The sequence below is a fragment of the Undibacterium sp. Ji50W genome, assembly GCF_049340445.1.
Lineage (GTDB): Bacteria > Pseudomonadota > Gammaproteobacteria > Burkholderiales > Burkholderiaceae_D > Undibacterium.
This window is the reverse complement of sequence record NZ_JBMPOX010000004.1, coordinates 288,358-335,060: the sequence shown is the minus strand read 5'-3', so window position 1 is coordinate 335,060 and position 46,703 is coordinate 288,358. Positions and strand designations below refer to the sequence as shown.

45 protein-coding genes, 3 tRNA genes and 1 riboswitch (1 of these 49 running past the window's edge) are annotated in these 46,703 nt (G+C 52.4%); of the genes, 26 read left to right on the top strand and 22 right to left on the bottom strand.

The genetic code is table 11. From position 1 onward, the window contains the following. The 4 genes from ACO0K9_RS10015 to ACO0K9_RS10000 form a co-directional block, all read right to left on the bottom strand. Nucleotides 1-124, bottom strand: a 124-nt coding sequence (locus ACO0K9_RS10015; protein WP_017454492.1) for a GTP-binding protein, incomplete at its 3' end; no start/stop codon positions are given. 79 nt (nucleotides 125-203) lie between these two features. Continuing rightward, nucleotides 204-278, bottom strand: a tRNA-Thr gene (locus tag ACO0K9_RS10010). Between the two features lie 35 nt (nucleotides 279-313). Next, nucleotides 314-387: transfer RNA gene (locus ACO0K9_RS10005), tRNA-Gly, on the bottom strand. Nucleotides 388-435: 48 nt separating this feature from the next. Further along, a tRNA-Tyr gene (locus ACO0K9_RS10000) sits at nucleotides 436-521 on the bottom strand. A gap of 279 nt (nucleotides 522-800) precedes the next feature. Here ACO0K9_RS10000 and ACO0K9_RS09995 point away from each other — a divergent pair. Beyond that, the gene (locus tag ACO0K9_RS09995) at nucleotides 801-1,397 is read left to right on the top strand and encodes a TetR/AcrR family transcriptional regulator (RefSeq protein WP_422984359.1); all 597 of its coding nucleotides are present in this window, start codon (nucleotides 801-803) and stop codon (nucleotides 1,395-1,397) included. 40 nt (nucleotides 1,398-1,437) lie between these two features. Here the strand turns inward: ACO0K9_RS09995 and ACO0K9_RS09990 are convergent, their stop codons facing one another. Continuing rightward, nucleotides 1,438-2,184 carry an MgtC/SapB family protein gene (locus tag ACO0K9_RS09990; RefSeq protein WP_422984357.1) on the bottom strand — a complete coding sequence of 249 codons (747 nt, stop codon included), beginning with the start codon at nucleotides 2,182-2,184 and terminating at the stop codon, nucleotides 1,438-1,440. A 182-nt stretch (nucleotides 2,185-2,366) separates the two neighbouring features. Further along, nucleotides 2,367-2,520, top strand: a riboswitch (yybP-ykoY riboswitch). Nucleotides 2,521-2,571: 51 nt separating this feature from the next. Between ACO0K9_RS09990 and ACO0K9_RS09985 the strand changes: the two genes are divergently transcribed. The 3 genes from ACO0K9_RS09985 (at nucleotide 2,572) to ACO0K9_RS09975 (ending at nucleotide 4,410) form a co-directional block, all read left to right on the top strand. Beyond that, complete coding sequence (locus ACO0K9_RS09985; protein WP_422984355.1) at nucleotides 2,572-3,144, top strand: TMEM165/GDT1 family protein; 573 nt, start codon at nucleotides 2,572-2,574, stop codon at nucleotides 3,142-3,144. A gap of 78 nt (nucleotides 3,145-3,222) precedes the next feature. Then, entirely contained in the window at nucleotides 3,223-3,585 is a 363-nt protein-coding gene (locus ACO0K9_RS09980) for an ArsC/Spx/MgsR family protein (RefSeq protein ID WP_422984353.1), read from the top strand. 6 nt (nucleotides 3,586-3,591) lie between these two features. Further along, nucleotides 3,592-4,410, top strand: coding sequence for a hypothetical protein (locus ACO0K9_RS09975; RefSeq protein ID WP_422984351.1), 819 nt, complete (start codon nucleotides 3,592-3,594; stop codon nucleotides 4,408-4,410). Nucleotides 4,411-4,464: 54 nt separating this feature from the next. On the opposite strand, the gene ACO0K9_RS09970 is transcribed toward ACO0K9_RS09975, so the two are convergent. The 5 genes from ACO0K9_RS09970 to ACO0K9_RS09950 all read right to left on the bottom strand — a co-directional run bounded on the left by ACO0K9_RS09970 (nucleotide 4,465) and on the right by ACO0K9_RS09950 (nucleotide 10,434). Beyond that, the gene (locus ACO0K9_RS09970) at nucleotides 4,465-5,112 is read right to left on the bottom strand and encodes a LysE family transporter (RefSeq protein ID WP_422984349.1); all 648 of its coding nucleotides are present in this window, start codon (nucleotides 5,110-5,112) and stop codon (nucleotides 4,465-4,467) included. Between the two features lie 91 nt (nucleotides 5,113-5,203). After that, nucleotides 5,204-6,760, bottom strand: a complete 1,557-nt coding sequence (locus ACO0K9_RS09965) for an HDOD domain-containing protein (RefSeq protein WP_422984347.1) — start codon at nucleotides 6,758-6,760, stop codon at nucleotides 5,204-5,206. A gap of 92 nt (nucleotides 6,761-6,852) precedes the next feature. Further along, nucleotides 6,853-8,481, bottom strand: coding sequence for a tetratricopeptide repeat protein (locus ACO0K9_RS09960; RefSeq protein ID WP_422984345.1), 1,629 nt, complete (start codon nucleotides 8,479-8,481; stop codon nucleotides 6,853-6,855). 496 nt (nucleotides 8,482-8,977) lie between these two features. Further along, nucleotides 8,978-9,175: a DUF2905 domain-containing protein gene (locus ACO0K9_RS09955; protein WP_186946268.1), complete on the bottom strand. Its 198-nt coding sequence runs from the start codon at nucleotides 9,173-9,175 to the stop codon at nucleotides 8,978-8,980. A gap of 86 nt (nucleotides 9,176-9,261) precedes the next feature. Beyond that, nucleotides 9,262-10,434 carry a class I SAM-dependent methyltransferase gene (locus tag ACO0K9_RS09950; RefSeq protein ID WP_422984343.1) on the bottom strand — a complete coding sequence of 391 codons (1,173 nt, stop codon included), beginning with the start codon at nucleotides 10,432-10,434 and terminating at the stop codon, nucleotides 9,262-9,264. Between the two features lie 56 nt (nucleotides 10,435-10,490). On the opposite strand from ACO0K9_RS09950, the gene ACO0K9_RS09945 reads away from it, so the two are divergent. From ACO0K9_RS09945 to ACO0K9_RS09920, 6 genes are all read left to right on the top strand, one after another. Further along, nucleotides 10,491-11,285: an SDR family oxidoreductase gene (locus ACO0K9_RS09945; RefSeq protein WP_422984341.1), complete on the top strand. Its 795-nt coding sequence runs from the start codon at nucleotides 10,491-10,493 to the stop codon at nucleotides 11,283-11,285. A gap of 14 nt (nucleotides 11,286-11,299) precedes the next feature. Beyond that, on the top strand, nucleotides 11,300-11,698 hold the full coding sequence (locus ACO0K9_RS09940) for a dihydroneopterin aldolase (RefSeq protein WP_422977435.1): 399 nt from the start codon (nucleotides 11,300-11,302) through the stop codon (nucleotides 11,696-11,698). A gap of 43 nt (nucleotides 11,699-11,741) precedes the next feature. After that, nucleotides 11,742-12,683 (top strand): tRNA 2-thiocytidine(32) synthetase TtcA, encoded by a 942-nt coding sequence (ttcA, locus tag ACO0K9_RS09935; protein WP_422984339.1) that lies wholly within the window; start codon nucleotides 11,742-11,744, stop codon nucleotides 12,681-12,683. A gap of 1,250 nt (nucleotides 12,684-13,933) precedes the next feature. After that, nucleotides 13,934-14,596, top strand: coding sequence for a hypothetical protein (locus tag ACO0K9_RS09930; RefSeq protein ID WP_422984337.1), 663 nt, complete (start codon nucleotides 13,934-13,936; stop codon nucleotides 14,594-14,596). A 248-nt stretch (nucleotides 14,597-14,844) separates the two neighbouring features. Continuing rightward, a complete protein-coding gene (locus ACO0K9_RS09925; protein ID WP_422984335.1) occupies nucleotides 14,845-15,426 on the top strand; it encodes a hypothetical protein in 582 nt (193 codons plus the stop codon). Further along, complete coding sequence (locus tag ACO0K9_RS09920) at nucleotides 15,423-15,701, top strand: hypothetical protein (RefSeq protein ID WP_422984333.1); 279 nt, start codon at nucleotides 15,423-15,425, stop codon at nucleotides 15,699-15,701. The genes ACO0K9_RS09925 and ACO0K9_RS09920 overlap by 4 nt, the downstream gene beginning before the upstream one ends. Before the next feature lie 432 nt (nucleotides 15,702-16,133). Here ACO0K9_RS09920 and ACO0K9_RS09915 read toward each other — a convergent pair whose 3' ends face one another. The 3 genes from ACO0K9_RS09915 to ACO0K9_RS09905 all read right to left on the bottom strand — a co-directional run bounded on the left by ACO0K9_RS09915 (nucleotide 16,134) and on the right by ACO0K9_RS09905 (nucleotide 18,322). Further along, nucleotides 16,134-16,550, bottom strand: a complete 417-nt coding sequence (locus ACO0K9_RS09915; RefSeq protein WP_422984331.1) for a DoxX family protein — start codon at nucleotides 16,548-16,550, stop codon at nucleotides 16,134-16,136. A 222-nt stretch (nucleotides 16,551-16,772) separates the two neighbouring features. Beyond that, nucleotides 16,773-17,678: a pirin family protein gene (locus ACO0K9_RS09910; protein ID WP_422984329.1), complete on the bottom strand. Its 906-nt coding sequence runs from the start codon at nucleotides 17,676-17,678 to the stop codon at nucleotides 16,773-16,775. 41 nt (nucleotides 17,679-17,719) lie between these two features. Beyond that, nucleotides 17,720-18,322 carry an FMN-dependent NADH-azoreductase gene (locus ACO0K9_RS09905; RefSeq protein WP_422984327.1) on the bottom strand — a complete coding sequence of 201 codons (603 nt, stop codon included), beginning with the start codon at nucleotides 18,320-18,322 and terminating at the stop codon, nucleotides 17,720-17,722. A 133-nt stretch (nucleotides 18,323-18,455) separates the two neighbouring features. On the opposite strand from ACO0K9_RS09905, the gene ACO0K9_RS09900 reads away from it, so the two are divergent. After that, a complete protein-coding gene (locus ACO0K9_RS09900; RefSeq protein WP_422984325.1) occupies nucleotides 18,456-19,418 on the top strand; it encodes a LysR substrate-binding domain-containing protein in 963 nt (320 codons plus the stop codon). Nucleotides 19,419-19,461: 43 nt separating this feature from the next. On the opposite strand, the gene ACO0K9_RS09895 is transcribed toward ACO0K9_RS09900, so the two are convergent. Then, on the bottom strand, nucleotides 19,462-20,109 hold the full coding sequence (locus ACO0K9_RS09895; protein WP_422984323.1) for a DUF4272 domain-containing protein: 648 nt from the start codon (nucleotides 20,107-20,109) through the stop codon (nucleotides 19,462-19,464). A gap of 242 nt (nucleotides 20,110-20,351) precedes the next feature. Between ACO0K9_RS09895 and ACO0K9_RS09890 the strand changes: the two genes are divergently transcribed. The 3 genes from ACO0K9_RS09890 (at nucleotide 20,352) to ACO0K9_RS09880 (ending at nucleotide 22,496) form a co-directional block, all read left to right on the top strand. Next, nucleotides 20,352-20,969: a GNAT family N-acetyltransferase gene (locus ACO0K9_RS09890; RefSeq protein ID WP_422984321.1), complete on the top strand. Its 618-nt coding sequence runs from the start codon at nucleotides 20,352-20,354 to the stop codon at nucleotides 20,967-20,969. A gap of 211 nt (nucleotides 20,970-21,180) precedes the next feature. Beyond that, nucleotides 21,181-21,762: a sigma-70 family RNA polymerase sigma factor gene (locus tag ACO0K9_RS09885; protein WP_422984319.1), complete on the top strand. Its 582-nt coding sequence runs from the start codon at nucleotides 21,181-21,183 to the stop codon at nucleotides 21,760-21,762. After that, complete coding sequence (locus ACO0K9_RS09880; protein WP_422984317.1) at nucleotides 21,762-22,496, top strand: anti-sigma factor; 735 nt, start codon at nucleotides 21,762-21,764, stop codon at nucleotides 22,494-22,496. The genes ACO0K9_RS09885 and ACO0K9_RS09880 overlap by 1 nt, the downstream gene beginning before the upstream one ends. Nucleotides 22,497-22,718: 222 nt before the next feature. On the opposite strand, the gene fahA is transcribed toward ACO0K9_RS09880, so the two are convergent. Both fahA and hmgA read right to left on the bottom strand, forming a co-directional pair. After that, nucleotides 22,719-24,050 (bottom strand): fumarylacetoacetase, encoded by a 1,332-nt coding sequence (gene fahA, locus ACO0K9_RS09875; protein ID WP_422984315.1) that lies wholly within the window; start codon nucleotides 24,048-24,050, stop codon nucleotides 22,719-22,721. Then, nucleotides 24,051-25,370: a homogentisate 1,2-dioxygenase gene (gene hmgA / locus ACO0K9_RS09870; protein ID WP_422984313.1), complete on the bottom strand. Its 1,320-nt coding sequence runs from the start codon at nucleotides 25,368-25,370 to the stop codon at nucleotides 24,051-24,053. Nucleotides 25,371-25,524: 154 nt separating this feature from the next. On the opposite strand from hmgA, the gene ACO0K9_RS09865 reads away from it, so the two are divergent. Beyond that, complete coding sequence (locus ACO0K9_RS09865) at nucleotides 25,525-26,430, top strand: LysR family transcriptional regulator (RefSeq protein ID WP_422984311.1); 906 nt, start codon at nucleotides 25,525-25,527, stop codon at nucleotides 26,428-26,430. A 132-nt stretch (nucleotides 26,431-26,562) separates the two neighbouring features. Then, on the top strand, nucleotides 26,563-27,699 hold the full coding sequence (locus ACO0K9_RS09860; RefSeq protein WP_422984309.1) for an alpha-hydroxy acid oxidase: 1,137 nt from the start codon (nucleotides 26,563-26,565) through the stop codon (nucleotides 27,697-27,699). 97 nt (nucleotides 27,700-27,796) lie between these two features. On the opposite strand, the gene ACO0K9_RS09855 is transcribed toward ACO0K9_RS09860, so the two are convergent. Beyond that, nucleotides 27,797-29,164: a sensor histidine kinase N-terminal domain-containing protein gene (locus tag ACO0K9_RS09855; RefSeq protein WP_422984307.1), complete on the bottom strand. Its 1,368-nt coding sequence runs from the start codon at nucleotides 29,162-29,164 to the stop codon at nucleotides 27,797-27,799. Beyond that, a complete protein-coding gene (locus ACO0K9_RS09850) occupies nucleotides 29,161-29,826 on the bottom strand; it encodes a response regulator transcription factor (RefSeq protein ID WP_422984305.1) in 666 nt (221 codons plus the stop codon). The genes ACO0K9_RS09855 and ACO0K9_RS09850 overlap by 4 nt, the downstream gene beginning before the upstream one ends. Nucleotides 29,827-30,043: 217 nt before the next feature. On the opposite strand from ACO0K9_RS09850, the gene ACO0K9_RS09845 reads away from it, so the two are divergent. From ACO0K9_RS09845 to ACO0K9_RS09835, 3 genes are read left to right on the top strand one after another with little or no spacing between them, the layout of a single operon-like run. Beyond that, on the top strand, nucleotides 30,044-31,183 hold the full coding sequence (locus ACO0K9_RS09845; protein ID WP_422984303.1) for an efflux RND transporter periplasmic adaptor subunit: 1,140 nt from the start codon (nucleotides 30,044-30,046) through the stop codon (nucleotides 31,181-31,183). Then, on the top strand, nucleotides 31,176-34,292 hold the full coding sequence (locus tag ACO0K9_RS09840) for an efflux RND transporter permease subunit (RefSeq protein ID WP_422984301.1): 3,117 nt from the start codon (nucleotides 31,176-31,178) through the stop codon (nucleotides 34,290-34,292). The genes ACO0K9_RS09845 and ACO0K9_RS09840 overlap by 8 nt, the downstream gene beginning before the upstream one ends. 9 nt (nucleotides 34,293-34,301) lie before the next feature. Beyond that, nucleotides 34,302-35,636 (top strand): TolC family protein, encoded by a 1,335-nt coding sequence (locus ACO0K9_RS09835; RefSeq protein WP_422984299.1) that lies wholly within the window; start codon nucleotides 34,302-34,304, stop codon nucleotides 35,634-35,636. A gap of 194 nt (nucleotides 35,637-35,830) precedes the next feature. Here ACO0K9_RS09835 and ACO0K9_RS09830 read toward each other — a convergent pair whose 3' ends face one another. Then, nucleotides 35,831-36,301, bottom strand: coding sequence for an Hsp20 family protein (locus tag ACO0K9_RS09830; protein ID WP_422984297.1), 471 nt, complete (start codon nucleotides 36,299-36,301; stop codon nucleotides 35,831-35,833). Nucleotides 36,302-36,313: 12 nt separating this feature from the next. After that, a complete protein-coding gene (locus tag ACO0K9_RS09825) occupies nucleotides 36,314-36,538 on the bottom strand; it encodes a hypothetical protein (RefSeq protein ID WP_422984295.1) in 225 nt (74 codons plus the stop codon). Here ACO0K9_RS09825 and ACO0K9_RS09820 point away from each other — a divergent pair. Further along, on the top strand, nucleotides 36,537-37,088 hold the full coding sequence (locus ACO0K9_RS09820) for a thymidine kinase (RefSeq protein ID WP_422984293.1): 552 nt from the start codon (nucleotides 36,537-36,539) through the stop codon (nucleotides 37,086-37,088). The two genes, ACO0K9_RS09825 and ACO0K9_RS09820, sit on opposite strands and share 2 nt — an antisense overlap. Nucleotides 37,089-37,189: 101 nt before the next feature. Here ACO0K9_RS09820 and ACO0K9_RS09815 read toward each other — a convergent pair whose 3' ends face one another. Then, on the bottom strand, nucleotides 37,190-38,821 hold the full coding sequence (locus tag ACO0K9_RS09815; protein WP_422984291.1) for a cytochrome C: 1,632 nt from the start codon (nucleotides 38,819-38,821) through the stop codon (nucleotides 37,190-37,192). 251 nt (nucleotides 38,822-39,072) lie between these two features. Between ACO0K9_RS09815 and ACO0K9_RS09810 the strand changes: the two genes are divergently transcribed. Next, nucleotides 39,073-40,593: an ATP-binding protein gene (locus tag ACO0K9_RS09810; protein ID WP_422984289.1), complete on the top strand. Its 1,521-nt coding sequence runs from the start codon at nucleotides 39,073-39,075 to the stop codon at nucleotides 40,591-40,593. A gap of 9 nt (nucleotides 40,594-40,602) precedes the next feature. Continuing rightward, nucleotides 40,603-41,283, top strand: coding sequence for a response regulator (locus ACO0K9_RS09805; RefSeq protein ID WP_422984287.1), 681 nt, complete (start codon nucleotides 40,603-40,605; stop codon nucleotides 41,281-41,283). Nucleotides 41,284-41,414: 131 nt separating this feature from the next. Here the strand turns inward: ACO0K9_RS09805 and ACO0K9_RS09800 are convergent, their stop codons facing one another. Then, a complete protein-coding gene (locus ACO0K9_RS09800) occupies nucleotides 41,415-41,990 on the bottom strand; it encodes a DUF3455 domain-containing protein (RefSeq protein ID WP_422984285.1) in 576 nt (191 codons plus the stop codon). Nucleotides 41,991-42,362: 372 nt separating this feature from the next. Here ACO0K9_RS09800 and rlmF point away from each other — a divergent pair, with 372 nt between their 5' ends. From rlmF to ACO0K9_RS09780, 4 genes are all read left to right on the top strand, one after another. Then, complete coding sequence (gene rlmF / locus ACO0K9_RS09795) at nucleotides 42,363-43,358, top strand: 23S rRNA (adenine(1618)-N(6))-methyltransferase RlmF (RefSeq protein WP_422984283.1); 996 nt, start codon at nucleotides 42,363-42,365, stop codon at nucleotides 43,356-43,358. A 192-nt stretch (nucleotides 43,359-43,550) separates the two neighbouring features. After that, on the top strand, nucleotides 43,551-44,795 hold the full coding sequence (locus ACO0K9_RS09790) for a nitronate monooxygenase (protein WP_422984281.1): 1,245 nt from the start codon (nucleotides 43,551-43,553) through the stop codon (nucleotides 44,793-44,795). A 150-nt stretch (nucleotides 44,796-44,945) separates the two neighbouring features. Beyond that, the gene (locus ACO0K9_RS09785) at nucleotides 44,946-46,265 is read left to right on the top strand and encodes a hypothetical protein (protein WP_422984279.1); all 1,320 of its coding nucleotides are present in this window, start codon (nucleotides 44,946-44,948) and stop codon (nucleotides 46,263-46,265) included. 129 nt (nucleotides 46,266-46,394) lie between these two features. Then, on the top strand, nucleotides 46,395-46,703 hold the start of the coding sequence (locus ACO0K9_RS09780) for a TonB-dependent receptor (protein WP_422984277.1). It continues 2,229 nt past the right edge of the window; the window shows 309 of its 2,538 coding nt (coding positions 1-309); its start codon is at nucleotides 46,395-46,397; its stop codon lies off the right edge, out of view.

Below are 46,703 nucleotides of genomic sequence, written 5' to 3'. Positions count from 1 at the left end.
CGCCGAATTTTTTCGACAGAACTGTCGCGATCGCTGCTGTCAGTGTGGTTTTGCCGTGATCAACGTGACCAATTGTGCCTACGTTTACGTGCGGCTTGGTGCGCTCGAACTTACCTTTTGCCATTTTGGACTCCTAACGATTTTGATGAGAATGCTCAGGCACGCGCCCGACAAATCAGACTTGAAAACACCAGACTAAACTTTGGTGCCCTTGACGTGGATTGAACACGTGGCCTCTCCCTTACCAAGGGAGTGCTCTACCACTGAGCTACAAGGGCAGCTTGTTTGCGCAAAAAAACCGCGCAAGTAAAACTGGAGCGGGTGAAGGGAATCGAACCCTCGTCATAAGCTTGGAAGGCTTCAGCTCTACCATTGAGCTACACCCGCAAAGGCCACCACTTCAGCCGCTAATTTCTAAATTCAATTCTTTACCTGTGGTGGAGAGGGCTGGATTCGAACCAGCGTACTCGCAAGAGAACAGATTTACAGTCTGTCGCCTTTAACCACTCGGCCACCTCTCCGCAGGGAACCCCGAATTATGGAGATGTCCGACCAAACTGTCAACACCTATTTGAGAATTTGCACCTCAACCCCACTCCAAACGGGTCAAAAATTGCTCTTAAGCATATGATTTTATTCATTTTTACCACAAGATACCGAATTACCATCTTTTGCAAAAAAATCGCAGCTGCTATTTTTGGTCTGTTTTTTTGGATTATCGGCCCGGATGATCAACAGGAAGTTTTTCCCGCCGCGCCGATGTCGCTGTATCATGCAGGCAAATCATTTGCATATTTACTATGGCGCGTACACAGGCTTCCGACCACCAATTGCAACGCGATGAAATCCTGGAGCGGGCGGCGCAGGCCTTCGCCAGCCACAGCTATCCCGGCACCTCGATGAGTTTGCTGGCCCAGGCTTGCGGTACCTCCAAAGCCAGGCTATATCACTACTACGTCAGCAAGGAAGCGATACTTTTTGATCTGCTGGATCGTTACACCAAAGTACTGATCCATCTGGCAGAAACCCATATAGAGCTGACCGAACTGATTGCCGCCTTTCTGGCGGAATATGAACATTCGCAGACCAGGCATATTGCCCTGCTAAACGATGTGAAATTTCTGGAGGAGCCGCAAAGACTGCTGATACTGGATGCCCAGAGAAACATCGTGAACCTGTTCGCACTAGCCATACAGCGCCGTTTTCCGCAACGGACAGATGCGCAAAACCGCAGCGCCATCACCATGCTGCTGTTCGGCATGATCAACTGGACCTTTACTTGGCTGAAACCGCAGCAGGAAGGCGACCAGATGTCCTATGCAGACTTTGCCGTCCTGGTCACCCGGATTTTCATACACGGCATGGAAGGCTTGCCAGAATTACCGGCGGCTGATTGATCATCCTGCTGTTTTCCCGGGCATATCAGGTCAACACGCCCTAATTTCTTGCATGAGCAAGATGATAATTTTCTATACCGTCAAACGCCCCCAGTTCCGTCGCCAGTCCGCTCAAACGGGTGGCCAGCTTGCGGCTGATGGCGACGGCGACGAAACGCCATTCTATGCGTCCTTCCTTGCAACTGATGGTCAGTGTACCGACGGCAATTTCATAGCCACGCGCCAGTGCCAGTCTGCGCAAGGCATCTTCATTAGGGTTAAAGCCGGGCCGGAATTGCATGGTGATCGATACCGCAGGCCTGGAAGGTAACCAGGATTCCAGCTTGTAGACCCAGATCATGCAGGCCGCCGACAGCATTGCCAGCAAAATGGCTGCCGCATAAAAACCGACCCCGACCAGCACACCGATGGCAGATGAAGCCCATAAAGACGCTGCCGTCGTCAGGCCGCTGATGGTGAAGCCTTCGCGCATGATGACGCCAGCCCCCAGAAAGCCGATGCCAGTCACCACGCCCTGTATGGTGCGCGAAGGATCAAGATTCACTGGCGACAGTGCGCGTCCGCCAAACCAGAAATCAGGGTAACCCGCAATCACCACCAGCGCTGCGGATGCCATGCAGACCAGGCCATAGGTGCGCATCCCGGCCGCACGCCCATGGTAGGAGCGCTCATACCCCACCAGGAAACCGAGCAACATGGCACCTGTCAGATTCATGAAAATGATCAGGTTGGCATGCAGCTCGGACTGAGACCAGAAATGCATGGCATAGCTATAAAATGATTCCATAAAATATTATCTATATAATTTATCAAGTCGTGGCTTCCAGTGTAGCAAGCCGCCCAGAGATCAGCCAGACAAACAACGACTGTACACCCAAAATCCCAACGGGGTTCACCACGGCAACACGGCAAGGTTTGAGCCAGATTGCGAAATAAGCGCCAAGCTGCGTTATAACGTTATAATGCGCCCTCACATTCATTGGGGAGTAGCCTGCTTCAGCTACGGCTGAAGAAAGCGCATCAACATACTTGGCCGGCTGGCCATGGTGCGTTTAGGCCCGACAGTAAGTCGCTGTCAGGTTGGGGCAAGACCTTTGATAGTTGTATTCTGCTGACCAGGGATGGGGCGGGATATGGCTGTCATTGGTTAAACTGCCCCATCCCGCACATCATCATGGAAGCTTTCCTCGTCTCTACTCTGGCCGTCACCATAGGTGAAATTGGCGACAAGACCCAATTGCTGGCTTTATTGCTGGCAGCCCGTTATAAAAAACCCTTGCCTATCGTGCTGGGCATACTGGTTGCCACGCTGCTCAATCACACCCTGGCCGGTTTGCTGGGGCAATGGGTCGCCAGCCAGTTTGACCCCACCCTGTTGCGCTGGCTATTGGGCCTGTCATTTCTGGCGATTGCCGCCTGGACCCTGAAGCCGGACAAGATGGAAGATGAAGGTGTCGGCGAGCAGCCCTATGGCATCTTCATGCTGACCTGCATCACTTTTTTTGTGGCAGAAATCGGTGACAAGACGCAACTGGCCACCGTCGCCCTTGCGGCCAAATACAGCAACCTGCCACTGGTCATTGCCGGCACCACGCTGGGCATGCTGATCGCCGATGTGCCCGCCGTATTTCTGGGCAAAATTGCGGCACCCAATTTTCCTTTTAAACTGGTGCGCTGGCTGGCAGCAATCGTGTTTGCCGTACTGGGCGTGCTGGTACTGGCAGGCATAGGTCAGGGCTTTTATTGAAAAACACCATCGGGGCGGGCAGCTACACACAAGGCTGCCGGCACACGGTGGATTTACCAGGAACGACACCTATCAACGATGATAACGATTTACCATAATCCGCACTGTTCCAAATCCCGCGAAACGCTGGCTTTGCTGACCGCCATTGCCGAAGAACAGGCACTTGCCTTAAATGTCATTGATTATCAAAAAAATCCCCTAAATTTTGATGAACTGCAACAAATATTCATCGCACTGGGCGACAATCACGGACAGGCCATGTTGCGCAATAATGAAGATGAGTATGCAATCCTGAAGCTGGAGCATGCCGATACGACAACGGCCTTGCAGGCCATCGCTGCTCATCCGCATTTGCTGCAAAGACCTATCGTGACTTACCAAAATAAAGCGGCTATCGGACGTCCGCCGGAACACGTCCTGTCCCTGTTCAAGAAAGCCTGAGCCGCCATGTCAGAATTTAAACTTGCCGCTGGCAGCCACGTCAAATACGGCTGCATCTCGACTGAACTGTATCCCATCCTGCGCCAGGGTCTGGCGGCGGATATCCCCAGGCAGGGTTTCGATCAGACCACAGAACCGGCACAGGAACTTGTACCTGCGCGTGGTATCATGGTCGGCGAACTGATGGCGTATTTTGCCGCCTGCGCCGCATTTTGCAAGGCCACCAGCGCCTTGCATCAAGACAACGAACAAGTCATGGGGAGCTTTGTCAATGCCCTGCAAAGCCAGCATGGCGAAAAACCGCAAATGGCAGAACTGGAAAACATTGCCTTGACCGCAGGCTTGCCGGTCATACTCGAAATCGAGCTGGCAGAAGACTGCATCATCGAGGCAGACCATCAATTCACAGACGCCAGCGAAGCCGAAAAAAGCTGGAAACTCTGGCGTAGTGGTGCGTTGCTGCGTGAAGGCGGGATACCGGCCAGCTGGATCAAGAAATTCTATTTTCCGCGCCTGCTCGACTATCGCGACGCCACCAGTTCAAAGAACCCGCGTACGCTGGAACAGACTACCGACTGTGCATTGATGGTGGGTGGCCTGATGCAGGTATGGCATAAAGACACGCCAGCTGATTTGCTGCATGCTTTTCGCAAGCAGTATGGCCGCATCAATTTCTCGCAACACAGTAATTTTGATGACACTGCGCTGGAACGTTTTTTCAATCTGAATTCCATGCTCGATCCTGCCACTCGCCTGTTGAATCAAATGACGATCTGGCAAGATATCGATGCGCTGGCAAAAAAACAGCAAATTCCTTTGATGTAGGTTTGCAGCGTCGCCGCTGGCTAGTCAGGCTAGCCAGCGGCCATTCTTATACGCTTAATTGGCAGGACTGCGCTTCACAAAAAACAGCGCAGTACCTATTGCCATCAGGATGCCGCCAAAGAAACGGTTCTGACTTTTCAACCATTTAGGATCACGGAAATAGCGCTGCATGCTGGAAGCGGCGTAAGCATAACCGTGCATCACCACCAGGTCTATCGCACACATCGTCACACCCAGTATCAACAGTTGTGGCAACAAGGGCGCGCCATGGGAAATAAACTGCGGCAATACCGCTACCATGAAGATAATCCCCTTGGGATTGGTGGCATTCGTCAGAAAACCGATGAGGAAACGCTTGGACATGGCCGGTGCCTGGGTGCTGGTGACCTGCTCGGTTTCTGCCTCATTCACCACCTCCACCCGTGCGCGCCATTGATTGATGCCGAGATAAATCAGGTACAGCGCACCCACCGTCTTGACAACGCTGAATGCAAATTCAGACGCCATCAACAGGGAACCGACGCCAGCCCCGGCGATGGCCAGTATCAACAATAAACCGGCCTGCAAACCCATGATGGTTCCGGATGCTTTTTTCACCCCATAATTCAGGCCGTGGGACATCGACAACACCGCGCCCGAGCCAGGTGAAACCGCGATGACGCAAGCGGCAAAAAAGAAGGTGAGCCAGGTAGTGAACTGCATGAAGTGCCCCGTGAAAAGTAAACGTCAGCCATTGTAACCCGCAGGCCGACGGCGCGCTTTTCGTCATCATGAATGGCAGGACGGCTATCGACTAACCGCGCATCATGGCAGCCAGCAATTGGCTCTTGAGAGTCTTGATCAGCGCAGTCTCGTCCGGTGGTACGCCCTCCTCTGCATTCACTGCACGGTCTGCATAGAACAGACCCAGGGGTTTTTTCTGTATCACCAGCGGCAGGATGATGAAGCTACGCGCATCGGGCAGCAAAGCGCGATGCCATTCAGGCAGTAAATTCTGTATCTTGGGTACCGAGGCATCGGAAATCATCAGGTCGACATTATTCACCATGGCCAGATGAAACAGGTTCTGGTCAGGCTTGCCGGGAAAAGCAAAACCTTTTTGTCTATCCACATAGTTTTCACCTATTGCCAGGCGAGCGACATAGCGCACGGATTGCAGATCGCGCAGGCACACCGTGGCAAAGCGGAAGCCCATGCTGCTGTACAGGGTTTCCAGCACCAGCAGTATCAGGTCATTCAGTTTGAAGGATTCGGACGCCAGCATCTGGGTCACATCCTGCACGCCTGCCAGCAGCAAATCACGCGCATGGATGGGCTTGCCGCTGGGGTGACGCTGGTCGTTCTGAATCTCGCCGCTATCGTAATCCTGCATCAGCAATTCATTCGGCACGCCGTTCAAATCCGAACCGTCGCTGTCACCGGTATGGATGTCAGACATGGCAATATCCATGCTCTTGGCCAGTTGGCGTGTCTCCAGCTCCACCCTGACCAGCATCTCATCCAGCATGGCCTGATCCAGTTCCAGCGCTTTGCCATAACGCTGCAACAGGGGGCGTGCTTTTTCCGTCATGTTGCCACCCCCGGCAGTCATGATCACGGATGCCAGGGCATCACTGAAGCTGGCGACCTGGCGCAGCCATTCGGCACGGTTATTGACTTTTTTCAGTTCGCCGGCTGGCAAGGGTGCCAGCGATTGGATAATGGTGTCGGGTATCTTCCATTCCTGCAGGGCCAGTTCACCAAAGCGCTCGTAGCTGCAGCCCAGCAAGACGTCGCTGGCCTCCTTGGAGCTGGTCTTGCCGGTTTGCAGCATCGCCTGTATGCGGCTATATAAAGGATGATCGAAAGAGGCCACCAGGATTTTCCCGACATTTTTGAACAGGGCAGCAACCGCTGCTTCTTCCCCATCCTGGAAACGGCCACGCTGGGCCATTTCACGCCCGACTATGCTGGCGCACAGGGCCTGTATCAACTCACGCCTGACACTGTTGGCGTGGCTTTTATCCTTGAAACAATCGACCAGCAACATCGCCATGGCACTGGTTTTGATACTGTTAAAACCGAGCAGGAATATGGCCCGGGAAATGGTAGTGACCGGTGCGCCGGAACTGGTGCGGTAATGGATGGTATTCGACAGACGCAGGATTTTCTGCGTCAGTGCCACATCGGCAAGCACGAAATGCGCGAGTTTGGCGACTGGGTCTTCGCTGGAAGAAGTAATTTCCACCACTTTGGTAATTGACACTCCCAAAGTAGGTAAATTGCTCTCTTCATTGATTTTTACCAGTAAACGGTCACGCGCAGATTCCGGCGCATGCTCGTCGAGGTGAACAGAAGGTTGAATTGCCATGATCTCCGCAGTTGCTCTTCGCAGTTGCTATTTGCAGTCGCTATTATTTCAGAACCCGTTCCCTGTTTGAGGAATGAATTCCAAATACGTTTTTATTTGGCCGTGCGTACCGTAGTGATGCCGTACTTCTTCTGTAATTCATCATACAAGCCGCGGATTGCTTTCAGACGCGGATTCATGGGGTCGAGCCGACGTGCCGACTCAATCAGATTGCGCGCCTGCTCACCGGTAGCCTGATCCCAGCCCATGTTTTCCAGACATTTCAGGGCAGCCAGTGCCGCATTCAATACTACCTGCGGATTGTCCGGTGATTTGCGGGCAGCAGCACTCATCAGTTCGACCGAACCACGGAAATCGCCCTGCTTGGCTTTTTGCACACCCAGGGCCACCAGGTCCATCACTTCTCTCTGGCTGCGTTGCGCCAGTTCCTTGCCGATATGGCCCTTGCCAGCGCTTTCAAACACCCCCATCGCACGCGACATTACACCCTGGTCACTGGCGTTTTTCATCACATCCAGGATGATTTCGGACGCGTTGTCTTCCAGATCATTTTCGAGACAACTTTTTGCCAGGCCCAGCTTGGCATCGGTGGAAAGACCGATGTCTTCCCGCGAAGCGACCACCGCTGCCCCCAGTTCTTCTGCCAGCCGCACATCGCCGGTACTGGCATGCACCATGGCAGCAGAAATTGCCCTGACGGCGGCAGTTTTTTTCAGGCCCGACATGTTTTTTTCCAGATCGCGTATGACAGACTTGGCCTGCTCGGTATCGCCTTTCTTGACCAGGGCATTGACCAGGTTCATATGATCTTCAGGATCACGGAACTCGGAAAACTTGGCCTTGCTAACCACTTTTTTCAAGACATTTTCAGCGGTTTCTATATCACCGGTTTCCAGCGCGATTTTGCCCAGCTTGCGCAAACGCCGCACCGCGTGGGGCGAAACGCCGACAGCAATATCCAGAACTTCCTTGGCCTCAGGCAACTCGCCAGCCACTTCATGGGTCTTGGCCAGCCAGTCATAGGCATCCATGTACTTGTCGTTTTCAGCCACCAGGTTTTTCAGTATTTCTTCGGCTTCCTGGTATTTTCCCTGCATGAACAAGGTCTTTGCCAGGCCCAGACGGGCCCAGGCGACAGCTTTTAGCTCAAATAAATATTTATATAATTCTTCGGCTTCTGCCGCTTCACCGTGAATGACATGCAATTCCGCCCGCAGGCGCATGAAGTCAATCGCATATTTGGGATGGTCGCGCTCGCCGTGGTGGCAGGCCATGATAGCTTCGGCGACAGCGCCCTGTTCCATCAGGTTATGCACTTCGACAAAGGCCTTGCGTTTTTCCAGTGCACGGATGACGCGCTCCAGCAGCATGTCGGCAGTAAAGGGTTTGAGCAAATAATCAGAAGGTGCCAGTTCAGCCGCGCTGACGACCTTGGCATACGAACGTTCTGCCGTCACCATGATAAAAATCGTGGATAAAGGAGCCAGCTTGTGGTGGCGCATGTCTTCCAGCAGTTGCTGGCCATCCTGGCCAACGCCAAGATCGTACTCGCACAGAATCAGATCAAAGACCTTGGCTTGAATCGCGCGCACTGCCGTACCGGCGGACAACCCATGTTCTATCTTGGTAATGCCGCACAGATTCAGCATATTGTGCAAACTGACCCGCATGCCAGCATGCGGTTCAATGAGCAATGCCCGAATGTCGCTGAGTTCGCTCATTTCAACCTTTAGCGTAATTATTGTTTAATTATTAGAACTCATTTCATCAATAGGGGTGAGATGCGTTTGCCTCATAACGTGGGCTGGCAAGGCGGACGAGGCAGTCAATAGTGGTACTATTGATAACGAGTCCAACGCAGTCCAGCGCGCGTTATGAGGCAAACCCTTCGGGAGCGGGCGATTCGGGCGCATTGCTGTGTTGCGCCGCTTGCCAAGGCACCAGCCTTGGCTACGCGACGCGCCTTGCACTGCATCCCGAATCGCCTTGCTCGCACTCATCCCTATTGATGAAATGAGTTCTTTTATATCGCTGTCAGGCATGCCGCCCCATCTCCCCCGGGTCAGCACAGCCTCCAAATAGAAAGAAGTCTATTTCATTATATTAAAGTGACGGCGCATTCATATGGAAACTTTACCCCCAAGCAGCGACATTATTGCAAGGGTTTAACATATTTAATAGATTTGGGCGCGTCACGCGCGCTTTTGCAACAGCTTCTTATTTGAAGATCTTCGCCAGCAGCAAGACCAGTAGAGAAATCAGGATGGTCGAGGCGAAAGGAAATGAAAAAGTCCGGCCAAACAGGCGGAAACGCAGATCGCCCGGCAGGCGGCCTATGCCAAATTTTTCCAGCCATGGCAATAAGCTGGAAAAGACAACGACGACAATGAAGATGGTCACAACCCAGCGCAGCAAATGAAACTCCAGATCAAATTGTTTTGCACACTTATCGATAAATTTCCATGCGGAAACCTACCGGAAATATTTTTGACGACAGCCCATCATAAGCGATGGCTGCGGTCCAGGCGCAGTAAATTTTCCGGCAGTTCCAGCTGCTGGCCTACGATCAAAACTTTGAACAACTCACCCATTTCTGCTGGCGACACCAGTTTTTGTAATGCGTTTGCCAGTGGCAGATACTGCATGGCCTGTTCTGCCGGGGTCCGTGCCAGCAAATCTGCAATACCCGTACTCATCAAAAATCCGGCCTGGCTACGGTAGTTCAGCAATTCCAGTCCACCTTCCAGCGCGGCCCTGGCCATGGCAGTGAAGTCGACGTGGGCAGTAATATCCTGCAGGCCGGGCAGGTAAAACGGATCGGGATGCGCATGATGCCGGTAATGGCACATCAGGCTGCCTTGCAGCCGTTGCGGATGATAATACTCTGCAGCCGGAAAACCGTAATCGATGAAGATGGCAGCCGTAGCGCCCTGGTTTTTAGCCAGCATCTGGGCCATACTGCGCATGAAACCACTGGCCACCGCATGCACTTCAGTCAGGTAACCGACCGGCAGTGCAGCGGCATCCGGGATTTGCGTAATCTTGTCCGGATGGCAAACCTGTCCTGCCTGTTCACGATAAATCAGCCTGGGGACGCTATCTTCATCGACCACTGCGACGCCAACCTCACGCCAGCCATCCGCAGTCTTGATGACCAGGTCCACCGGCATGGCATCCAGCACCTCGTTTCCCAGTACCAAACCAGAAAAAGAGTCTGGCATTTCTTGCAACCAGACCACCTGCGGGAAATCTTTCAGCAACTCTTCCTGACGTGCACGCAGCTCACCAGACAATTCCACGATAAAATAGCGGTCTATCGCTATTCCAGATAATTGACATTCCGACAAAAAATCGAGCGCGAGCTTACCGGTACCAGCGCCGAATTCCATGATTTCGGGCCTGGTTTGGGTAAAAATGTGGCTCGCCAGTGTAGCCAGCGCAGCACCGAACAAGGATGACATTTCCGGTGCAGTTGTAAAATCACCGTCTTTGCCCAGTTTGGTGGCACCACCGCTGTAATAACCCAGGTCCGGCGCATACAGTGCCAGTTCCATGTAACGCGAAAATGCTATCCAGCCCTGATGTTGGCGGATGTCGTCGATAATCAGTTGTTGCAGCGCAGATGAAGCAGCCAGGGCATCATCGCCCGGCACAGGTAGAGATAATTTATGCATAGCCGCATTGTATTAAAAACGCACTAACTTCTGTTAAGAATTTCCATGAGTGACCTATGACAAGCAATAGCCAGGCAAGCCGCACAGCACTGATTACCGGTGCCGCCAAACGCATAGGGCGGCATATCGCCCTGCATATGGCGCAGCAGGGCTGGGATATTGTTGTCCATTATGGCAATTCGGCGGAAGATGCGCAGACACTGGTGACAGAAATTCAGGCACTGGGCCGCCGTGCCCACGCCTTGCAGGCCGACCTTGCCAATGAAGCAGCAACACGGGCCCTGCTACCGGCCGCAATTGCCGTCATGGGCAACATTGACTGCATCGTCAATAATGCCTCGCTGTTTGCAGAAGACGACGTGCACAGCTTCAGTCAGTTGAGTCTGGATAAGCATATGCACGCGAATCTGGCAGCGCCGCTGATTCTGGCGCAGGCATTGCATGCAGCCACCGCAAGCGACCGGCAAGCCTGTGTCATCAACCTGCTGGACCAAAAACTGGTTAACCTCAATCCCGACTTTTTGTCTTACACCCTGTCCAAGGCCGCCCTGCAATGCGCGACCACGACGCTGGCACAAGCGCTGGCGCCGACCGTACGGGTGGTCGGTGTGGCGCCCGGCATCACCATGGTTTCCGGCCACCAGAGTACGACGGACTTCCAGCATGCGCATCAGGTGACGCCGCTGGGCCGATCGAGTACGCCGGAAGATATTGCCCGTACCATCTGTTTTCTGGCTGACAGCCCTGCTATCACCGGCACCACGGTACTGGTGGATGGCGGCCAGCACCTGATTCCCTTGCAGCGCGACGTCATGTTTCTGGCGACTGCCAACAACCCTATTCCATCTTAATCATCAGGACCATTATGTTATCCATCCTGCACCATCCCCAGCTCGCCGATTGCCGCCGCCTGTTTTTGCGCGATTATGAAATCTCCATCAACATCGGCGTGCACGAGTTCGAGAAAAAAGGGGAACAACGTGTGCTCTTCAATGTGGATCTGTATATCCCGCTGGCTTTGTCCACACCTAAAAATGACCAGTTGGAAGAAGTCGTCGATTATGATTTCATGCGCTGCACGATCGCAGACCGCATTGCCAAGGGCCATGTACATTTGCAGGAAACCCTGTGTGATGATGTTGCCAAGATCATGCTGGCGCATCCGCGCGTACGCGCGGTACGCATCTCCACCATGAAGCCGGATGTCTACCCTGATTGCGAAGGCGTAGGCGTGGAAGTATTCCAGATCAAAACCGATATTTAAGTCCGAATTTAAGCCCGAATTTAAGCCCTAATTAAAACCTATCATGCAAGCTCTGACCGAAACATTGATGGAAGCCCCGGTGGAAGTAAAAACCACGGCCAAATCACAAGAAAAAATCACTTACGAAAACAATAAGCTGCACAAGCGCTTATGCCGTCTGGTTGGCCAGGCGATCGGTGATTTCAATATGATAGAAGAAGGCGACAAGGTCATGGTCTGCCTGTCCGGTGGCAAGGACAGCTATGCCCTGCTGGATATCCTGATGACCCTGCGCGAACGTGCACCGATCAACTTCGACATCGTCGCCGTCAACCTGGATCAGAAGCAACCCAACTTCCCCGATCATATTCTGCCAGCCTATCTGGAAAAACTGGGGATTCCCTACCATATCGAAAATCAGGATACCTACAGCATCGTCAAGCGCCTGATACCGGAAGGCAAAACCACCTGCTCGCTGTGCTCACGCCTGCGCCGCGGTATTTTGTACCGCGTGGCGGATGAACTGGGTGCGACCAAAATCGCCCTTGGCCATCATCGCGACGATATCCTGGAAACCTTTTTCCTGAACATGTTCTTCGGCGGCAAACTCAAGGGCATGCCGGCCAAGCTGCAATCCGATGACGGCAAGCACATCGTCATCCGTCCGCTGGCCTATGTGAAAGAATCTGACACAGAACGCTATGCCGAAGTGAAAAACTTCCCCATCATCCCGTGCGACTTGTGCGGCTCGCAAGAAAATCTGCAACGCAAGCAGATCAAGGGCTTGATGCGCGAATGGGACAAGAAATTTCCTGGCCGCGTGGACAATATTTTTGCATCACTGTCTACCGTTGCGCCATCACACCTGATGGACAAGAATTTGTTCAATTTCACTGATTTGAAAATCGATGGCGAGGCAAATCCGAATGGCGACATCGCTTTTGATGACGAACCTTGTGCTACACCTGCTACAGGTGTGATTGCACTGCATCTGGGGCAGGATTGAGAAACTAAGGTCTACTGCAAAAAAAAGCAGAATAAGATTTCTTGAGAGCGCCGCGCTGGTGGGGAAATATTTGGTACTTCCCCCACTAACTCTGCGATGACATGATTCAGCATGTTGCGACAGACCTTTAGGCTAATTCTCTTGAAAAACAATTGATCGATCAAGTTTGCAAAAGCAGGTTTCAAAAGTTAAAGCATTACTGGAAAAACGCGTGCGTTTGGTCGTTTAAACGCTACTTCTATTCCAGAGGACCCTGCTTCAGTTCGTCTGGCAAATTCTGATAAATAGCTTGGATAAAGCTCACGGGTCATGTCAGGCTGCTTTCAGCCGTTTATCATTGGCGATCAAGAGGCACGATTAATAGTTTGAAAGCACCTCGACTAACCGATAAATGGAATCCTTACCGTCTCTACGTCATTTGGCATAATTCCCCCCGGCCTGCATTGACAATCCTATGAAGATTGCTCTCCCTTGTTTGACTACATACCACCGGGACAAGAAATAAACACAACTTTTCTGCTCAGCACTAAATTAAGTTATTTTTACAACAATTTGACAATTGTTTAATAATCTATTCGCATTTACGATTTTTGTGTAAAAAACATAAGTTATTATCAAACCTATTCTGGTTTAATGTTTCTCAAATTGACTCACTACCACGTTATTTATACGCTTTGGTTCAAGGTGTAACAAAGAGCGTCTAGTCGGTGCCCCAGTTAAGAAAGGGAAAAGCCATGGCAACTAAAAAAACTATCCACATTCCCTTGGGCGCTGCGCCTGGCCGAACAAAAGGAGACCAAGCAATGAGCATTACTCAAGATATGCGTCCACTGCACAGAGCCTTTTAAGAAAGGTGAAGTATTGGTGCGCTACGTTACATGGGGAGAAAAGCAGCCAGCCGAGAAGCTGGGGCACCTCGATTGCTTGTCCTTTCCAAAACGGAAAATCGCAAGCATCCCCCGACACTTTAACTTGGTTCAGCATTCCGTTATGAGATTGCTAAGTTATAGATAGTGGTGAGACTAAAGCATGAAATATTCTTCTAACGGGGGGGAGAAATGGATCAACTGATAGCTGGACTAATTAAGTTTCTCGAGCATCCATTAGTGATCATAGCGATTGGATATGCCGCGCACACGCTACTAGGGTTTGCGTTGGATCTTCGCGGCGTTTCCGTCGACAGAGCTGTGTTTCCGATAGGAAGCCCCAAATTTCTCAGGCGCCTTCTGAGACACGCAAGTTTTCACAGTATGGAAAATATCGACGAACAGAAGATTGTAGTTAGAACTTCGCTCGTACCCAGAACCGAAGGACATGGGGAGAAAACTCTTCGCTACTATACGCACACTGCCGAGCTATTGGCACTTCAAGAAATTACCGCTCATCTTTCAAAGCACAATGTCCACCTAGATACAACACATTTCTACTCCGACGATGTAGTAAGCGAGTATGTGGTCCTTTTAGGTTCGACCACAAACACCTCACTTAGCGGAGTTATGTTAGGTAAGACAATAGAATCAACAGAAATGACGATTAGAGAACTCGGTGACGACGTCAAGTGGAATTTTTTTAAGGCCTCGGCAGGCAAACACTCGGAGATCACAATCAAAGGAAATCCGCATACTTGCAAGCATGACGATAGTCAGGTCAAAATCGATTTCGGACTTATCGTTCGTAGAACCCGTCCAAACGGAGGGGTGATACTACTTGTGGCGGGAATACATGCTTATGGGACTTATGCTGCTGCCAATGTCGCCCTTCGTCCAGACTTCCAAAAGTTCGTAAGGTCTCAGAAGGTTACATCGTTCGCACAGTTAGTTAAAGTCGAAGTTCGTAATGGCAAAGAGATTTCAAATGCCGCGATTAATTGGGAGAAAAAGGATTTCGTTGTTATCGATCCTCTTAAAAGCTAATGTATATCGTAATCCCTGCCCTCTTGAAGGATCTAGAGTCTGAACAGCGACTTTGGAGAAGTCTAGCCCGATTTCCGTCCGGCGCTGATGCTACCCTAGTCTTGGTAACTCAAGGCAACCGGATAGACATCCCTAGCTTTCCAGGACTCGGAAATATTATCCACAAACATTTCGATCATCCCATTGGGAAATGGTCGGCGGTCCGCCATGGCTTGTCGTTAATCTCTGACTCAGGGAAAGATTCAGTCATGCTTCTCGATGCCGACGATCCTGTGAGTGACTCCAGCTTGCTTAATGCAATTGCGACTATCAAGTCATCGCAGTCCGACTATGTAATCGGCGATAGGCGCGCGATTCTTTTGCATTCTGAAGATCAAGTAAGCTCCTATTCCCGCATTTATGTGGAGATCTTCAGTAATACACTATTACAGGTAACACTCCAAAAACAATGGCCAATATTTAAACATGGCCCAGATATCCAAAGCGGTTTTTATATCATCTCCGGTCGCGCGCGGAGGTCTTTGTGCCTGGACTACGTAAAGGATTACGGTGGGGAACTAGCGCTCTATTATGAACTTACGATGGCCGGATTTTCTCCATCCACGATGTGCATTGAATCAAATAAGGCAACATCCTCGTCGTACCTCATCCACACCATCGTAAGAAGCATTGCGTCACTGCCATTTTTTCAGTCGGTTTCACAAGAACAACTGGCCATCTCCCTTCGTCTCGCGCCGGAGTTATACGCTAGATACCTACCTCCGGGAGAACAACAGCAGTTTTTCTCGGAACTTATTCCAGTCCTGCGCGACGTTTTTCCTTGGTTATGAAAGCTTTGGGCGCGCTTATTGCCCAATTTCGCACGAATCCTTGCGGTCACCCTAATTCTGCAATCGATTCTGGCAAATTCACATCCATCAGTGTTACTGATGTACATGCTGCCATCGAGAAACGCTCACTACTAAAATTCCTCCAGGCCTCATGCCAAGGCAGTATTGATCTTAGTATTCACTTGTCTGGTGCCTTTGGCGATTTCGAAACTTTTTATGAGGAAGCTATTGGGGGAATTTTCGACGGATACGCAGGTGATGAACGTCGCAAATAGGGGCGTTCAAAATCAAGGGCTGTGTCTGGTCGTTGCTTGGACAAATGAAATTATTCAGCGATCTTCGATGGATATGGAATTGCCGTAATAGCTGGGAACAAAGGTGTCGAAGGAACTAAATTATGAATACAGTTGCGATTTATTATCGTGCTGACATGAGGCCCGTTGAATGCCTTGTAAGGCCCCATGGCGCCACTGATCCCAAGCATGCAATACGCGCTGCCCTCTACTGCTAGTTTAGATTTGAAGAGTTGTTTCCCGATTCAGTGAATGCAATTTGAAATTGGACTGATCCTAGAAACGGCCCTTGAAAGGCACGATTACTGAATGATGAAACGGCGACAGCTTAGTCAAAAAAAACCAGCAGATTACCTTGCGGAAAATCTGCTGCTGAAGGAAGCCCGTGGGAACGGGAAATCACTTATATCTTGCTCAGTCTTTACGAGCATCCAGGCTCCAGCCACCGCTGCCGTGTATCAACACATACAAGAGGCCACCGCTCATGGAGATATTCTTCATGAAATGTATCATCTGATTTTGTGCTGCATCGGCCGGTACACCCCAGAAGCCATGGAAGATAAAGGCTGCAGCCAGCGTGAACAAGATCATCGCTGCGGCCGCCCAGCGTGCGCGCCAACCAACGATGAGCATGATGCCACCACCCAGTTCCACCACGATGGCAGCAATTGCGCCCAGGGCAGGCAAAGGCAAACCCTTGCTGGCAATATAGCCGACAGTTTGTTCAAAGCCCGCGATCTTGCCCGCACCGGATGCCACGAAGATCAGGGCAATCAATACGCGGGCGATGAAGGAACCGAAGACGGGTCCTATGGTTTCTGTTTGTTTCATTTTGTTTTCCTTATATGTAGATTCTTATTTCGTTGATTCATCATAGTAAAAGGCAGTTTCGTAGCTTGGGCTGCGGGGTATCAGCTCAACACTCGGCCTCAAAATAACGTATACGTTTATTAAACGCCCAGTGTTGGGCTGGTAAACCCTAGCCTAGCGAGGCCCGGCCCAACCTACAACGACAAGTTCCTTCGTTCGTGAAAATAAGGCTTAACTCTTATATCAGGCAACATCCGCCAACTTACCCTCACGAAAATCGCTGATCGCCTTGAATATCTCCGCCTGACTATTCATCACAAACGGGCCATACTGAACGATAGGTTCACCCAAAGGCTGACCAGCAATCAGCAACAACCTGCTATCGACTTTGGCATCAATCACGACTCCATCTGTGTCCGCAGATTTCTTCAATATCGCCATGCGTTGCACTGGTACATCACGTTCGCTTATCTGCACTTCACCTTCATACACATACACAAAGGCATTAAAGCTGGCAGGCAGGCTTTGTGTAAAACTGCTGCCGGCTGGCATATGGATATCCAGATACAGCGGCTGAGTCACTTCACGCTGCACGGCACCTGCCACACCATGACTGCTACCGGCGATGACACGTACTTTGACACCGGCTGCTGTCAGCAACTCAGGGATGGTATCGCTCTGAATATCGCGGTACCAGGGCGCTATCATCTTGTCCTTGGCGGGCAGGTTCAGCCACAACTGGAAGCCTGCCATGCGGCCTTCTTCCTGTTCCGGCATTTCTGAATGAATCACTCCACGACCTGCGGTCATCCATTGCACACCACCGTTTTGCAGCAAACCTTCATTACCGGCACTGTCGCGGTGGCGCATGCGACCAGCCAGCATATAGGTAACTGTTTCAAAACCACGGTGCGGATGGCTGGGGAAACCGGCAATGTAGTCACCTGCCTCATCACTGCCGAAGGCATCCAGCATGAGGAAGGGGTCCAGCCGGTACTGCAGTGGCTGCGTCAATACCCGTGTCAGCTTGACACCGGCACCATCCGAAGTAGGCTGCCCTGCTACCAGTTGCTCTACCGTGCGTGAATTTGTTACTTGTTCCGCCTGTTGAACTGCTGTATTGCTTGCGACTACATCTGTCGTTTCCATGATCCATCGTCCTTATAGGTCACCTGTCAATTGTCAATTAATTAGGCAGGCAGTAAATCATTAATTTGTTGGTGTGCTGAAGCCAGCGATGCTTTTTCTGCATCCGGGCCCATGGCCAAACCTTCTGCATAGACAAACTCTACATCGGTCATGCCCAGGAAGCCAAAGAAGGTTTTCAGGTAAGGCATCTGTGTGTCCTTTGGTGTATTGCGATACAGGCCACCACGTGTCAATACCACATACACTTTCTTGCCAGTCAGCAAACCTTCAGGGCCATTGGCGGTATAACGGAAAGTCACCTGGGCGCGGGATACTGCATCGATCCAATTTTTCAATTGGGCTGAAATACCAAAGTTATACATGGGTGCACCCAGCACGACCACATCGGCAGCCTGAATTTCTGCGATCAATACATCATCCAGAGCAACACGTGCTTGCTGTTCTGCTGTTCTTTGCTCTGCAGGTGTGAACAGGGCTTGCAATGCTGTTTCATCAAGTATCGGGTGAGGATTGCTGCCCAGATCACGTACATTCACGGTAGCACCGGATGTGGATTCCAATAAAACCTCAACCAGGCTATTTGCCAATTGCGTGGAATGAGAGGCTTGGGCACGGGCGCTGGAATTAATTTGCAGGATGTTCATTTTGTGTTCCTTTCAGAAAAAGAGTTGATGGACGTACTTTAATCGTTCCAAAACCATTCCGGAAGACGTTAAAATGGATATCATTGTTCCAAAAATAGGAAAATAGCATGGAGTACAAAATGGAGAATAGACCATGACCCTGGAAGCCAATGACCTCTTGCTGTTTGCCCGCGTGGTCGAAGAAGGCAGTTTCAGCAAAGCCGCTGAGAAGCTGGGGGTGCCGAAATCGACACTGTCACGCCGCATTTCTGCCCTGGAAGCGCAATTGGGCGAACGCCTGATCTTGCGCACCACGCGTAAACTGGCGGTGACAGACCTGGGGCAAAATGTTTTGCTGCATGCACAACATGTGCAGGAAGAAGTGAATGCCACATTGGCGCTGACCCAACACAGGCAGGCGGAACCAAATGGCAGGCTGAAGGTATCCATGCCCGCCGATTTTGCCAATCATGAAATGAGTGAGCTGTTGTCTGATTTCATCAGCAAATACCCTTCAGTGAACCTGGAACTGGATTTGTCACCGCGCAGGGTGGATTTGATCGGTGAAAATTTCGATGTCGCCATCCGTGTCGGTGACTTGCCCGATGATGCCTCACTGGCCGCACGTGGACTGGTGCGTTTCAGCATAGGTCTGTATGCCGCACCCAGCTATTTGCAGACACATGGCACACCGGCAGAACCCGAAGCCCTGATGGAACATGATTGCCTGCGTCTGACGGCTCGCAACGGTGAGTTGACCACATGGCGCATGGAAAAGGATGGCGCAGTGTGGGAAGGTATCCCGCCTGGCCGCGCCAGCGCTAATTCACCCGAATTGCTGACACGGCTGGCGGTACGCGGCAAGGGCATCATCATGCTGTCTGACCACTTTGCCGATCACCAGGTACGTAGCGGTGCTTTGTTGGCTTTGCTGGAAGACTGGAAGCTGCCCGACGTCAATGTCTGGGCTGTATTTCCTGGCCGTCGTCTGATGCCAGCACGCACCCGTGTCTTTCTGGACGCCCTGCAGGCTGAATTTTCAGGTCCGCGCTGTCTGAAAATGCAGGCTCAGGTTGACGCTTGCAAGACGGAACACAGGACCTTAAAAGCGTTTTGACTATACCTGTTGCATAGTGCATATCGTATATTGAATATGCGCATCAAGTTTCAGTGCTGACTTTATCCCAGTCATTTTCTTCTTCATACTGGCACAGCCAATTAGCCGCCTGATGCCATTCACGCACCGCATCTGCATTCAAATTGCCAGGTGCATCGCGCCCAGTGATATGTGCATGACGGACCGCCCAGTGCAGACGGTACAATAAATCCGACCAATCCAGTACCTGGCCCTTGCGCCGTGGCTTCAGGGCCGCTTGCAAACGCTCAGGTGCTTCCATCGCATGTGGGAAAAATTTCAAGACTTGTTTCAGATTCGCTGCTTGCGTAGGCACAGCCAGCTTGTCCGTCAAGCCAGTGGCCCAGGCCAGGAAATACAGGGATTCCTGCCTTTGCGCACATTGCGCACGCAGTTCTTCGGACGGTTCATCAGAACATAAAAATGCGTACTCCTGTGCTGACAAACAAGTGGTCAAACCATGTGATTCGAGGTAATTGCGATAACGCACTACATCGCCGCCAGTTGCAGCACCAGTTACACTCCACAAAGCCAGCATGCGCTGCATCACTTCATCTGGCGTCCGTAATTCCACTTCTTCATCTGACTCAATCACATGCAATTGCACATTGATACGGATACCACGTTTATGCAATTCCAGTTCGGAAGCTTCTTTGCGTTGCTCTGGGCTCATTATTTCTTCAATCTTATTAATCAATTCACTCGCTTAGAACGTGTTTACGATCTGTAGCGAGCGGGCGTCAGCGGGGTGAAGAGCCGCGCAAAAAGCGGAATGTACACTAGTACATGAGCATTTTGAGCAGCGCATGAGCCCCGATCACGCCCGCGCAGTAAGATCGTAAACAGGTTCTGATAGCGGGCAGGCAGATTATCCCAGATTTTGCGACCTTAAGGCTGGCAAGAACGGGCAGTTCCATGGCTCAACTGGCATTAGAATATCTATCTGTTACCTGTTATTGCAAAGCGTATATGCCTGAAATCAGATCCTTTCCTGTGCTGCACAGCGCAAACTATCAGCTCCGCCAAATCGTCGCCGCTGATATGTCAGCAATTTTTCAGGGCTTATCCGACCCGCGCGTCAGTGATTATTATGGTGTCAGCTACGATACCCTGGCATCAACCCAGGCACAGCTGGATTGGTATGAAGAAGTCTGGCAAGCCGGTACCGGCATCTGGTGGGGCATTTCCAGCAAAGAAGCGCCGGATCACCTGTTAGGCACTTGCGGTCTGCATGAATGGGAACAAGAACACCATTGCGCCGAAACCGGCTTCTGGCTGTCACCAGACCATTGGGGCAAGGCTGTCATACCGGAATGCCTGAGCGTCATGATCGCCCACTGCTTCCAGCACCTGGGCCTGCATCGCCTGCAAGCCATGGTCGAACCAGAGAATATTGCCAGTTGGCGTTTATTAGAAAAATTGGGCTTCCGGCTGGAAGGCGTACTGCGTGAATGTGAATACAAACATGCCCGCTATGTCGATCTTAAATGCTATTCCATGCTGGCGACAGAGTTTCGTTCAGGGCAGGATTAAGACAAATTTGCAAGAACGGCAGGCCAGTCTTGGTATGGGAAGCAGCATCCTTCCCTGTTTGTGCATGCAGAAGGCAAGCAATCTTGAGGTTTGACCAGCTTTAAGAAGGATGAAGAAGGTTTGAGTATGTCGTCAGGAAATCGATTAAAATCGGCGCATCTGCATCTCAGATGCTTATTTCACAACACGACAGCCAGGATTGGATACGCAATTGCCCACTGCCGCTCTGGATACCAGCCAGTTACAGAATTGGCTAGCCGCCGTCGCCCGTAAAGACGCGCAGGCATTTAAATCTCTGTATGACGCCACTTCGGCGAAACTGTTTGGCTTCGCGCTGCGTATATTAGTTAAGCGTGAGTTGGCAGAAGAGGTTTTACAAGAGAGTTTTGTCAACATCTGGAATAACGCAGGCAGTTATCAGGCCGGTCTGGCAGCGCCCATGACCTGGATGACAACTATCGTCCGCAATCGCGCTTTCGATCTCTTGCGTCGTGTCGATCACGATGTGGAAATTGATGCTGATAATTTTGATATGGAAATCATGCAAGCCATGGAAAGCAGTGAACCGACGCCAGCGCAGACGCTGGAATTGACACAGGATGCCAAGGCACTGGCTTCCTGCATGTCACGTCTGGAAGGTTTGCACAGACAGGCGATGGCGATGGCGTTTTTCCATGATTTGTCACATAGCGAAGTGGCGGAACATATGAAGCTGCCCATAGGGACGGTAAAAACCTGGATCAGACGCGGACTCGACAAGTTGCGCACCTGCCTCACTCGTCTGGAGGCATAATGAATTTGCAGCAAATCAAAAATAATCCGGGCCTGCAAGAAAAACTGGCTTCTGAATATGTGCTGGGAACCCTGCGTGGTGGTGCCCGTCGTCGCTTTGAAGTCTGGCTGAAACAGGATGCAGCCTTGCGCCAGGTAGTGGGGCAATGGGAAGCGCATCTGGTGCCCATGGCTGAATTTGCACCCGCAGTCGCAGCACCGGCAAGCATCTGGCCCGCGCTGGAAAAACGCCTGAACCTGAACATCACCAAAGACCCATGGGCGTACTGGCGTAACTGGGGCAAATTGCGTGAAGACCTGGCTTTCTGGCGCGGCCTGGGCATGTTCTCGACCACTCTTGCGGTGGTCTTGATATCTGTCATGCTCAACAAGCAGGTAGACCAGCCAGCAGCGCCACAAACTGATTATGTGGCGACCTTGTCGGATGAAAAAGCACAGGCTATAGCCGTCATTACCGGTGACAGCAAACGCGGCCAGTTGCAGATACGCATGGTAACAGCGCAAAACATCGCCGCCGACAAGAGCCTGGAGCTATGGGCAGTCGGCAAGGATGGCAAAGTCAAGTCGCTGGGTCTGGTAGCGGACAAGGGCATCATCACCCTGCCCATGCCAGCCAACATGACCGCCGACAGCGTGCCTTTGCTGGCAGTCACGCTGGAACCAAAAGGTGGTTCGGGCAACCCTGAAAAACCATCGGGACCGATTATATTCAAGGGTAATTGGGTGCAGATTTAAGAACGGGGCTGTCGACACGGCAATGCTCCAGCGGCGTTCGTTGTATGCCGTACGTTGATTAAGAGATTGCCCTTCGTGGACACAAGCCGGGCCGAGACCCGGCTTGTGTCCACGAAGGGCAACCGCTTTAATAACGACTCAAGCATGCAACGAACGCCACCGGAACGCCAGCCCGGTGGCCTCCAGCCTGTGCTGGAGCGACGATAATTAGAACACGGTGATTTAAATCCTGGCTGGCAACAAGGTTCCCACTACCTCACCAAACCCAATCCGCGCACAACCTTCTTTCTGTGCCCAGCCGCGCATCACAATGGCATCCCCATCTTCCATGAAGATACGCTGTTCACCATTTGCCAAAGTCAGCGCTTTTTTTCCCCCTTCAGTCAATTCCAGCAGGGAGCCGGCCTCTTCTGCCAAGGGACCAGATTGCGTACCCGAACCCAGCAAATCACCAGGATTGAGATTGCAGCCATTAACCGTGTGATGGGTAATGAGTTGCGCCACAGTCCAGTATGAATGGCGGAAATTCGACAGCGACAAACGTTCGGCAGATGCGCCTGCTGTACGCATCTTTTCTGTCTGCAACAAGACTTCCAGTTGTATATCGAAGGCACCGCTGTCACGTAAACCCGGTGCGTCCAGGTAGGCCATCGGTTGCGGATCTTCGGCATCGCGCGTCCATGCATGGCGATAAGGTGCCAGCGCTTCCAGTGTCACTACCCAGGGCGAAACGGTGGAGGCAAAATTCTTGGCCAGGAAAGGGCCAAGCGGCTGGTATTCCCACGCCTGCACATCACGCGCCGACCAGTCATTCAACAGGCACAGGCCAAATACATGGGATTCGGCCTTCTCCATACTGATGACATCACCCAGGGCATTACCAGGGCCGACGAAGATACCGATTTCCATTTCATAATCCATGCGCCTGGCAGGACCAAACACCGGTGTCTCGGAAGTAGGCGGTTTGGTCTGGCCGACAGGGCGGCGGAATTGCTGGCCGGATACGCCGATGGATGAAGCGCGACCATGGTAGCCGATAGGCACCCACTTGTAGTTCGGCAACAAAGGATTATCCGGGCGGAATAATTTGCCGACAGCCGTTGCATGATGAACGGACGTATAAAAGTCAGTGTAATCACCAATCTGCGCCGGCAAGGCAAATTCTGCCGCGCTTTGCGCCAGCAGGCAGGCTTGCAATGCACCTTGCAGGCCTGCGCCTTCACGCAAGACACGCGACAACGCCAGACGCAATGCGGACCATACTGGTGCACCCAGTGCCATCAGGGCATTCAGGTTACTGGCATTGACCGCATTGGTGAAATGCCCGCCCTGCAATTCGGTGTAACCGGCAAAGGCATGGGTGGCATGGGCCGCGGCCAGATCGAGTATCTGGTCACCGATGGCAATGCCTATGCGATAAGACTGGTTGCTGCCCTGCCGACGAAATACGCTATACGGCAGGTTTTGCAAGGGGAAATCCGTGTCAGCCTGGTTGGCGGAGGCGACCCAGCTGCGCAAGCCTACATCATGGGTTTCGTTAAGTTGTACCGTCATTTATTTTTGCTCCGGATTAAAATTTTTCTTGATACCTTGCCAGCACTGGTAATAGTCAGCCTGCAGTTGTGCGGCTTCCATCGCCGCACGCGTTGGTTTGATGATAGTACGCGTTTCTATCATGAAGGCCATCGTATCATCGACTTTATGTGGCTGGCTGGTATCTGCTGATGATGCCTTGTCAAAGGTCGGCGCATCCGGACCATGGCCGCTCATGCAATTATGCAGGCTGGCACCTCCAGGGCGAAAGCCGGTCGACTTGGCATCATACTGACCATGGATCAGTCCCATAAATTCACTGGCGATATTGCGGTGGAACCAGGGTGGGCGGAAGGTGTTTTCTGCTGCCAGCCAGCGTGGCGGGAAAATCACAAAGTCTATGCTATCCACACCGGGCGTATCGCTGGCTGCCTGCAAAACCAGGAAGATGGAAGGATCAGGATGATCGTAGCTGATAGAACCTATGGTGTTGAAATGGCGCAAGTCATATTTGTAAGGCGCGAAATTGCCATGCCAGGCGACGACATCCAGGGGGGAATGGCCTATTTTTGCCGACCACAAATTGCCGCTGAACTTGGCCAGCAATTCAAAATCACCTTCTTTATCTTCATACCAGGCAAGCGGTATCTGGAAATCACGTGGATTGGCCAGACCGTTAGAGCCGATGACACCCAGGTCAGGCAACTTGAATATGGAACCAAAGTTTTCGCAGACATAACCACGAGCCTCGCCATCTGGCAGATGGACCTGGAAGCGCACCCCACGCGGTATCACGGCGATTTCTTGCGGTTCTATGTCGAGCAAACCCATTTCGGTGCGGAGATGCAAACGACCTTGCTGAGGGATCACGAGCAATTCAGCATCGGCATTGTAATAAAACCGCGTCGTCATATCACGGTTGGCGGTGTAGATATGGATCGCGCAACCATTCTGCACATCGGCCGAACCGTTGCCAGCCATGGTCATCCAGCCATCGATGAAGTCTGTCGCTGCAGTCGGCATGGGCATGGGATCCCAGCGCAATTGATTCGGTGTACTTGGCATCGTGCCAAAATCATTGGTCATACGACCGTTGCCGGTTTGCTGAAAAGGCTGGTGCATGGCTGCCGGGCGTATGCGGTAAAACCAGGAGCGGCGATTCGCATGGCGCGGCGCAGTGAAGGCCGTGCCAGAGATTTGTTCGGCATACAGACCATAAGCACATTTTTGCGGGGAATTCTGGCTCTTGGGCAAGGCTTCTGGCAGTGCCTCGGTGGCAAATTCATTTGCAAAGCCGGTCTGATAGTGAAGTTGAACTTCTTTTGCGTCGTGCCTGCTCATGTCGGTTCCTGCCATGTGAATGTAATCAGAGCCTGACTTTAATGCAAAGCTTGTCGTTTTACGATATAAATACAAAAATGTACTACATTCATTAAATCAATAGTACTGCGCAATAGTACTGGACAATAGTACTAGACAATCATACTGGAATATTATGCTGGAACCCAAAGACATAGACCTGAACTTGCTGGTGGTGTTCCAGGAAGTCTATCAAGACCGCCAGATATCTTCTGTGGCCCGCAAGCTGAACCTGTCGCAGCCCGCAGTAAGCAATGCCCTGGCCAGGTTGCGGCGCTGTTTTGATGATGAACTGTTTGTACGGACGGCAACAGGCATGCAACCCACGGCACTGGCAGAACAATTGGCAGAACCCGTGGCGCTGGCCCTGACGCATATCACCCAGGCGCTGAACCGCCAAGAAAACTTCGACCCCGCCAGCAGCAAGCGCCACTTCACCATCGCCATGACCGATGTTGGCGAAGTGTATTTCATGCCTATCCTGGCGGAACACCTGCATACCCAGGCACCGCATGTACAACTATCGACAGTGCGAGCCAGTGATATCGACTTGAAAACGGAAATGGAATCAGGCCGGGTTGATCTGGCCATAGGCGCTTTTGACCATTTGTCAGATGCCTGGTATCAGCGCCGCCTGTTCCGGCAAAACTATGTCTGCATGTTCCGGCAAAGCCACCCGCTGGCGGCAGACAAGCTGGACATGAAGGATTTTCTGGCCGCACGCCATTTGATTGTTGCATCCAGGGAAAACCCGTATGCAAAAGTCAATCAAAGCCTGGAAAAGGCTGGCATCAGCGCCGCCAGCCATTTGCGTGTGCCACATTTTGTGGCCGTTCCGTATATTGTCAGTTGCAATGACTTGCTGGTAACGGTGCCGCAAAAGCTGGCCGAACGCGCTGCCGCCCCCTTTGGTTTGCGCTATGTCAAATCGCCGCTGCGTTTACCTGCCCTGCAAACCCATATGTTCTGGCACCGTCGCTACAATCAGGATGCAGGCAACCAATGGGTGCGCAGTCTGATATCTGATCAATTCCTTGAGTAAATAGGTGGTTTTCGGGCAAATATCATGAGTGATGCTGAAAATCCTTCATCGTAAGTCTGAAAGCTTTTCCGCCATGGCATTCTGCTTATCCTCTACACTTGCCGTATTGTTCAATTAGCCGGAGTAACCCCCATGCCCGTCATTACCTGTGTAGAAGACCTGCGCCTGCTCGCCAAAAAGCGCGTACCCAAAGCTTTTTATGATTACGCCGACAGCGGCTCTTACACGGAATCGACTTACAAAGCCAATACCAGCGACCTGGCTGCCATCAAATTAAGGCAGCGCGTCGCCATCAATGTTGAACACCGCTCTACCCGCACCACCATGATAGGCCAGGAAGTCAGCATGCCGGTGGCGATAGCACCAACTGGTTTGACAGGCATGCAATGGGCCAATGGTGAAATGCTGGGTGCGATTGCGGCAGAAAAATTCGGCATCCCGTTCACGCTGTCCACCATGAGTATATGCTCGATAGAAGATGTGGCCAGTGTGACCACCAAGCCTTTCTGGTTCCAGCTGTATGTCATGCGTGACCGTGGTTTTGTGAAAGAGATGATACAGCGCGCCAAGGATGCAAAATGTTCGGCCCTGGTATTGACGCTGGATTTGCAGATACTGGGGCAGCGCCATAAAGACATGAAAAACGGCATGTCGGTACCGCCAAAACTGACACTGGCGAATATCCTTGATCTGGCCACCAAGCCGGCCTGGGCCCTGCGTGCACTGTCTGGCCGCAAAACCTTTGGCAACCTGGTCGGTCATGTCAAGGGTGGCGACGGCATACTGACGCTCAGTCAATGGACCGCCAGCCAGTTCGACCCCACCCTGAGCTGGGACGACGTTGCCTGGATCAAGAAGGAATGGGGCGGCAAGCTGATACTGAAGGGCATACTGGATGTCGAAGACGCAAAGCTGGCGGTAGCCGCCGGTGCCGACGCCATCGTCGTCAGCAACCATGGTGGCCGTCAACTTGATGGTGCCATGTCATCGATACAGGCACTGCCAGCAATTGTCGATGCCGTCGGCCATCAGACCGAAGTCTGGTTTGACGGTGGCATACGTACCGGACAAGACATACTGAAGGCCACCGCGCTGGGTGCCAAAGGCAGCATGGTGGGCCGCGCCTTTTTATATGGCCTGGGTGCCATGGGCGAAGCCGGCGTCACCAAGATGCTGGAAATCTTGCAGAAGGAACTGGATGTCAGCATGGCATTGACCGGTACCAAGGATATTCGTGAAGTGAATACCTCGAACATTATCCGGACTTAGACCAGGGTCCTGGACTAAGGTAGGAAGCAACAGAGGCAGGAATACAGACAGCAACAAAACTGAAGCGTGCATGCCAGCGTTGTTTGGCATGCACGCTTCAATTTTTATACCGGGGAAATATCACCTCAAACAGTGTTCCCAACCCCTGACTGCCAGTCAATACCTTGATCTCGGCCCTATGGTCTTTTGCGATATCCCTGACGATGGCCAGTCCCAGGCCACTGCCGTTTGACTGATCGCTGATGCGATAAAAACGGTTGAATATCAATTCCTGATCTGAGGGCGCAATGCCAGGGCCAGAATCATCGACCTTCAACACCACACTATCTTCCAGGCTCAGGCAACTGACGGTAACAGTCCCGCGCGCAGGCGTATAACGAATCGCGTTATCGATCAGATTATCAATCAGGTCGCGCAACAAAAAGCGATTCCCCATGATATTGCCAGGGGATAAATCAAAGCCCAGATCAATATTTTTCTTGTCGGCTTCTTCAATGAAATGCTGTATCGCCTCTTCCACCAGCTTGTCCAGCGCCACCTTCTCCAGATAGGCTTCAATAAACTGGCTTGGTTCAGCCCTGGCCAGTGACAGAAACTGATTGGTCTGGCGTATCAGCCGTTCGCTGGAGGACAGCATCAACTCGATGGAGCGACTGGTTTCTTCATCGGCTACGTAACGCTGCTGCAACCATTCGATCTGCATTTTCAAGCCAGCCAATGGGGTCCTCAACTGATGCGCCACATTCGCGACAAAATCACGCTGCGCAGCGGCACCTACCTGTACTTTGGTCAACAAATCATTCAGCGCCAAGACCAGGGGCTGTAATTCCAGTGCGTTGTGATTGACGTCGATCAGGGATAAATCGTCATAGCTGCGCGAATCGAGGTCGGAGCGCATTTTCTTCAAGGGCAACAAGCCTTTTGAAACCGCAAACCAGACGATGAGGACGGACATGACTGCCAGCAAGCCTTCCATTAGCAGCAGGGTAGTAAAAATCTCAGAACGGATATTGTTCCTGCGCCTCAAGGTCTCACCTACACCGATGAAGACTGGCTTGCCATCGACCATGGCCTTGAGCGAAATGACGCGTATCCCGCCGCCGCGCATCATGCTGTCGTAGGCCAGGGGGTCATTCAATTGTGCAGAAGTACGTAAGGACGGAAAATCAGCATCACCGGCGATAGGTTTCCCGGCAGCATTCCTGACGATGAAATAGATAGGGTCAAAATGGCCAACACGCAGTACCTGTTCGGCCTGCGGCGGCAAATCGATGGCGACATCGGCGCTTGCCAGTTTCAGCCTCGGCACCAATGCCCAGGCCGTGTCTGTCAGACCTTCATCAAAGGCGGCATTGGCAGGCGCCCAGGCGAGGCGATAGATCAGAATGGCACCAAGGATGTTGGTGATCAACAAGGGTGCAATCAGCCATTTCAGCAGGCGCAGACGTATGCTGGCATTGATCAACTTGCTTTCTCCAGCATGTAGCCAAAACCCCTGATAGTCCTGATGGTGACACCGGCATCCAGTATCTTGCTGCGTATCCTTGAAACATAGACTTCAACTGCATTCAGCGTAATATCTTCCCCCCAGGGCAGGATGGCATCAATGATTTGCTGCTTGGACACCACACGGGCGACCTGCTGCATCAGGTATTCCAGCACAGCCCATTCACGTACTGACAATTCAATTGTCTGACCATTCACACGCGCACGCTTGGCCGTCTGGTCCAGGGTCAATCCCGCCAGTTGCAGGGCTGTTGCTTCTGGCGCACTGCGCCTGACCAGGGCCTTGATACGTGCCACCAGTTCCGGCGTGGCAAAAGGTTTGACCAGATAATCGTCTGCCCCCAGTTCCAGCCCGTGCACACGGTCCTGGATGGAATCTCTTGCTGTCAGTAGCAATACCGGCAAATTAGCATTGTGGCTACGCAAACGCCTGACAACCTCAAAGCCATCAATGCCGGGAATGCCAATATCGAGCACCATCACTGAGATTTCCGAACGCTGCAATGCCGTCAGTGCATCGTGACCATTGTGGACGACGTCAATCACCATACCGTGCGCTTTGAGATTTTTGGAGATGCCATCCGCAATCACGGTGTCATCTTCAACCAACAAGACATGCATAGAATATCCAGATGAGCCTATGAACAACTTGCGTATTTTACTCTTTTGCCCCTGCTCCATGCCTCTTCCGCGCTATTTTTCATTGTCAGCTTATTGTCAGCCTCCTGTCATGTTGACGACAGAATGCCTTGCTATCCTGCCCAGAAATTTGTAATTGACTATTTGCTGCGGCAAACACCTGAAGCTCTTCTGTCAGGTGAATTCCCTTGAGGTGGAAATGAATAAGAACAATACCCGTCTGCATACGCTAGGCGTACTGCTTGTCCCAATCTGCGTGAGCATGCTGCTGTCCGGCTGCAACAAGGCAGAGAAAAAAGAAGTGGCAGATGAAGCCAGGCTGCCCCTGGTCAGGGAAGCGGCAGGGATACGCCTGCCTGAGGCATCGCCCTTACGGAAATCCATTGTGGTCGCCGCCGTCACCGAACAGTCGGTAGAACGGGCCATCATCATTCCCGGTGCGATAGAGCTGGATGCGGCAACGTCCATCAAGATAGTCCCCCCGGTAGCAGGACGCATACTGCAGCTGAACAAACGCCTGGGCGACAAAGTCAACGCGGGTGATGTGCTGTTTTCTATAGATTCTGCCGATATTGCAACGGCCTACAGCGATGCCAGCAAGGCGCAAAGTGCACTTTTATTGGCAAAACGCAACTTGCAGCGCCAGAAAGATCTGGTGGATGCCGAGATTGCTGCACGTAAAGATTACGAACAGGCAGAAGCAGATTATGCACAGGCCAGCTCGGAAGTGGGCCGCACCAAGGCGCGCCTGGCACAACTCGGTGTCAGCCAGGATAGCGGAGCCGGTCACCACTACCAGTTACGTTCGCCAATTGCCGGACGGGTCATTGAATTAAGCGCGGCGCAAGGTGGTTTCTGGAATGATACCAACGCCCCCTTGATGACCGTGGCTGACTTGTCAACTGTCTGGATGACTGCCAATGTTGCCGAAAAAGACCTGTCACTGATATTTGTTGGACAAGCTGCCAAAATTACCCTGAATGCCTATGACAATGAAGTCTTCGAAGGCAAGATACGCTATGTCGGTGATGTCATCGACGCAGATACCCGCAGCGTCAAGGTCAGAATTGCCATTGACAACAAGTCGGGACGTTTTAAACCTGGCATGTATGCCAAGGTCAATCTCAGCGGCCAGGCCCATCAGGCACCTGCCATTCCTGCGTCAGCTGTGGTACAGAATGGTTTCAATACCCGTGTGTTTGTAGAAAAAACACCATGGGTGTTTGAGCCGCGCATCGTCAAGACCGGCGCGCAAGTGGGCGATAAACTGGAAATCCTGTCCGGCCTGAAAGCGGGTGAGCGCATCGTCATCAAAGAGGGAGTGCTCCTCAATGATTGAACATATCGTCAAAGTCAGTTTTGCCCGGCGCGGCATCGTCTGGCTGGTCTTTATCCTGGTCGCCATGTATGGCATCTACTGCTGGAATCAGTTGCCGCTGGAAGCTTATCCGGATATCGCCGATACCACTTCACAGGTGGTGACACAGATCAGTGGCCTGGCAGCTGAAGAAGTTGAAAAACAGATCACGATACCGCTGGAACGCGAAATCATGGGTACGCCGGGCATGCATGTGATGCGCTCCAAGAGCACTTTCGGCCTGTCCCTGATCACGGTCGTGTTCCAGGATGGTACGGAAGATTACTGGTCACGCCAGCGTTTGCAGGAACGCATCAGCGCCGTTACCCTGCCGTATGGCGCGCAGCCTGGCCTTGATCCGCTGACATCACCCATAGGTGAAATATATCGCTACACGCTGGAATCCAAGAGCCGTGACCTGCGTGAATTGTCCGAACTCCAGTTCTGGAAGGTGATTCCGCGTCTGAAACAGGTAGCCGGTGTGGCAGATGTCACCAATTTTGGCGGCATCACCACCCAGTTCCTGCTGGAATTTGAACCCGAAAAACTCAGCAAATATAACCTGAGTCTGGCACAAATCACGCAAGCCATCAATGCCAATAACGCCAGTGCTGGCGGCAGCATACTGACACGTGGGCAGCAAGGTTTTGTCGTGCGCGGCATAGGCCTGATCAGTGGTCTGGATGATCTGGGCAATATCATGATCACGCAAAAAAATGGCGTGCCGGTCTTGCTGAAAGACCTTGGTGAAGTGAAGCTGGGCAATCAGGAACGCAGCGGCATACTCGGCAAGAATGACAATCCTGATACGGTAGAGGGCATCACTTTGCTGCTGAAAGGCCAAAATCCGTCCAAGGTGCTGGAAGGCGTGCATGCCGCAGTAAAGGACTTGAATGAGAATATCCTGCCCAAGGATGTCAGGGTCGTGCCTTACCTGGACCGCACCATGCTGGTGGAAGCGACCCTGCACACGGTAGGCAGAACCCTGCTGGAAGGCATGGTATTGGTGACGCTGGTGTTACTGCTTTTCCTCGGTAGCCCGCGTGCTGCGCTGATTGTTGCGGTGACGATACCCATGTCTTTGCTGACCGCGTTCATTTTCATGCACCACTTCAAGATACCGGCCAATTTGCTGTCGCTGGGTTCCATCGACTTCGGTATCGTGGTAGATGGTGCGATTGTGGTCATGGAGCAGATATTGCGCAAGTTTGAAGAAGATGGCGGCAAGCCGCTGACGGCCAAAAATGTCATGACGGCAGCCCTGCAAGTCAGCAAACCCATCTTTTTCGGCATGGTCGTGATTATCACTGCCTACCTGCCACTGTTCATGTTTCAGCGCATTGAGTACAAGTTATTTTCACCAATGGCATTTGCGATAGGCTTTGCCCTGTTTGGTGCGCTGGTGGTCTCGCTGGTGCTGATACCCGGGCTGGCCTATGAAGCGTATAAAAGGCCACGCAAGGTATTCCATAATCCGGTACTGGAAAAATTTGCTTCCATCTATAAACCAGGTCTGGAAAAAGTGGTCAACTCACCCCGTTTGACGATTGCTGCCTTTATCCTGGCCTTTGCTGCCGTAATAAGTCTGGGTGCCAGCATAGGCCGTGATTTCCTCCCTACCCTGGATGAGGGTTCGATCTGGCTGCAAGTCACCCTGCCACCCGGGATTTCGCTGGAAAAAGCTGGCAGCATGTCTGATGAACTCAGGAAAGCCACCCTGGAGTTCGAGGAAGTATCCGCCATCGTCACGCAACTGGGACGCAATGATGAAGGTACGGACCCATGGACACCTTCCCACATCGAGGTCAGCGTCACCCTGCACCCGTATGACACCTGGAAATCTGGCTTGAGCAAGCAGGAACTCATAGAAAAAATGGCGCAGCGCTTTGAGAAACTGCCCGGCACCCATGTCGGTTTTACACAACCCATGATCGATGGTGTGCTGGACAAGCTTGCCGGTGCCCATAGTGATCTGGTAGCCAAAGTCTATGGCAATGATTTCAAGGAATCACGCCGTATTGCCAGGGAAGTGGAAAACACGCTGAAAGCGGTACCCGGTGCAGAAAATGTCATTATCGAACAGGAACCACCCTTGCCCCAGATCCGCATCGAGGTGGATCGTGCGGCATCTGCCAGATATGGCATTAATGTCGCTGACATTACGGATCTGATAGGGACAGGAATAGGAGGCAAGCCGATTGCCCAGTTGTTTATTGATGAACGTCACTATGATATCGGTGTGCGTTTCAATAAGGAATCCCGCAATACCCCGGACGCCCTGGCCAACCTGATGCTGACCTCATCCAGCGGTGCCAGGATCCCGCTGGCGCAGGTAGCCAGCATACGTCTGGATGATGGCGAAAGCACCATCACGCGTGAAATGGGAAAACGTCACCTGACTGTAGGGCTTGGATTGAAAGGGCGCGATCTTGCTTCTTTCCTGGATGACGCCAGGGAACAGGTGGAATCCAAAGTCAACTACGATCATTCCAAATTCCAGATTACCTGGGGTGGCCAGTTTGAAAATCAGCAACGTGCCCAGGCCAGGCTGGCGGTGATTTTACCTGTCGTGGTGGCGCTGATGTTCATTCTGCTGTTTGGACAATTCAGGAACCTGCGTCAACCGGCGCTGATACTGATGGCCGTACCACTCGGTGCCATCGGTGGCTTGTGTGCCCTGCATTTGCGTGGCATGACGCTGAATGTGTCGAGTGCGGTTGGCTTTATCGCCCTGTTTGGGGTTGCCGTGATGGATGGGATTTTGATGGTGTCGAATCTGAATCGCCTGCGCGCCGAAGGCAAATTGTCATTGCGGGATGTGGTTCTGCAAGGCGCACGCGAGCGCTTCCGTCCGGTATTGATGACCGCCAGCGTTGCTGCCCTGGGCTTGCTGCCTGCCGCCATCGCCCACGGCCTGGGTAGTGATGTGCAGCGTCCGCTGGCCACGGTCGTGGTCGGTGGTTTGATCACGGCAACCGGCCTGACTTTGGTATGGCTACCAGGTCTCTACTACCTGATAGAAAAATATATGGAAAACAAAAACAATAAAGCTGCTGTGCACCACGATGCCAGCGTAGCAGATGCAGTGTAAGGAATGATCATGCAAAAAACTAAGATTCAGCCGGTTCGCGTACGCCCGCTCATGTCCTGCTTGTTACTCATGTTGTTGCAGCATTCACTTGTTCATGCACAGGCGAATATGCAGACAGATACGGTTAGCATGCAGCAATACCTGGCTGCTGTAGAAAACAATAGTCTGGATTTGCAGGCGCAGCAAGAACTCATAGCAAGTGCGAAGGCTGGTATTTCAATTGCTGGTGTGCGACCAGACCCACAATTGACTGCCGGTATTGATTCCAAGGAATTGTATGCCCCAAACAAACCCAATACCGCCACCACGTCGATAGCCGGTATCGCCATTACTTTGGAAACAGCCAACAAGAGGGGTGCGAGGATACAGGCCGCAGAAAGCAATGTGCGCCTGACCGAGGCCGGTGTCTCGGCCTACCGGCGGCAACTATTGAGCGATGCCTCCAATGCATTTATAGAAGCCTGCCGTTCTGCAATGTCGCTGGCACGCCGGGATAGCAGCCTGAATGCCATGCGCGATATTGTGAAGATGAATGAAACACGCTTTAAAACAGGAGACATAGGCAAGCTGGAATTGGTGCAATCAAAAGTCGAAGCTGATCGTTTTTCCATGGATGTCACCAGCGCCCGTGCTGATACCATCAACGCCGAGGCACAATTATCGAATTTTCTGGGGAAAAATTACCATGAAATTTTTGCAGACAGGAAAACAGATTGCAGCAGCCAGGATGACATGACGGCAGACCTCGCCACCCTGACCCGGCAAGCCATGGAAAAACGGGAAGACATACAACTGGCGCGCTCGGCCAGCGAGAATGCCAAGGACAATATAGAACTGGCAAAAGCCAATCGCTGGATTGACCCCGTGGTCAATCTTGGTATCAAGAATACGCCCAGAGTCAACGCGATACAGAATGCCAGTGGCATGGTGACGAATTCGCCGGCTGAACGATCGAACGCGCTCAGCCTGACTGTCACGATTCCGATTCCTTTTTCACGCACACAAAGCGGTGAATTAAGCCAGGCACAATCGGCGCTGACACAGGCGCAATTGCAATTACGTTCAACCCTGATGAAAGCAGAAACCGAGGTAAGGAGTAGCTATCTGCAATATCAGGCTGCCTTGCAAAATATCAAAAACTACAAAGAACACGTACTGGATGATTCCGAGCGGCTGTTACAGGGTGTGCGTACCAGCTATCGCAAAGGAGCGGCCTCCATGCTGGAACTCTTGAATGCCCAGCGCAATGCTGACGAAATTTATCAAGCCTATCTGCAGGCAGAAGCCACTCTGGCGATTGCCAGGATCAAGCTGCAGCAAAGCACAGCCTACCAGCCGAAATAATCCGCCAGCCTTGAATCGCCAAAAAAACTTGCATTGATACGGTACCACCTGGCCCGTTCTTGCGCAGCAGGTAAAAAAATAAAAAAGCATAGGCGAACCCATGCTTTTTTACTTCATTTTTGGAAACCTGGCCCATGCATCCTCATGGGCCATTGATGCACATTGATGCACATTGATGCAGCTTAATTTTCTACTTAAGCGACCTGACGTTGTAACTGATTTTGCGACTCTACCAGTTGCAGATTATCGGCATCAATCAGGATGCGGCGTGGTTTGTGTGCTTCTGGAATTTCACGCACCAGTTCGATATTCAGCAAGCCATTGTCCAGACGGGCGCTGATGACTTTGACGTGGTCGGCCAGGCGGAAACGGTGTTCAAAATCACGTGAGGCAATGCCACGGTGCAGGAAGTTGCGTGTGCCTTCGGCTTTTTGACGGCGACCGACGATTTTCAGAGTGTCACGTTCGGTTTCGATGTCAATTTCGCTGCGGTCAAAGCCTGCGACTGCCATGGTGATCGCATATTTATCTTCTGCAATCAGTTCGATATTGTAAGGGGGATAGCTGGGTGCGGTTTCAGCACGTTGAGCATCATCAAATAACTGGGCCAGGCGGTCAAAACCGATAGCGGAACGATACAGAGGAGCGAAGTCAAAATTGCGCATGATAATATCCTTTTAAATTGAAGCGATATAAATTAAATGTTTAGAAACTATTTTTAAAACGGTTACTTCTGGACTGCTGTAGCAAACCTCCTGTTCGAGCATCTGCTGAGTAGAAAATGGCGCTGAGCCAAATAGTTTCAAGACCCCGATATCAAATTTTTTTTGCTTCAATAAAATCAACAATAAACCGACTGTTCTCACCAGCAACACTTGCAACAGTTTTAAGGAAACACGCATGGCCAAGCTCTACTTCAGATATTCAGCAATGAACGCAGGAAAATCCACGGCACTTTTACAAGTAGCCCACAACTATGAAGAACAAGGACAAAAGGTCCGCCTGTACACGGCAGCCATAGACAATCGTTACGGTGCCGGCAAAGTCACTTCACGGCTGGGGCCGCAACGACAGGCTGAAGTCTTCGATCCGCATTTTGATTTTCTGGCAGAAATACCGAAGGTCAGTTGCGTATTGGTGGATGAAGCACAATTCCTGTCCGCCGACCAGGTCAGGCAATTACATCAACTGGCGCAAGTACGTGGTGTGCCGGTCATCTGCTATGGCTTGCGCAGTGATTTTCTGGGTGAACCTTTCGCCGGTTCAAGCTATCTGCTGGCGCTGGCCGATGACATCGAAGAATTGAAAAACATCTGTGGCTGCGGGAAAAAAGCCACGATGAATATTCGCGTCGATGCCAACGGCAAGCGCATGAAAACCGGCGAACAGATTGATATTGGTGGCAATGAACGCTATCAGCACGTGTGTGGGCGCTGCTTCTACGCCGGTTAAATCCGGACTCACGTAAAGCCGCCCTGGCTGCGTTGCATTGGCTGGTCTAAACGCAAAAGAGCAGGCTCAGGAGCCTGCTCTTTTGTATCTGAAAAACTGTTTCAGAGCACCTTCAAGAACTCGGTCAGATCGACAATCTCCTGTGGCGTCAATCCGATATTGAAACGCTTGTCATAGAATTTCACGACATCGGTCAGCTCTACCATGCCGCCATTATGGAAGTAAGGTGAACGTGCTTCGATGGCGCGCAGGCTGGGTACTTTGAAGCGGCCGATATCCTGCCATTTGCCTGTATTCATGGCCCTGCCGGGATCGGTGGTTTCCATGATTTCACCTGTCAGTTTATTTCTCAGCGTGTACAGGGGCATATCTGGTGTGCGCAGGCTGGCGTCGGATACGCCAGTATTGAACAGCCGTGGCACAGAATGCGAACCGACATTCCCTACGCTATGGCAACTGGTACATGTTGCCCTTTGCAAGGCCACCCGCAACTCGCCATTGAAACCGGCAACACCAGTGACATTGAAGGGTTTGTTGTTAAAAATCTGCTCGCCTCTGGCGACGGATGCCCTGGCAATATTGATGGCTGATGGTGGCTGTCCTGGCTGGCCCGGCTGCCCTGCCCGTCCCGGACCAGGCGGGATTGGTGGGGTCGGCCTGTCGAGGCCACGCCATGCGGTAAACATGGCCATGACATTGCGATCAAATGGCGCACCACTCACATAGTCGCCCGCATCGATATCATTGATCCCAAAATAAAAATTATTCTTTGCCAGTTCAAGCGGACCGCCTTTGGCACCAGCATCAGTCAGGTTGCCGGCGGCCAGGCTGGTGATCTGTGCGGTGAACAAGGTCTTTTCAAAATCCACGATGCTGCGCTGTTCAGCCGCGGTCAGGCCCTGAGCCGCTTGCGCATGACCGGTCACGGCACTGTTTGACTGATGCAGCAGATCAAAATCGGTAGTCGCAAAACATTGCAGGGGGCGGCTATTGCGTATGCACAGATTAGATCGTGCGTCGGTGAAAGTTTCGCGCGCATCCCACATCACGGTACTGAGGAATTTCAGGTTGGTGGTTGGCATGGGGCGACGGAATAGCGACAATTCCTTGGTACTGGCATAACCATAGGGGTCATCCACCTTAAGTAAAGTAAATTCTGCATCGGCAGGAATAGCCAGGCCCACCCTAATAAGACCCTTGGTCAACAACATGCTATATGCCAGACGTTTTTGGTCTATGGTGGTGGCCAGGGCAGTGGGAGAATTCGCGCCGTCATTCAAGGCGAAAACCGGATCACTGCCACTGGTTTGGGTAAATCTTTCCTGCAAATTATCTGGACGCATGCTCCAGCCCTGGCTTTCCTGATGACAGCTGGCGCAACTGCGACCATTACCGAAGGCTTTGAAGAAGGCATTGTTCTTGTCTATGCTGCCGGTAGTCGATACGGTCAATGCCGCGCCCTCTCCATTGGCGAGAGGTACCAGTGAAGGCGGTTCAACCGGCGTGGCAGGTGCGGGAGCAGGTGCAGGTGCCGCCAGCGCAGTTGTGGTGCTGACTGGCGGCACTGCCTGCGGACCGGTAGTCGATCCCGTGCTGGCAGTGCCGGTATCACCACCGCAGCCAGCCAGATTGAATGCCAAGAGTATGGCAATGGATAGTTGCACTCTGCGACGGATGTCGTGCAGGTGCAATACCGCGCCTGATGCCGTATTTGATACTGTCCGTGATTTCATTTTGAAGTCCTCCTTCGAGTTGGTTTTTTTACTCAGGGAGCCTGGCATTCTCTGCACGAAGTTCTGAGACTGGAGACAGGATGAAACCCGAATATGGAGAAAAAATGAAGATAGGGAGGTTTTTTTTGAAGACAAAAAAATAAAACCACAGCAAATATTTATTCGCAGAATGACTTGTTTACTTCATGATTGCTCCATAATTGACTGGCAATATGGCAAATTGATACCATTCTCAGCAAGGTTGTTACCGCATGCGTCTGACCATAGCCCGCAAATTAGCCCTGGCCATTACTGCCATTGTGATCATCAGCATAGGTACACTGGCCTGGGTGACCAGTCAGAATTTGAAGAGTGGCTTCATTGCGTATCTGAGCGACCTGGAAAAACAGGACCTGGTCCGGCTCAGCAATATGCTGGCCGAAGATTACCGGCAATACGGCAATTTCGACCGTTTCCAGACGGACCGCCGCCCCATGCGGGATTTGCTGGATCAGTTGCGCAGCAAGCCGCGCCCTGAAAATGAAGACCCACAGTCTCCCCCGCCCAGACGGCGTCAGGCAGTTGAAGACGATGACAGACCGCCTCCACCACCGCCAGTCAGGTCCGGGGAAACACCACCGCCAGCACCACCAACACGGGATACCGGCACACCACCAGAGCAAAGACCACCCGTTGATCCCATGCGGTTTGGACAACGCCTGTCACTCATAGACAAAAATGGCCATGCGCTGATTGGCCCTGCCGATGCACCGGGAAGCGTACAAGCCATTATGCTGGGGCCAGAAAAAGTTGGCAGCCTGCGGCTGGCACCTTTAAGACAACTATCGAATGCCAGCGCCATCGATTTTGTCAGTGTGCAGATACGCCACACCTTGTTGCTGGCAGGCGCGCTGATACTGGTTGCAGTCGGGTTTTCATTATGGCTGGCCAGGCATTTATTGCGACCGTTGAAATCCCTGCATGCAGTGACAGCACGCATTTCCAAGGGACAGTTTCAGGCCAGGGCCGACATCATCAGCCAGGATGAGCTGGGTGACCTGGCGCAGGATATCAATATCATGGCCCAAAACCTGGAAAGAAATGAGGCACAAAGAAGCCGGATGCTGGCAGATATATCGCATGAATTGCGAACCCCGCTGACGGTGATACAGGGGGAGATAGAAGCCCTGATCGATGGCATACGCAACATCTCGCCCGCCGCATTGGAATCCCTGCACGCCGAAGTGCGGCATCTGAACAAGCTGGTGGATGATATACGTCAGTTGACCCTGGCCGATGCCGGTGACCTGCATTATCAATTCCAGGCCATGGATTTGCGCCCCTTGCTGCAGGATATGTTGCAACGCTTTGCCTTGCGCATCGAGCAGGCTGGCTTGCGCCTTGAAAGCCATCTGGGCGAGATGCCAGCCTGGGTCAATGCCGATGGTGGCCGCCTGACTCAGGTGCTGGGCAATTTGCTGGAAAACAGCATACGCTATACCGATAGTGGCGGCGTGATCTTGTGTACACTGACACGCAATGCTGGCATGCTGGAACTGCGGCTGGAAGACAGTGCACCCGGTGTTCCTGACGCCAGCCACGCTTTGCTGTTTGATCGCCTGTACCGGGCGGACAGTGCACGCAGTCGCGCCAACGGTGGTAGCGGCCTGGGCCTGGCTATCTGCAAAGTCATCGTGGAAGCGCATGGTGGTTTGATCAGCGCCATCCCTTCAGCCCTGGGTGGAGTAAAAATAACCGTACAATTGCCCTACATCAGCCCCAGGAACCTATAGGACATCAACATGGACAGCGGTGCCCGCATACTCATCGTTGAAGATGACCAGAAGATCGCCGCCCTGCTCAAGGATTATTTGCTGGCCGCCGGTTATCAGGTCAGCCATGAAGCAAATGGCAGGCTGGCGCTGGCGCAGCTCAGGCTGTCGCAACCTGACCTGATCTTGCTCGACCTGATGTTGCCTGAACTTGACGGCATCAGCATCTGCCGGGAAGTACGTCTGTTCAGCCAGGTACCCATCATCATGCTGACCGCCAGGGTGGAAGAAGTAGACCGCCTGCTCGGTCTGGATACCGGGGCGGATGACTATGTCTGCAAACCCTTCAGCCCTCGTGAAGTGGTGGCGCGCGCCAAGGTTCATTTACGCCGCAGCATGGGCAGCCAGCATGCTACGGGGCCATCCCGCTTTATCATCGATAAACAGCAATTGCGTATACTGGTAGATGCCCAGCCTTTGAATCTGACACCGGTAGAATTCCGCCTGCTGTCCGAATTTATCAGTCATCCTGAACGGGTATTTTCACGTCAGCAATTACTCGATTTTGCGCATGAAGACCAGCGTGATATCAATGACAGGACCGTGGACACGCATATCAAGAACATACGCAAAAAGATACAGGGCAAATTGCCAGGCAATGAATGCCTGCATTCTGTCTATGGCGTCGGCTATCGCTTTGAATTGCCATAGCAGGCCATACAATCAAACCAAGCGGCGTTTTGCAAAACCAAAACACCGCTTTCCTGCACGATGCACAAGGCGAGTAAGGGATTGATTATTTTGACCCGAGATAGCATCCCAACCATCCTGCATCAGGATAATCAGTTAGCCTTAAAGAAATAGTAAGTGGCTTTATAAGGCGTGCGCGTTTCTGCACCCAGTTGAAAATCCGAGCAGCCGGTCAATGGTGCTTTGCCACCCACGGTTACCACACGCTGTACGCTGGTGATAGCGGAAAATGTCCCGGTGTCTGAGCTGGATTTGGCTTTCAGCAATAACCAGGGGATGGCGTTGGTATCCATACTCTCGCTTTTGGCGACAACTTCTGCCACCACTTTGCTGCCATCATTCGCTTCCCAGGTCGGGCCTTCATAGTGCTTGCCCAGCTTCACGCTGGTCGCGTCGTGATTGGCATACAACTCAGCCAGAGGGGCGCGGAATACCCATTCAAATTTTTTGGGGCCGCCTTTGTTGGCCCTGCAATCATAAATCTGTACGCCTGTTGCGGCCATTTGAAATGCCAGTACTTCGCCGGCAGGTGCTTTCAGATTGACAGGTACGCTGACCACCTGGGCGGCTGGAGTAGCTACAGTCGCTGTTTGCTTGACAGGTGCGGTCGAGCAGGCGGACAAGACAGCAATGGCAGACAGGCCGCCGACAATAGCGATTTTCTTCATTTCTTATACCTTTCAATAAGATGTTCAAGGCGCGCCATTACCGCAACTTCCAGGTAATGTTTGATATATCCCAGGGTTTGACACCGCATCACCCGCTGGCACGAGCATACGCTGTAATGATGCTTGCGGGGACAAAGTTGGAATGCGCAGATTTTAGCAATAGTGTTTCAAAATACATAAAACACTTACGGAATTTTACAACCTCGTCATGGGCATACAAGCCCCCGTGTACTTCTGTATGCCCGTCAATAATTGCCTTAGGCAAATAAGGTTCATTTTCTGACAAACGGCTATACGCCCTTCATGGGACAATACTGGTCCAGCATCCTGCCTGAATCTCATCGGGCATTGCAAATTTGTGGATCAGGCTTCATGAGCGACAAAAACAACAAAGAAAAAAGAAATCAGACTGCCGGACAATTGCTGCATCCACGCAATCGTCATCAGGGCAGGTATGACTTCGCCGCCCTGATCAAGGCAGAACCGGCATTGCTATCGTGCCTCACGGAAAATCCGGCAGGTGAAGCGACCATCAATTTTGCCGATCCGCTGGCGGTCAAATTGCTCAACAAGGCTTTGCTGCAAAGCAGTTATGGGGTACGTGAATGGGATATTCCACCTGAAAATCTATGCCCACCCGTGCCAGGCAGGGCTGACTATGTGCATTACCTGGCCGACTTGCTGGCGGGCAGCAATCAGGGACGTATCCCCAAAGGCAGGCAGGTACTTGCTTTGGACATAGGCACCGGTGCCAGTTGCATTTACCCATTATTGGCTGGCAGCGAATATGGCTGGTCATTTTGCGCCAGCGATATCAATGCGGATTCACTGTTCAACGCCCAGACCATACTCGACCGCAATCCTGGCTTGGGCATGCAAATACAACTGCGTCATCAGGCCAATCCACAGGCCGTGTTCAAAGGCATCATCGCGGATGACGAATGGTTTGATGTCAGCCTGTGCAATCCGCCCTTCCATGCTTCTGCGGCAGAAGCGCAGGCGGGCAGCATGCGTAAATGGGGAAACCTGAAGAAAACCAGCCACCTGGACCACACTGGACCTGTATTGAACTTCAGTGGTCACGATGCTGAGCTCTGGTGTGAAGGTGGGGAGCTGGCGTTTATCAAGACCATGATCATGGAAAGTGCGGCTATATCCACAAAAATATTGTGGTTTTCCACCCTGGTGTCAAAGTCGGCCAATTTGCCGGCAATTCATGCGGCCTTGAAGCAGGTCAAGGTCAATGATCAGAAAACCATTATCATGGGCCAGGGGAATAAAGAGAGCCGCCTGGTCGCCTGGACCTTCCTGAATGCCAGCCAGCAAGCAGCCTGGGCCAAATTGCGTTGGTCAAATAACAAGAAATAAAACACAGACCAAGGAAATTAAACGCTGTACAGAATATAATTTTACCTGTGTGGGCAAGGGCTGGCTTACAATCTCGTTCGTCTTCCGGATTGCAGCCCGGATCAAGCAATGAATAAGCAATAAATAAGCAATGAATAAGTAAGTATGTACGTCGCGTGATTTACTTTTGAGCAAAATGTGTCAAGGATAACAATGAAACGTGTAGATGATTTCCGCCTGAAGCTGGGCAAAGATGAGCTGGTTCCTATCATGATCGGTGGCATGGGCGTCGATATTTCCACTGCTGAACTGGCTCTGGTTGCTGCACGTCTGGGTGGGGTTGGCCATATTTCTGATGCCATGGTGCAGGATGTCTCCGACCGTCGTTTTGACACCAGCTTCGTCAAGGAAAAGACCAAATTCTACAAATACAATATTAACAACTCCGACAAGACTGACATCAAGTTCAATCTGGAGCAACTGGCCGAAGCCACGCGTATGCACGTAGGCAAAACCATGGAAGCCAAGCAGGGCAAAGGCATGATCTTTGTCAATTGCATGGAAAAGCTGACCATGAATGGCCCGCGTGAAACCCTCAAGGTGCGTCTGGAATCGTCATTGGATGCCGGTATCGACGGCATCACCATGAGCGCCGGCCTGCATCTGGGTTCCTTTGGTCTGATCGCTGATCACCCGCGCTTCCGCGATGCCAAGCTGGGCATCATCGTTTCTTCAGTACGCGCGCTGCAATTATTTTTGCGCAAGAATTCCCGCCTGAACCGTCTGCCTGATTATGTCATCGTCGAAGGCCCGCTGGCTGGCGGTCACCTGGGTTTTGGCATGGATTGGGCCGAATACGATTTGCAGACCATCATGACTGAAATCGTTCAGTACCTGAAGGCAGAAAACCTGGATATTCCTTTGATTGCTGCTGGTGGTATTTTCACGGGCAGCGATGCCGTGTCCTTCATGGAAAACGGTGCTGCCGGCGTACAGGTGGCCACCCGCTTCACCGTCACCAATGAATGCGGCTTGCCTGCCAGTGTGAAGCAGGAATATTTCAAAGCCAGTGAAATTGATATCATAGTCAACAATATCTCGCCTACCGGCTACCCCATGCGCATGCTGAAGAACACGCCGGCAATTGGCGATGGCATACGCCCAGGCTGCGAATCGTATGGTTATCTGCTGGACGGCAATGGCAACTGTGCCTACATCACCTCGTATAACCGTGAAGTGGCAGCGCATCCCGAAGCCAAGAAAGTCTCGGTCATGGACAAGACTTGCCTGTGCACCCATATGCGCAATTTCAATTGCTGGACTTGTGGCCAGATGACATACCGTCTGAAAGACACGACCCGCAAATTGCCGGATGGCACCTATGCATTGCTGAGTGCAGAACATGTGTTCCGCGATTATCAATTCAGTGTTGATCACCAGATTGCCTTGCCAGTTTAAATTGCTGATTTGAATACAAGACGCCGCTTTGCCTTCTGAGCAAAGCGGCGTTTTTCATAGTTAAACACCCTGTTGTGCGACTCAACCTGGAACGGGCGGCTACCGTCAGTGGAATACGCATATACTGTCAAACTACGATTGTTGACGGGGATGAATGCGGTGACCCAGGAGCAGGAAAAAAACAGCATGTTTGAAAGTGGTCTGACACCGCCTCAGCCGCGTGAAGCTTGCCTGGACGCGCTGGCCCGCGTCCTTGCCAGCCAGACCTTTGCCAAGAGCGCACGACTGTCGTCGTTCCTGCGTCATGTCTGCGTCACAACCGTGGAGGGGCAAGCGGTGGTGCTGTGCGAGCAGCATATCGGCGTGGCCGTGTTCGGCCGCCCCGAGCACTTCAATCCCGCCGACGACACTATCGTACGCACTACGGCACGGCTGCTACGCCAGCGCCTGGCTCAATACTATGCCGAAGAGGGTAACGCGGATGCACTGCGCATCGCGATCCCGCGCGGCACCTACGTTCCTGTGTTCGTCCTGGCCACTGTGATGCCGTCGCCAACCGCGGAAGAGCTGGCCTTGCCACTGGAACATCCTGTCGCAGCCACTTCCCCTAAATCCGCTCCGGTCCGGCGCGACCGCAGACTGACACTGGGTATCGTCGCGCTGGTAGTGGTGCTAGTGCTGGCAGGTGCGACGGCTTGGCTGGGCCAGCCTGGTCCGTCCGGCGTGACCACCTTCTGGACCGCGCTACTGCCGGCCGACCGCGATGCCCTGCTGGTCGTGTCCGACGCGGGACTGGTGCTATACCAATTAGAGACCCGCAGCCAGGTCAGCCTCGAGGCTTATGCAGCCAAGCGGGTGGGTGAGCCCTTGGTACCACCTGACTTGGGCCATGCAGAACATTTCCGTGCACGCCGCTACACCGGCATGTCCTCGGTCCAACTGGCGGCGGAGCTGGGCAAGCGCGCCATCGCTGCACCGCAGCGCCTGCATCTGCGCTTCGCGCGCGACCTTCAACTTGGCGATCTGAAACGAGCCAACGTGATCCTGCTCGGGGTAGCGCAGGCCAATCCGTGGTGGGCTCTATACCGCAGTCAGTTGGATTTCCATATCGACTGGAATCCTCAGCAGCCGGACCAGTTCTTGATCCTGAACGACCATCCCCGCAGCGGAGAAGCTCTGGGGTATGCCTTCAAGATCGACGATCCACAACGACGTGGCTTTGCCACCATCGCTTACACCCGAGGGCTGGGCGGTGACGGGCATGCCCTGCTGATCGGCGGCACCACCTCGGCGGGGACGGAGGCGGCTATCGAGTTCCTGGTCGATCCGGCACGGCTGGCCCCTTTGCTGAAGCAAGCCTCGCTAGCGGACGGTTCAGTCGGCAGCTTCGAAATCCTGCTCCAGTGTGTGCTGCAGGCAAACGGCAGCACCGACGTGCGCATCCTCGGTTTTCACCTGCACCAGAGCTGATTTCTCCTCGGTTTCACCGGGAAACTTCACCGTGAAACGCCTTACGGTGCCAAGTGCGCCCACTATACTGCGCTGCAATCCGGCCTAGTCCGGTAATCACAACAACCAGCCAAGTCGAGGAAATCCGTGGTGAAGAATAAACAGAGAGACCGTAGCGCATTGTCCATGCTCCTGCTCGGAGCAATCAGTATCAACGTCCAGGCGGCCGATGCGCTGGCACCAGAACTACCGGCGTCGCAAGACACATCCGAAACCGCTCAGCAAGAAGTCGTCGTAACCGGCACATCCGGCCGCAAGAAGAAATTCGAGACGCCGTACGCCATCTCCACCATCAGCGAGGCGGAAATCCAGCGCAAGGACCCCAAGAGCACCGTCGACTTGTTGAAATCTGTCCCTGGCATCAAGGTAGAAAACTCCGGCGGCCAGGGCGGCGGCGAG

Bases quoted from the DNA above. Each gene is read 5' to 3' on its own strand.
- rlmF (WP_422984283.1), top strand. From the start codon at position 42,363: ATGAGCGACAAAAACAACAAAGAAAAAAGAAATCAGACTGCCGGACAA.
- ACO0K9_RS09920 (WP_422984333.1), top strand. From the start codon at position 15,423: ATGAAAGCTTTGGGCGCGCTTATTGCCCAATTTCGCACGAATCCTTGC.
- ACO0K9_RS09915 (WP_422984331.1), bottom strand. From the start codon at position 16,550: ATGAAACAAACAGAAACCATAGGACCCGTCTTCGGTTCCTTCATCGCC.
- ACO0K9_RS09900 (WP_422984325.1), top strand. From the start codon at position 18,456: ATGACCCTGGAAGCCAATGACCTCTTGCTGTTTGCCCGCGTGGTCGAA.
- ACO0K9_RS09820 (WP_422984293.1), top strand. From the start codon at position 36,537: ATGGCCAAGCTCTACTTCAGATATTCAGCAATGAACGCAGGAAAATCC.
- ACO0K9_RS09815 (WP_422984291.1), bottom strand. From the start codon at position 38,821: ATGAAATCACGGACAGTATCAAATACGGCATCAGGCGCGGTATTGCAC.
- ACO0K9_RS09960 (WP_422984345.1), bottom strand. From the start codon at position 8,481: ATGAGCGAACTCAGCGACATTCGGGCATTGCTCATTGAACCGCATGCT.
- ACO0K9_RS09990 (WP_422984357.1), bottom strand. From the start codon at position 2,184: ATGGAATCATTTTATAGCTATGCCATGCATTTCTGGTCTCAGTCCGAG.
- ACO0K9_RS09825 (WP_422984295.1), bottom strand. From the start codon at position 36,538: ATGCGTGTTTCCTTAAAACTGTTGCAAGTGTTGCTGGTGAGAACAGTC.
- ttcA (WP_422984339.1), top strand. From the start codon at position 11,742: ATGCAAGCTCTGACCGAAACATTGATGGAAGCCCCGGTGGAAGTAAAA.
- ACO0K9_RS09845 (WP_422984303.1), top strand. From the start codon at position 30,044: ATGAATAAGAACAATACCCGTCTGCATACGCTAGGCGTACTGCTTGTC.
- ACO0K9_RS09840 (WP_422984301.1), top strand. From the start codon at position 31,176: ATGATTGAACATATCGTCAAAGTCAGTTTTGCCCGGCGCGGCATCGTC.
- fahA (WP_422984315.1), bottom strand. From the start codon at position 24,050: ATGACGGTACAACTTAACGAAACCCATGATGTAGGCTTGCGCAGCTGG.
- ACO0K9_RS09910 (WP_422984329.1), bottom strand. From the start codon at position 17,678: ATGGAAACGACAGATGTAGTCGCAAGCAATACAGCAGTTCAACAGGCG.
- ACO0K9_RS09835 (WP_422984299.1), top strand. From the start codon at position 34,302: ATGCAAAAAACTAAGATTCAGCCGGTTCGCGTACGCCCGCTCATGTCC.
- ACO0K9_RS09985 (WP_422984355.1), top strand. From the start codon at position 2,572: ATGGAAGCTTTCCTCGTCTCTACTCTGGCCGTCACCATAGGTGAAATT.
- ACO0K9_RS09800 (WP_422984285.1), bottom strand. From the start codon at position 41,990: ATGAAGAAAATCGCTATTGTCGGCGGCCTGTCTGCCATTGCTGTCTTG.
- ACO0K9_RS09940 (WP_422977435.1), top strand. From the start codon at position 11,300: ATGTTATCCATCCTGCACCATCCCCAGCTCGCCGATTGCCGCCGCCTG.
- ACO0K9_RS09860 (WP_422984309.1), top strand. From the start codon at position 26,563: ATGCCCGTCATTACCTGTGTAGAAGACCTGCGCCTGCTCGCCAAAAAG.
- ACO0K9_RS09830 (WP_422984297.1), bottom strand. From the start codon at position 36,301: ATGCGCAATTTTGACTTCGCTCCTCTGTATCGTTCCGCTATCGGTTTT.
- ACO0K9_RS09785 (WP_422984279.1), top strand. From the start codon at position 44,946: ATGAATGCGGTGACCCAGGAGCAGGAAAAAAACAGCATGTTTGAAAGT.
- ACO0K9_RS09995 (WP_422984359.1), top strand. From the start codon at position 801: ATGGCGCGTACACAGGCTTCCGACCACCAATTGCAACGCGATGAAATC.
- ACO0K9_RS09965 (WP_422984347.1), bottom strand. From the start codon at position 6,760: ATGGCAATTCAACCTTCTGTTCACCTCGACGAGCATGCGCCGGAATCT.
- ACO0K9_RS09930 (WP_422984337.1), top strand. From the start codon at position 13,934: ATGGAAAATATCGACGAACAGAAGATTGTAGTTAGAACTTCGCTCGTA.
- ACO0K9_RS09865 (WP_422984311.1), top strand. From the start codon at position 25,525: ATGCTGGAACCCAAAGACATAGACCTGAACTTGCTGGTGGTGTTCCAG.
- ACO0K9_RS09975 (WP_422984351.1), top strand. From the start codon at position 3,592: ATGTCAGAATTTAAACTTGCCGCTGGCAGCCACGTCAAATACGGCTGC.
- ACO0K9_RS09790 (WP_422984281.1), top strand. From the start codon at position 43,551: ATGAAACGTGTAGATGATTTCCGCCTGAAGCTGGGCAAAGATGAGCTG.
- ACO0K9_RS09880 (WP_422984317.1), top strand. From the start codon at position 21,762: ATGAATTTGCAGCAAATCAAAAATAATCCGGGCCTGCAAGAAAAACTG.
- ACO0K9_RS09925 (WP_422984335.1), top strand. From the start codon at position 14,845: ATGCTTCTCGATGCCGACGATCCTGTGAGTGACTCCAGCTTGCTTAAT.
- hmgA (WP_422984313.1), bottom strand. From the start codon at position 25,370: ATGAGCAGGCACGACGCAAAAGAAGTTCAACTTCACTATCAGACCGGC.
- ACO0K9_RS09850 (WP_422984305.1), bottom strand. From the start codon at position 29,826: ATGCATGTCTTGTTGGTTGAAGATGACACCGTGATTGCGGATGGCATC.
- ACO0K9_RS09805 (WP_422984287.1), top strand. From the start codon at position 40,603: ATGGACAGCGGTGCCCGCATACTCATCGTTGAAGATGACCAGAAGATC.
- ACO0K9_RS09895 (WP_422984323.1), bottom strand. From the start codon at position 20,109: ATGAGCCCAGAGCAACGCAAAGAAGCTTCCGAACTGGAATTGCATAAA.
- ACO0K9_RS09950 (WP_422984343.1), bottom strand. From the start codon at position 10,434: ATGCATAAATTATCTCTACCTGTGCCGGGCGATGATGCCCTGGCTGCT.
- ACO0K9_RS09970 (WP_422984349.1), bottom strand. From the start codon at position 5,112: ATGCAGTTCACTACCTGGCTCACCTTCTTTTTTGCCGCTTGCGTCATC.
- ACO0K9_RS09810 (WP_422984289.1), top strand. From the start codon at position 39,073: ATGCGTCTGACCATAGCCCGCAAATTAGCCCTGGCCATTACTGCCATT.
- ACO0K9_RS09890 (WP_422984321.1), top strand. From the start codon at position 20,352: ATGGCTCAACTGGCATTAGAATATCTATCTGTTACCTGTTATTGCAAA.
- ACO0K9_RS09905 (WP_422984327.1), bottom strand. From the start codon at position 18,322: ATGAACATCCTGCAAATTAATTCCAGCGCCCGTGCCCAAGCCTCTCAT.
- ACO0K9_RS09945 (WP_422984341.1), top strand. From the start codon at position 10,491: ATGACAAGCAATAGCCAGGCAAGCCGCACAGCACTGATTACCGGTGCC.
- ACO0K9_RS09980 (WP_422984353.1), top strand. From the start codon at position 3,223: ATGATAACGATTTACCATAATCCGCACTGTTCCAAATCCCGCGAAACG.